This is a genomic window from Gammaproteobacteria bacterium, assembly GCA_036383255.1.
Lineage (GTDB): Bacteria > Pseudomonadota > Gammaproteobacteria > Natronospirales > REEB76 > DASUBN01.
Genome location: DASVOS010000003.1, coordinates 55,665 through 110,220 on the forward strand (window position 1 = coordinate 55,665; position 54,556 = coordinate 110,220).

A 54,556-nucleotide genomic window follows, 5' to 3' on the forward strand; every position below is an offset into this window, starting at 1 on the left:
TCGGATGAGTAATACGCCTTGTTCGCGACGTAGGCGGACGACAAAAGCACGAGCATCGCTGCGGCGAACAGCGCGGTGCGCCTGAACCGCTCACCCGAGAACGCGGCGCGGGAAGGCAACAGGCGTGGTACCGCCAGCAGCAGCGGGCAGGCGACGCCCAGCACGAAGACGAACTCGGTCATCCGCACGATGCTCGCCAGGAACAGCAGCGCACCCGCCAGGGACAAGGTCACCAGGGAGTGGGACTCCCGCCAGGCCACGAAGACCGCCAGGCCTGCGATGGCGACATAGCCCGCCACGATCGTGAACTGGGGGACGACGAGCACCGGGGAATACATCAGCAGCAGTATCGCGGCGCCCAGCCAGGGGGAGGCGTGCAGCCGCTGCAGGCTCGCGGCTATCGCCAGGAACGAGGCGAACAGGAGACCGTAGGTGGCGAGCGCATAGCCGGTGACGCCGCCTGCGTCCGGCAGGTGCATCACTATCCAGCCCCAGATGACGTTCGAGAATATGAGGCCCGCGGAGGGATGGGCCGCGATCCCGAAGCCACCCGAGATCATGGCCATGCCGATGTCGTCGTTGGTGGCCCAGATCTTGTTGGAGGTGAGCATCTCGGCCACCAGTAGCACCAGCGCCAGCGCGTAGGGCAGCCAGGTGCCGTGGAACCAGGACTTGAAGCGGGGATGCATGAGCGCCGCGGCGTGGCCGGAGACGGCCTGCGGCCAGTTGGCAGGAAACAGGATCAAGGAGGCCTCCCCGCTTGGCGGTTCCACGATGGCCGCCGGCTTGCCCGCCGTTATTCTAGCGGAGCAGCGCGGCCGGTCTACCAGCCGATGCTGCGCCCGCCATCCACGGCGAGGATCTGGCCGGTGACATAGTCCGCGTCGCGGACGAGATAGATGATCGCGCCGGCCACGTCTTCCGGCGAGCCCTTGCGCTTCAGCGCCGTGGCCTCGAGTATGGACTTCTTGGTGGCCGCATCCATGGGCGCCTCGGGCCACAGCACCGGCCCCGGCGCGACCCCGTTCACCCGCACTTCCGGCCCCAGCTCCTTGGCGAGCGACAGCGTGAGCATCACCAGGCCCGCCTTTGCGGCGCAGTACACCGTGTGCTCCCGCAGCGGCCGGTAGGCGTGGATGTCGATCATGTTCACGATGCAGCCGTGGTTCTTCCTGAGATGCGGCGCCGCGGCCTGGGCCAGGAACAGGGGCGCCTTGAGGTTGCTGCCCATGAGGTCGTCCCAGTCATCCTCGCCGATGCTGCCGAGCGGCGTCGGCCGGAAGCTGGAGGCGTTGTTCACCAGCACGTCCAGGCCGTCCCACTGCAGCGCGGCTTTGACCAGGGATTCGAGTCCCTGGGTGTTGCCGAGGTCCGCCTGGGCGATGGCAGCGGAATCGCGGCGGGCGCCGTTCAGCTCCTTGGCGAGTGCCACCGCCTCTGCTTCGGACCTGTTGTAGTGCAGCAAGAGGTTCATGCCCTCCGCATGCAGCGCGCGGGCGGTCACGGCGCCCAGGCGCTTGGCGGCGCCGGTCACGAGCGCGGTGCGGCCGGCGAGCTTTGAGGTATTCTTCATGAGCATCATTAGAGCAGAAATCCTTGCTGCCCATCACCCAGAACTATGTTGACCTGCCGCTGCCCACGCCTGACGCGCTGGCCCACAGCGCGCGGCTCTCGGCGCGCATCCACGAGGCCATACACGGCGCGGGCGGACGCATCCCCTTCAGCCGCTACATGGAACTGGCGCTCTACGCTCCGGGCCTCGGCTACTACAGTGCCGGCGCCCGCAAGTTCGGCGCCGCCGGTGACTTCATCACCGCGCCCGAGCTCTCGCCGCTCTTCTCCCGCTGCCTCGCGCGTCAGTGCGCGGAAGTGTTGGACGGGGTGGAGGGAGGCTCCATCCTCGAACTTGGCGCAGGTTCCGGCATCATGGCGGCGGACATGCTGCTGGAGTTGCAGGCGCTCGATTCGCTCCCGGAGGAATACCTCATCCTGGAGGTCAGCGCCGAACTCAAAGAGCGCCAGCGCGCGACGCTGGCGGCGAAGGTGCCCGGCTTCGCCGCCAAGATACGCTGGCTCGATGCGCTGCCCGGGCGGTTCACCGGGGTCATCGTCGGCAACGAAGTGCTGGACGCGCTGCCGGTGGAGCGCTTCCGGCGCGCGGCCGGAGATTACGAAGAATACTGCGTGCGCAGTGAAGGCGAAGGTTTCGCCTGGACCACGCGCCCGGCCGGCGAGCAGCTGGCGGCGGCGCTTGCGGCCCTGGAGACCACGCTGCCGGCACCCTTGGCGGCAGGTTATGAGTCTGAGATCTGCCTCGGCGCCGCTTCGCTGGTCGCGAGCCTCGCTGCTTGCCTCGCACGCGGCGCGCTGTTGCTCCTGGACTACGGCTACCCCCGCGCCGCGTATTACCACCCCGAGCGCAGCATGGGCACGCTCATGTGCCACTACCGGCAGCGGGCTCATGGCGACCCGTTCCTGTACCCCGGCCTCCAGGACATCACTGCCCACGTGGACTTCACCGCCGTGGCGGAGGCGGGCACTGGCGCGGGGCTGGAACTCGCGGGCTACACCACCCAGGCCCATTTCCTCATGGCACTGGGCATCGCCGGTCTTGCGGACACCGGCATGCGCGCCGCTCAGCAGGTGAAGCTGCTCACGCTGCCCGAGGAGATGGGCGAGCGCTTCAAGGCCATCGGGTTCACGCGGGGAGTGGACGCGTCCCTCCAGGGTTTCGCGCTCAGGGACCTGACCCGCACGCTCTGAGAGGGTCGCATCAGCGCTGCGCGGCAGCGTCTCCCGGAGGAGCCTCGTAGCGCGACAGCGCCGTCCCATTGGGGAACCTCCTCAGCGCCCGCACCTTTATCTTGTGCCGGTCGGCCCGCTCCGAATAGGTGAGCAGGTTCTGGGGCCATCCGGGCAAGCCCAGCAAGTACGCGTCCTGCCGGCTTATCAACGCATCGACCAGCTGATGGGGTTGCTCGATGCCGAGCCGGTGCAAGTCATCGTAGAACTTCGGCGAATAGGTGGTCCAACCCAGCTGGATGAGATTGAAATCCATCGCCGGCGGGTGCCGCGGGTCCAGCGCCTCCAGGAAACCCTGCCTGGCCTGGATCACGATGGTGGCGCCGGCGAAATCCCGGTTGAGGCCGTCGATCTCCACCTGTGCGTTGCGCGCTGCCGTCGCGGCTTTCTGGTATCCATGCAGCGTCTGCAACGCGGCCTTGGAGCCGCCGCACAACGCCAGCGCCAGGCTGCAAGCCAGGGCAAGCCGCTCGAAGCGCCCGGCCGGGAAGTGGCGCAGCGCTTGCACCGCCAACACCAGCCCCAGCAATCCGACTCCGAGCTCGAACGTGAATTCCACGCGCGGCAGGAACCCGAAGAACAACGACATCGCCGTGCCGATGCCGAGACACCACAGCGGCGCCAGGGCGCCGATGAGGTTCAGCCGGGATCGCCTCAGGAGCACCAGCCAGAGCGGCAGTGACGCGAACACCAGCAGCACGTAGGGGTTGCGCCAGTCCGCCTTCTGCGCGAAGGTCCCGGCGGCTTCCCTGAGGGAAAGACGCGGCGCGGGGGCTGCATCCAGCAGCACCTGCAGTGCTTGTACCGTATAGGTCCTCTCGTCCAGGAAGTACCAGTTATAGAGGTAAGCCAGGTCACGCCGTGTCCAATGGATGGATCTCAGCGCGGCCCGGTCCTTCATCAGCGCGGCCTTGCGCGGCCGGCTCAGGCGATGTATGTGTCCGCGTAGTTTGTTGAAGGACTCGTACTGCGCCTCCAGCGGGGTGCGGTTCACGTGGCGCCAGCCCAGGTCGGCGACATGGGTGGCGAGGACTGGCACCAGGAAGATGAGCCCCGTGAAGGCCAAGCGCCGGACTGCGGGTCGGGTCTTGCTCTCTCGAAGGGTAAGCGCGAGCACCCACAGCCCGAAACATGCCGAGTAGGCGAGCACGCCGAGCGGTACCTGCGGGCGGATCAGCAGTCCGCAGGCGAACAGCAGGCCGGCGACGAGCGCGCGCAAGCGGACGGCCTCCCCTTCTCTCACTTCAACGCCCAGCCAGGTCAGCGCGCTGGCGCACAACAAGGCGGCGGCCGATGTGTAGTCGAGGAATACCAGGCACCGCACGTAGTAGGCGAAGACCACCAGTGCCAGGGGTGCCCACAGCCAGGGCGAGCGGCAGGTGCGCCACAGCAACCAGAGCCACAGGAACAGGCTCGCCGCGTGGGCGGCATACAGGGCCAGCGGATACCATGCTGCGCCGGGCCACGCCGTATACAGCAGGTGGAGCAGGGAAGTGAAGGGCGCCCCGATGTATGGCACGGGGTAGCCGAGCTTCGCGAACTCGACGATGCCGAAGTTGTCGTTGGTGATGTAGTGGCTCTGCAGGAACCCCCAACAACAGGCGAGGAACGCGATGACCAGTAGTGCCAGGGCGCCTGGCCAGAGCCATGGCCGGTGCCCGCCGCTCATTCGCGTCGGCTGCTGGCTCGGCAGGGAGGGATCAGGGGTCGGGAGGGGCATCTTTCCCGGCCAGTGGGGCAGAGTGGTGAGATTGTACCAGCAGGGCGCCGCCGTCCGCGGGACTCGGACCGCACGCTATAATTTCCATCCGTTCAGGGGTCCGCCGGACCGCGGGACAGACAAGGCGCGCGATGCAAAGCTTCCTGGACATGCTCCCGGCGGGTTACCGCGAATCGTTCGGTATCGGCGAGATCGTGCAGCCGGAGTTCCTGTCTTCCGCGCGCGCCACCGCTTTCACCTGGACCAAGCTCCCCGGCAGGGTCTGTCTCGCGCTCAATCGCGAGTACTTCGATGAGGCCGCGGCGAACAGCAACGTCGTCGCCATCGTCGCGCCGCGCCAGGCCATCACCCCGGGCGCGCTCCCCCGCCAGGCGGTGATCGTCGCCGACAAGGCGACCGACCTCTTCTATGCCCTCCACAACGCCGCGATCCATGCGCCGCGTGCGCCCGCCTCGGCGGTGCGTGAGCTGCATCCCACTGCGCGGGTGGCACCGGACGTACGGCTCCTCGGCGGCGACATCCGCATCGGCGCCGGCAGCGTGGTGCACGAAGGCTGCATCCTGATCGGCCCGCTCGAGATCGGCCCTGACTGCACCGTCATGCCGGGTACCCTGCTCGGCACCGACGGCATGTTCTCCAAGGAGATACTGGGCCGCAAGCACCACATCACGCACTTCGGCGGTGTGAGGCTCGGCCGCAACTGCATCGTGCACGCCGGCAGCAACATCTCCAAGTCCGTCAACTTCGGCGAGGTCACGGACGTCGCTGACGGCGTCAGCATCGGCATCGGCGTCAACATCGGCCACGACTGCAGCATCGGCGCCGACACCGACGTCTCGGGACGCGTGATGCTGGCCGGCCGGGTGACGGTCGGCCGGGACTGCTGGCTGGGCGCCGGCGCCATCCTCTCCAACGCGATCACGGTCGGCGACGGCGCCAAGGTGCGCATCGGCTCGATCGTGATCGGTGACGTCCCGGCCGGCGGCGACGTGTCCGGCAACTTCGCCCAGGACCACAACCAGCGGTTACGTGAGCTGGCCAAGGCGAGGCGCAGGTGAGCAAGGGGCGCTTCGTCTTCAAGGCCGCGCGGGACTACCTGCACAGCACTACCCTGTTCGACCACATCCTGGAGCAGGGCGGTCCGGCGCCTGCCAGGGTCGACTTCCGCTTCGCCAAGCGCACCGATCGGGTCTGCAGCCTCGTGGCGGAGAAGCCCGCCGACGACAAGCTGGTGGCGAGCTACGTGGATTCGCAGCGCAAGCTCTACGCCGTCGAGACGCAGGAACCGATCAGCGAGCGCGTGCCCTACGACGAGGACGCGCTGGCGACGCATTTCACGCTGGAAGGCAGGAGCCTGCGCGTCACCCCCGTGGCGGGCTACTCCTTCATAGAGTGCGTGGTGGCCGGCTACAAGCGGCTCCTCATGTCGCTCTACGGCAAGCAGCGCTTCGCTTTCGTGCGCCTCACCCTCGAGCGCGTGCCCCAGGGCCCGTTCACGGTGACCTTCGTGCGCGAGCTGGGCGGCAATTTCTACCAGGGCAAGATCACCGAGGAAGGCGCCGACATCGGCGGCATCTTCTTCGGCAAGTGGCAATGATCGGCGTCACCGAGGTCGCTTCGTACGTCCCCGGCACCTCGGTCTCCAACCTCGAGCGCGCGGCACTGTCCGGCAAGACCCCCGACTTCATCACCGGCAAAATCGGGTTCAGGCGCGTGACGCGCAAGGCACCGGCCGAAGACACCTCCGACCTCTGCGTGCGGGCGTTCGAGGCGCTCCAGGCGAAGCGGCCGCTGCAGCAGCAGGACATCGACTGCCTCATCGTCTGCACCCAGAACCCGGACGGGCACGGCCTGCCGCACACCTCTGCTGTGGTCCACGCCAAGCTGGGACTGGGGCAGGGCGTCGCCGCCTTCGACATCTCGCTCGGCTGTTCGGGCTTCGTGTACGGCCTCGCCGTGGCCACGGCGTTCATGCAGGCCCAGGGACTGCGGCGCGGCCTCCTGTTCACCGCCGATCCCTACTCGAAGGTGATCGACTCCGAGGACTACGATACCGAGCTCCTGTTCGGTGACGCCGCCGCGGTCACTTACCTCACGGATACGCCCGTGTACCGCATGCTCAAGTCGAGTTTCGCCTCGGACGGCCGGCTGCGCCACTCCATCCAGGTCTCTCCGGAGAGCGGCCGCCTCTCCATGCTGGGCAGCAACGTCTTCAAGTTCACCATGACCGTGGTCCCCGAGCAGATCACGGCCTGCCTGAAGGATAACGGCCTCTCCCAGGGCGACGTGGACCTCTACCTCTTCCACCAGGGCAGCAAGTTCATCGTCGATAACCTCGGCCGGAAGCTGGGCTTGGCCCCCGAGCGGGCGCCCTTCGAGGCCGCGGAGCTGGGGAACACGGTATCATCCACGCTGCCGCTGATGCTGGAGAGGCGGATGGCGGGCGGCCCCAAGCGCATACTATTGAGCGGTTTCGGCGTCGGCCTGTCCTGGGCCACCACCGTACTGGAGAGGGCTTAAGGCCCCGCCGACAGACAACCGGGAGGATACGAACTTGTTCTCGAAAGACCAATTCAGGAATGCCGTGATCGAGGGGCTGAAGCGCGTCCGCAACGTGGATCAGGTGACGATCCGCGACGACGAGAGCTTCGCGAACATCGGGCTGGACTCGCTGGACGGCATGAACCTGGTGCTGGAAGTGGAGTCGATCCTGGGCATCAACCTGGGCGAGTTCGACCTGCGCGGCGCCAACACCATCGAGACCTTCTACGCCAAGGCCTCGGAAGTGGTCTCCCAGCAGAAGTAGCCTGCCGCTCTAGCCTGTTCCGGCCTTCAGGCAGGCCTTCCACGCATCCAGCGCGTCCTCGCGCTTCGGCACCTTCGGTGGGGCATAGGCCGCGTCGATGGCGCCATGCGCCTCCTGGTCGTCGAAGCGCTTCAGGTAGTCATAGGCGTCCTGCCTGGGCCGTCCCAGCAGGCGCAGGCTGATGGCGCTGTCCGCGATCATCGCATCGCGCATGCAGCGCTCCGCCGCCGCGAAGCGCTCCGCCGGAAGCTTCGCCTTGTTCAGCGCACAGCTCTTGAAGTCAGCCGCCGCGTACTCCCAGGCGTCCGTCACAGTGTCGGCATAGACCCGCTTCACCAGCCGGTTCTCCTTCTGCCCCGGCGCGTGGCCGAAGTAGCGGTCTGTCTTCGCCTCGGGCACGCCGCCCACCTTGTACTCGGCGATGCTCTTGATGGAGAGCGCCACCGTGGCGCAGAGCGTGAGGTCCTGCTTCTCCTGCGGCGTGTAACCCGCGGCCTGCACGGCGGATGAGGGACAGAACAGCAATAGGGCCGCGATGGCCGCGGTAAGATGCGCGCCCATCAGTCCCGGCCTATCGCGGCGCGTACTGCTTCGAGGCGCCGCTTCCTGAGCTGCTCGCCGATCTCGGCGCCCTTGAGGTTCGCCGTGTCCAAGGACTCCGTGGTCACGGCCCGGGCCGCCGCGAAGGCGCGGCGCAGGTAGTCGGCCTGCGGGAACGGCGCGTCCTCGAGGCCGGTGCGGCCCCGGTGGTCCGCCTCGCAGGCGGTGAGGAAGAGCCCGAAGCGTTCCGGCCGGCGGAACGCGTCCGCGCCCTCCAGGAGCTTCAGCACCGTGGCGGCGCGCAGCTCCTCCGCCTTGTGCACCAGGCCGTGCTCCCGGGCCACGATCACCGCCAGCTCGCGGAACTCCTTGGGCGTGCGCAGGCGCTCGCACATGGCCTCCACCAGCTTCACGCTGCGTTCCTCGTGGCCGTAGTGGTGCGGCAGGATGTCCTTGGCCGTGGTGCCCTTGCCCAGGTCATGGGTCAGCGCCGCGTAGCGCACCGTGAGCTCGCCCGAGAGCCGCGCCGCCTGGTCCAGCACCATCATCACGTGCACGCCGGTGTCGATCTCCGGATGCCACTTGGCGGGCTGCGGCACGCCCCACAGCCGGTCCAGCTCCGGGAACACCCGCGCCAGCGCGCCGCACTCGCGCAGCGTCTCGAAGTACACGGAGGGCCGCTCGCAGCCGAGCGCCTTCACGGTCTCCTGCCACACCCGCTCCGGCACCAGCGCATCCACCTCGCCGTCTTCCACCATGCCGCGCATCAGCGCGAGCGTCTCCGGCGCCACCTTGAAGCCCAGCGGCGCGAAACGCGCGGCGAAGCGTGCCGCGCGCAGCACCCGCACCGGGTCCTCCGAGAAGGCAGGGGAGACGTGGCGCAGGAGCCGCGCCTCGATGTCCTTGGCGCCGCCGTAGGGGTCCACCAGCTGCCCCTGCGCGTCCTCGGCGATCGCGTTCAGCGTGAGGTCGCGGCGCTTCAGGTCCTCCTCCAGCGTCACCTCCGGCGCCGCGAAGAAATCGAAGCCGTGGTAACCCTTGCCGGTCTTGCGCTCGGTGCGGGCGAGGGCGTACTCCTCCTTCGTCTCCGGGTGCAGGAACACCGGGAAATCCTTGCCCACGGGCCGGTAGCCCTGGTCCAGCAGCTGTTGCGGCGTCGCGCCCACCACCACCCAGTCCCGCTCCTTGTGGGGCAGGCCCAGGAGCCGGTCGCGCACCGCTCCGCCCACGAGATAGGTCTTCATGCGTCAATCTTATCAGGGGTATGCCCGAGTACCGCGACGCGGCAGCCGGCGCATACTTGGCCGCTCCCGAAGGAGGCCCGCATGAATCCCATCAACCCCTACATCTTCTTCGATGGCGACTGCGCCGACGCGCTGCGCTTCTACGAGCGCGTCCTCAAGGGCAAGATCGGGATGCTGATGCGGGAGGACGAGATGCCCGGCGCCAAGCCGCTCTCGGGCCGCAAGCCTCGCATCATGCACGCGCGGCTGGAGGCGGCCGGCGGCATCCTCCTGGCCTCGGACTGGATGGCCGAGCGGCCGTTCGAGCGCAAGCAGGGGTTCTACGTATCCGTGGAGTTCCCGGCGAAGGAGGAGGCCCAACGGGTGTTCGAGGCTCTGGCGGAGGGCGGGCAGGTGAACCTCCCCTTCGCGGACACGTTCTGGTCCCAGGGCTTCGGCATGCTGGTGGACAAGTACGGCACGCCCTGGATGATCAACGGGCCGCGCAAACCCTGATCAGGCTCAGTCGCGCTTGCGGGCGGCCACCGCCGTCTCGGCATCGCCGCTGCGCTTTTCTGCCTGGCTGGTCTTGAGGCCCGCCGCTTCCACCATGCCGATGCGGTCCGAGAGCCGGCGCGGCTTGCCGTTCAGCCGCCAGTCGAACAGCACGGAGTGCGCCATGACGCGGCGCACGTAGTTGCGGGTCTCGCTGTAGGGGATGGTGTCGATCCACACGTCCGCCGGCAGCGCACCTGATTCCGGCCGCCAGTCGTCCACGCGGTTCTCGCCGGCGTTGTAGGCGGCGGTGGCGAGCGCCTCGCTGCCGTCGAAGTGCTGCAAGAGAGTCCCCAGGTACGCGCTGCCCACCCTAAGGTTGGTCTTGGGGTCCAGGAGGTCCTCAGGGTCGTCCAGCGCGAGCCCGATGCGCGCGCCCACGCTCAGGCCCGTGGAGGGCATGAGCTGCATGAGCCCGAGCGCGCCCACGTAGGACACCGCGTTCGGCTTGAACACGCTCTCCTGGCGGATCACGCCGTAGACCCACGAGAGGTCGATGTCCAGGCGCTGTGCCTGGGGCGCCAGCGTGTACTCGAAGGCGATGGGATAGATGAGCGAGAGGTCCTGCCAGCAGCCGCCGGTGGCCATGGCCGGGATCACCCGCGCGTGCCAGCCCCAGCGCTCGGCGAGCAGCGCCGCCTGGCAGCGGGCCGGACCCGAGAGGCTGCGGGTCGCCGCCGCCCACTCCGCGTCCGCCAGCGGATAGAGGCCCGCGTACACGAGTTCGCGCGCGCGCACGAAACCGGCGCGTGACTCCAGCTGCGCGATCACTTCCTTCGCCGGCTTGCTCGTCTCCTGCACGATGCGGTAGTCGAGGTTCAGGCGGTCCGCGGAGAGGAAGCCGTAGTAGTCCGGCGAGCGCGCCAGCTCCCGGTAGATCGTCTTCGCCTCGGTCTTGCGGCCGAGCGCCTCCAGCGCGCGGGCGCGCCAGTAGCGCCACTCCGTGTCGCCGGCGTCGCCCAGGCCGTTGATGTCCTTGAGCGCCTCCTTCCAGTCGCCGGCGCGCAGCGCCAGGCGTGCGCGCCATTCCGGCACGTTCGGGTCGATCGCGTCGTGCACGCCCTTGATCTGGTCGCGCGCGTCCGGCGTCAGGTGCCACACGTGCTGCATCGCCAGCAGCGTGCGCATGTCGCGCAGGTCGTCATGGCTGAAGCGGTAGCGCTTGGTGAGGTCGTTCCACAGGTGCTCGGCGGCCACCGGCGAGGTGCGGGCGAGCAGGCGCACGCCGGACTGCAGCATCTCCTGGTAACGCGGCTCGTCGGGCACCTGGATGTCCTTGAGCTCGTGCGCCGGATCCGCCGCCATCTGCACCCAGCGCTGCGCCCAGGCGCGGTCGTCCGCCGCCAGCCCCGGCGCCAGCGCCGCGGCGGTGGTGAAGTCGCGGTTGTTCAGCGCCGCCTGCACGCGCTTGCGGCGCATGTCGCTGGTGATCAGGCCCTTCGTGTCCATGTAGTCGAACAGCGTCTGGCACACGTCCAGCGGCACGCCCGGCGTCAGCCACAGGCGCTGCGCGTCATCGGTCCACGCGTTGTGGTCCGGCTCGTCTTCCTTCAGCAGGTGCGCGCTCACCGAGGCGCAGCGCAGCGGCAGGCTGCTCTCGTCGCGGTAGTAGGCGAGCACCTTGCTCCATTCCTGGCGCTTCGCCAACGCCACCAGCCAATCACGGCGCAGGTCATCGTCCATGGGCAGGTCCTGGTTCTCAGCCAGGAACTGCTCCACCAGCGCATCAGGCGCGCGGTCGAGCGTCGCTTCGAGATACGCATAGCGCAGGTACGGATAGAGCGGATAACCCTTAAGGGTCTCGAGGTACGGCGCGAGCTTCGGCATGTCGCCGCGCGTGGCGGCATCCCAGGCGAGCTTGAAGTCGGCGCGCTGTTGCGGAAGAGGATCGGCGTCCGGTGCGGCGGCGCGCGCGATTCCAGCGAAGCACGTCGCCACGAAGACGCACGTCAGGATACGTAAAGACCACATGTTCAATAGGTTACCGCGCGCGCGCCGGCGGGCATATGCTCAAGGCGGGCCCGCCAGTGAATTTTACAAATATGAACAAAAACGGCTTCACCAGCATAGACCCCAGCACCGGCCAGGAGAATCAGGGATACCCTGATTGGGAGCCCGCCCGGCTCGACCGGGCCCTGGACCGGGCCGCCGCTGCGGCCCCCGGCTGGGCGGCCTTGGGCATCCAGGAACGCTGCGCCTTCCTGCGCCGGGCCGGCGACGTGCTGCTGCGGGAGCGGCACCGCTATGCCGAACTCATGAGCCGGGAGATGGGCAAGGTCACGGCGGAAGGCCTCGCCGAGATCGAGAAGTGCGCCGGCGCCTGCAAGTACTACGCGGATGAAGCGCCGCGCATGCTGGCGGACGAACTCATCGAGACGGACGCGAAGAAGAGCCTGGTGACGTATCAGCCTCTCGGGGTGCTGCTCGCGATCATGCCCTGGAACTTCCCTTTCTGGCAGGCCATCCGCGCTGCCGCGCCGGCGCTCGCCGCCGGCAACGTGGTGGCGCTCAAGCACGCCGACAACGTGCCGGGCTGCGGCCTCGCGCTGGAGGAAGTGTTCCGGGAGGCGGGCTTCCCCGAAGGTGTGTTCCAGACGCTCATGGTCACGGTGCCCGGCGTGGACAAGGTGATCCGCGATCCGCGCGTGCAGGCCGTCACCCTCACCGGCAGCGAGCGCGCCGGCGTCGCCGTCGGCCAAGCCGCCGGCGAGACCCTCAAGAAGTGCGTGCTCGAACTCGGCGGCTCCGACGCCTTCGTGGTGCTGGAGGACGCGGACCTCGTCAGCGCCGCGAAGCAGGGCTGCCTGTCCCGCTACCAGAACGCGGGGCAAAGCTGCATCGCCGCCAAGCGCTTCATCCTGGTGGAGCGGGTGGCGGATGCGTTCCTGGAAGCATTCCGCGCCCAGGCGGCGGCGCTCAAGTCCGGCGACCCGCGCGGGGAGGGCGTCACGCTCGGGCCCCTGGCGCGGCTCGACCTTCGGGACAAACTGCACGAGCAGGTACAGGACGCACTGTCCCAGGGCGCGGTCTCCGTGCTCGGCTGCCAGAAACCCGCCGGTCCCGGCGCGTTCTATCCCGCCTCCATCCTCGACCGCGTGCGGCCCGGCATGCGCGCCTGGCGCGAAGAAGTGTTCGGCCCGGTGGCGACCATCATCCGGGTCAAGGACAAAGAGGAAGCCCTGGCGGTCGCGAACGCATCGAGCTATGGCCTGGGCGGCAGCGTGTGGACGGCGGACCGCGAGCGGGGCGAGGCCTTCGCCCGGCGCATGGCCTGCGGCAGCGCCTTCGTGAACCGCATGGTGAAGAGCGACCAGCGCCTGCCCTTCGGTGGAGTGAAGAAATCAGGCCACGGACGCGAGCTCTCGCGCCACGGGATACTCGAGTTCGTGAACGTGAAGACCCTGAGCCTTGATTGAGGGTATCTTGTTCGACTGAAGGTCCTCCCGGAGTCAGCGGACATGCCCAGCTTCCGTCCCAGGCGCCCTGCAGTCGTGGGCGCCTTCATCCTCATGGCTGCTGCCGCGGCCCCGCTCTGGGCCGCCGAGCCTGCTTCCGATGCGGAGCTGCATCGGATGCTGGTCACCCGCGTGGATTCCCAGAAGCTCGCCACCGGCATCGTGATAGGCATCGTCGAGCCCTCAGGCCGGCGCATCGTGAGCTACGGCACCCTGGGCCTGGACGACAAGCGGCCGGTGGACGGCGACACCGAGTTCGGCATCGGCTCCCTCACCAAGGTCTTCACCGCGCTCCTGCTCTCGGACATGGCCCGGCACGGGCAGCTCAGCCTGGACGACCCTGCCGCCAGGTACCTGCCCGCCGGCCGTGTGAGCTTGCCCCGCTTCGAGGGCAAGCCCATCACGCTCGCGGATCTGGCCACCCACACCGCCGGCTTCCCGATCCGGCCCACCAACCTCAAGTCGGACTGGGCCAAGCAGGACGAGATGGGCCAGATGATGGTGACCCAATACAAGGAGTACGAGGGCTACACCCTCGATGACCTCTACAGCTTCGTGTCCTCGTTCACGCTCAAGCAGGCGCCGGGCACCCACTACGAGTATTCCAACGTCAACTACGGCCTGCTCGGCATCGCGGAATCCACCCGCGCCGGCAAGCCCTATGGCGAGCTGGTGCAAAGCACCATCCTCGACCCCCTCGCCATGCACGACACCCACATGCAGTTGCCGCCGCCGCTGCAGCCGCGTCTCGCCATGGGATACACCGCCTTCTATGGCCAGCTCAGCGCTGCGCCGCCGGAGCCCATGGGCCCGCTGGACGCCGCCGGGGCCTACTATTCCACCGCCGATGACCTGTCCCGCTTCCTCGCCGCCGTGCTCGGCCTGGAGAGATCGGACCTCAAGCCCGCCATGGACGCGATGCTCGACGTGCGGCATCCCGGCGGCATGACGCCCTTCGGCCCGCCCGCCGGCACGGACCAGATCGCGCTCGCCTGGAACGTCCATACCGACGGCGACCACCAGGTGGTGTGGAAGAACGGCAGCGTCAGCGGCTACCGCGCCTTCATGGGTTACGACCCCAAGCGCCGCATCGGCGTGGTGGCCCTGGCCAACGCCCAGAGCGGTCCCGGCGTGGACGACATCGGCCTGCACCTCCTGGACCCGCATCTGCCGGTGGACCTCACAGTGCCGAAGTTCTATGCGCAGGTACCGATGGACGCCGCCACGCTGGAGCGGTACGCGGGCACTTACCGCTTCTCGCCCACGGACGCCATCACCGTCGTCCGCCGGGGAGACCATCTCTACCTCACGGAACCGGGGCAGCCGAAGCTCGAGATGTTCGCCTACGGCCCGCAGGACTTCTTCCTCAAGATCGCCGACGCCCAAGCCAGCTTCAGCGAGGTGAAGGATGGCCATGCCATGAAAGTCATCTGGCACCAGGGTGGGCAGGATTCGCCGGGTACGCGGGTAGACGATGCTCACTAGAAGGATCCCCCGCACCGGTGAAGCGCTCCCTGTCATCGGCATCGGCACCTGGGAGAGGTTCGACGTCGCCTCGGGCGCCCCCCGCCGCGCCCAACTGAAAGAAGTCCTCGCTACCCTGTTCGCCGCCGGTGGGCGTCTCATCGACAGCTCCCCCATGTATGGCCGTGCCGAGGGCGCGGTGGGCGAGCTGCTCGCCGCCCTGCCGGATGCGCCCAAGCCCTTCGTCGCCACCAAGGTCTGGACCCAGGGCCGCATCGAAGGCGTCGCTGGGATGCAGCGTTCCGAGCGGCTCATGGGCGGGCGGCTCGACCTCATCCAGGTCCACAACCTCCTGGACTGGCGCACGCACCTCAAGACTTTGGAAGAGTGGAAGGCCTCAGGCCGCATCCGCTACATCGGCATCACCCATTACACGCCCAGCGCCCACGCGGAGCTGGAGAGCGTCATGCGCGCCGCGCCTTGGGACTTCGTGCAGCTGGACTACGCGCTGGAGGACCGGGCTGCCGAGCGGCGCCTCCTGCCGCTGGCGCAGGAGAAAGGCATCGCCGTGATCGTGAACCGGCCCTTCGGCGGCGGCGGCCTCATCCGCCGCCTCGTGAAGCAGCCCCTGCCGGACTGGGCCGCGGCCGCCGGCTGCTCCAGCTGGGCGGCGCTGCTCCTCAAGTTCATCTTAGGCAACCCCGCCGTCACCTGCGTCATCCCCGGCACCGGCGACCCGGCCCACATGCGCGAGATATTGGAAGCCGGCACCGGCAGCTTGCCCGATGAAGCGACGCTGAAGCGCATGCGAGCGCTAGCCGACTGAGAGGGGGCATCCCTGTCCGAATCCGTTCCACCGCCCGAAGCGCGGGGCACACCAGAAAAGAGAAGGGGCTGCCGAAGCAGCCCCTCCTACAGCCAATAGCTCTCTTCGTTTTTTATTATTTCGTCGCCGCCGCGGGAGCCGCGGAAGCATCAGCCTTGGTGTACTCGAAGGTCTTGCTGGTCAGCACGTTGCCGGAGGCGTCCATCACCTCCACCTTCCAGGTGCCGAGCTTGGAGGGGTCCAGCTGCTTGCTGGTGTTGGTGCGGTAGCGCGCCGAGCTCGGGGTCTGCTTCACCTCGGCCTGGGTGATGTCGTTGTAGCTCCAGCGGAAGGTCACTTCCTGCCCCTGCAGGTTCACCAGCACGCAGTAGAAGAAGATGCGGGTGTTGCTGTTGTCGAGGGTGGTGACCGCGTCGTTCGGCTCGTGGTTGGTCACGCCGCTGGTGAACTGGGCGCGGCTCACGGAGCCGTTGGCGGCGGGCTTGGCGGGCGCCTCGGAGGCAGCCGGGGCGGCGGCTGCGGCGCTGCCGGCGGCCGGCATGTCCTCGGCGAACGCCGAGCCGGCGGCGAGCAGCAGGCCGAACGCGAGCGCCATGATCTTTTCGTTCTTCGACATGACTGATTCTCCCTTCAGGGGCAATGTGTGGATGTGTGAAGAAATCGTGGGATGTCCCCGCGCCGAGTATATATCTATGGGACGTCAGCATCATGGCTCCGATGCCGACCCTACATAATGCGGAGAAAACATAATGCGAAGACGCATGGAGGCGTTGGTCCTGTCGGCTGTGTTGATGACAGTCCTGCATCCCGTCCGCGCCGAGCCCGTGCCTTCCGTTGCGTCCAGCACCGCACCTGCCGCCACCACCGCGCCTGCACCCGCGACGAGCGCGGCACCGCCGGCTTCCACGGCACCTGCCAGGCCTGCGGCGGGTGCCGCCGCTGCCACCGCACCGGCAGCGGGCGTCGCGCCCACGCCGCCTCCCACCAGCGCGCCCACGCCTGCCACCAGCGCGCCGCCGGTGAAGCTGCAGTACTCCTACGTGGACGTGGCCACGCTGCACACCCAGCCCTACGGCAACCACGACATCGGCCACGGCCAGCGGGTGGACTTCGCCTACGCGCTCGGCGATGGCGCCTACCTGGTGCTGCACGGCATCCGCCGCAACCTCAAGGTCTCCACCAGCCGCGCCTATGACGCGGGTTTCGGCTTCCACACCACCGCCACGCCGGGCCACAACTTCTTCATGGAACTCCTGTGGAGCAGCTACAGCCTCGACCGCCAGCCCGCGGAGGACATCAGCGGCCACGATTACGCCGCCCGGCTCGGCATCCGCGCGCTGCCGGTCGCGAACCTCGAGCTCTTCGCCGACCTGCGCTACAACCATGATCCCAGGCTCGCCGGCCGCAGTGCCGGCGAGTGCGGCTTCCTCTACCACTTCGGCTTCGCGCCCTCCGTGGCGGCGGGCTTCAGCCTGGGGGCGAACGGAAAAGAGAATGATTACCTCATCACTCTCCGGTGGTACTACTAAAAGAAAAGGCCCCTTTCGGGGCCTTTTCAATATCAGCGGCTTTTAGCTCAACCGCCGAGAGACACATAGAACATTTGATCTTCACGACGAACCGTCAAGAAGAGTGAACCGTCCTTGTCCTTCAGCGCCAGCTTCCGAAACTCCGCGGCGCTCTTCACCGGCTGGCGGTTCACGGCGATGATCACGTCGCCCTCCCGCAGGCCCGAGTAGGCGGCGTCGCTGTCCGGCGCGATGCCGGTGATCACCACGCCCTGCACCTGGCCGTAGAGCGGCGAGTTGTTCTTCTCGAGGTTGGAGACGTTCAAGCCATGCAGGCCGTTGTCGGTGCTGCCGCCCTCGTCGCCGCCTTCCGTGTCGCCTTCCTCGCCCTTGCCGATGGTGGCCTTCACGCTCATCGGCTTCCCGCCGCGCACGATGCCTAGCGTCACCTCCGTGCCCACCCGCATCACGCCGAGCGTGCTGGTGAGCCCGGAGTTGCTGAGCACCGGCTGGCCGTTCACGGTCAGGATCACGTCGCCGGCCTTGATGCCGGCCTTCTCCGCCTCGGAGCCGGACTGCACCTGCGTCACCACCACGCCGGACTGCTGGCTTATCCCCAGGCCCTTGGCGATGTCCGGCGTCAGGTTCTGGATGGTGATGCCGAGCACGCCGCGCTGCACCTTGCCGTACTGGATGATCTGCTCCATCACGTTGCGCGCCATGTTGATGGGGATCGCGAAGCCGATGCCGATGTTGCCGCCGGAGCGGGACAGGATCGCGGTGTTGATGCCCACCAGGTTGCCGTTCAGGTCGATCAGCGCGCCGCCCGAGTTGCCGGGGTTGATGGAGGCGTCGGTCTGGATGAAGTTCTCGAACTTGCCGTCCTCGATGCCGTCGCGGCCGAGCGCCGAGACGATGCCGGAGGTCACCGTGTGGGTGAGGCCGAAGGGGTTGCCGATGGCCACCACGAAGTCACCCACCTGCAGCGCGTCGGAGTTGCCGAGGCTGATGGCGGTGAGGTTGTCCGGCTCGATCTTGAGCACCGCCACGTCCGTCTCAGGATCCTTGCCCACCACCTTGGCTTTGAAGCTGCGGTTGTCGTACAGCGTCACGGTGATCTGGTCCGCGTTCTCCACCACGTGGTTGTTGGTGAGCACGTAGCCCTTGGCCGCGTCCACGATCACGCCGCTGCCCAGGCTCTGGAACTTGCGTTCCACCGGGGCGCCGCCGCGACCGCTGCCGCCGAAGAACTGCTGGAAGAAGGGGTCGTTCATGAACGGGTTGTTCTGCTGCACCTGCACGTGGCCGCGGGTGGAGACGTTCACCACCGCCGGGCCCACGCGCTTGATCACGGGCGCGAGCGTCGGTACCGCCTGGCCGGTCACGGCCGCGGGCGGGGGGTTATGGGCCTCGGCGGGGAGGATCACGGAGAGCGAGGCGGCGGTGAAGACCGTGGCCAGCAGCGAGGCTGCGGCGAGCACTTGGGCGATGCGTTTCATCGTTGGGCGTCCCTCAATGGATGTCAGCGGATGGATGGGTCGTTGCGACTCAGGGTCCTGGGCGATAACGCGTGGGGCCGGCGGGCGTGTACCCGCGGCGCGCTTTGGCGCCCATAAGGCCCGATGCACGGGCAGGGCAGAAGGTCGCAAAGTCCCGTAAATGATACGACCCCCGGAGGGGTCATTGGGTTCAATCCACTATATAAGAGGCCAGCCGTACCGGCGCGCCGCAACCATGAAGCGCACCGATACGGCCGGACCTTCAGCTGACTCTTAGTTAACTTTCACCGCGATCTTGCGAGGCGCGGCAGCGCAGGATGCGCTGCGACTGCCTGGTCCGGACCTGTGCCGGACCAGGCAGGTCCGCGAAGGCCAGGGATGGCCTTGCGGACACGCCTGGAAGAAGGCGGCGGTCTTAGTGGCTCGCCGTCTTGACGGCGATCTTACGAGCCGCCGCCTTCGCCAGCTTCGGAATCACGATCTCCAGCACGCCGTGGCTGCCGTGGGCGCTGATGTTCTCCGCGTCGGTGCCTTCCGGCAGGGTGAAGCGGCGCAGGAAGCGGCCACTCAGGCGTTCCACGCGCTTCCAGCCGTCCTGCTCGGTGCGGGACTCGGCCTTGCGCTCGCCGGAGAGCGTGAGCACGCCGTCCTCCATGCTCACCTCGATGTCCTTCGGGTCCACGCCCGGCACGTCCGCATGGATCACGAAGCGCTCGGCCTCTTCCTTGATGTCCACGGAAGGCACCCAGTCGGCCGCCGGGGCGGCGTCGCGGGTGAGCTGGCCGTGCTGGCCGGCCAAGAGCCGGTCCACCAGGTCGAAAGCGCCCCAGGGCTGGTAACGGATCAGTTGCATGGTCATCACCTCAAAATGAGTTGTGGGATAAGTCGATGTCTCCTAGGTATGGGTGGGAGGGGATTTCTCAAGCCCCCCTGAATGCCTGGAAATGGGGCTTGGAGCCGCCTCCAGCGGCCCCCTTTATCAAGAGGGCGCGTTCCGCCGCGCCCACGGGCCCCTTTTCTTTGCTCGCCCAAAGAAAAGGGGCGAAAAGAAAGGGCGCCCCCGGGATGCCGGCCCGAAGCGGGCTGAAGCTGCGCGCTTCGCTCGCTGCGCAGCTTCACCCACTGGGCTTCCCTGCCCCGCGTGTGAAGGCGCCGCCGTCCTGGCGGCGCCCTTCGGCTTGGCTTGCTCGCTCCAGTGCTCGCCGGCATCCAAGGGGGTGGGAAGAATTCGCGTCTCTATCTCTTTCCCCGTAGCGCGAGCCGAGCATCGCAGCGAGCAAGGCCGGCCCGAAGGGGTGCGGCCCAGGGAGGGCCGCACCCGCGCGAAGGGACAGGGATGTCCCGTGAGCGCGGCCCCGCAGCGAGCGAGAAGCGCAGGGGTGAGCCGCGAAGCGGCGAACGGCCGGCCAGGGATGGCCGGGCTGACGGCACGCCAGGGACGGATACCCTGGCGTGCCCCGCGCTCCGGGCGAGCGCTTTTGGTTACTTTTGGCGCGCCAAAAGTAACCCGCCGCCAGGAGGCGGCGGAACGGATTTGGACAGGATGTCGCTTCCAGGAAGCCGCCCCTCCAGATCACTCCTGGTCGGTTGCGCTACTGCAGCCCGGGCCACGCCCACCGCTGCGGCTTTTGTGCCCACTTCCGGCCATGACGTCCTGCCAGACGGGGCTTACAAATCCTCAGGTATTTACCCCACTTCCATTGCCCAAGGCTTTGTGATTTACTCGCGCCAACCCTAGATGTTGTGTTGTCTGCTGTGGCGGGTACAGGGCCTAAAACAGCAAGAAGACGGCTTAATTTTGTCTTCTAACCCTTTGATTTATAACATTAAGTTAATTTGACAAGCCGGGGTTCAGGGTCTACGCTTAATCGAGGACAAGTTGGGCCGGGCAGGCACAAGATGTTGTGGTCTCCATTCCCCAGCTTTTCCACATGTTATCCACGGATTGGACACAGGGTCTGCAACGGAAGCGTCAGTGCAGACCGGGCTGGGGGCCGCTTTGTGAGGGGCGGTTCCTATTCAAAGTCGAAGAAATGCCCACATATTCATGGAGGCTGAGTCGTTGATGAACACCGTGCTGAAGCCGGCCCCCGCGGCCGTCACCGAGATCCAAGTGCAAGAAGCCTCCTCCGACATCTGGGACAAGAAGTACCGTCTCAAGGCCAAGGACGGGACCATCATCGACCACGAGGTGGACGACACCTGGAAGCGGGTCGCCAAGGCCCTCTCCGACGTAGAGGCTCCCGAGAAGCGCGCCGAGTGGAACGAGAAGTTCCTGTGGGCGCTGCGCAACGGCGCCATCCCGGCCGGCCGCGTCACCTCCAACGCCGGCGCCCTCGAGCACAAGCCCGCCACCAGCACCATCAACTGCACCGTGTCCGGCACCATCCGCGACTCGATGGACGACATCCTGAACAAGGTCCACGAGGCGGGCCTCACCCTCAAGGCCGGCTGCGGCATCGGCTATGAGTTCTCCACCCTGCGCCCCCGCGGCGCGTACGTGGCCGGCGCCGGCGCCTACACCTCCGGCCCCATGTCGTTCATGGATATCTACGACAAGATGTGCTTCACCGTGTCCTCGGCGGGCGGCCGCCGCGGCGCCCAGATGGGCACCTTCGAGGTAGGGCACCCGGACGTCACCGACTTCGTGCGCGCCAAGCGCGAAGACGGCCGCCTGCGCCAGTTCAACCTCTCGCTCCTGGTCACCAGGGACTTCATGGAAGCGGTGAAGGCGGACGGCGAGTGGCAGCTCGTGTTCCCGCTGGACAAGAAGGAAGCCGAGAGCGGCGACATCGACCTCAAGGATCCCACCAAGGTGGTGTGGCGCGAGTGGCCGACCACCGTCAACTACCTGGTGGACGAGCAGGGCCTCGTCGCCTGCCGCATCTACAAGACCATCCACGCCCGCAGGCTGTGGGACCTCATCATGGCCTCCACCTATGACTTCGCGGAGCCCGGCTTCGTGCTCATAGACAAGGTCAACGAGATGAACAACAACTGGTGGTGCGAGAACATCCGCGCCACCAACCCCTGCGGCGAGCAGCCGCTGCCGCCCTACGGCTCCTGCCTGTTGGGCAGCGTGAACCTCACCAAGTTCGTGCTGGAGCCCTTCACGCCGAATGCCCGCTTCGACTGGGACCAGTACCGCGAGGTGGTCAAGGTCTTCACCCGCATGCTGGACAACGTGGTGGAGATCAACGGCCTGCCCCTCGAGCAGCAGCGCAACGAGATCAACCGCAAGCGCCGCCACGGCATGGGCTACCTGGGGCTGGGTTCCACCATCACCATGCTGGGCTGGAAGTACGGCTCGCTGGAATCCGTGAAGTTCACGGAAGACGTCTCCCGCGAGATGGCCATCGCCGGCTGGGAAGAGGCCCTCGAGCTCTCCAAGGAGAAGGGCCCCGCCCCCATCATGGTGGAGGAGTTCACCGTCACCGCCGACATGCTGAGGAAGCGCCCCGAGATGGCGCAGGACGGCTGGAAGGTGGGCGACAAGATCAAGGGCCGCGAGCTGCACGCCAACTACAGCCGCTACATGCAGCGGGTGGCGGAAGTGGCGCCGGACCTGGTGGATGCGCTCGCCGCCCATGGCGCGCGCTTCACGCACCACAGCTCCATCGCGCCCACGGGCACCATCTCCCTGTCGCTGGCCAACAACGCCAGCAACGGCATCGAGCCCAGCTTCGCGCACCACTACTTCCGCAACGTGATCCGCCCCGGCAAGAAGTCCAAGGAGAAAGTGGACGTCTACTCCTTCGAGCTGCTGGCCTACCGCGAGCTGATCAACCCGAAGGCCATGCCTAACTCCGAGAAGGCGGACGAGAAGCTGCCGGAGTACTTCATCACCGCGGAGAACATCACCCCCAAGGAGCACGTGGACATCCAGGCCGCGGCCCAGAAGTGGATCGACTCCTCCATCTCCAAGACCGCGAACGTGCCCACGGACTACCCGTACGAGCAGTTCAAGGACATCTATCTCTACGCCTACGAGCAGGGCCTCAAGGGCTGCACCACCTTCCGCTTCAACCCGGAGGCGTTCCAGGGCGTGCTGGTGAAGGAGCAGGACCTCAAGAACACCGTGTACAAGTTCACCCTCGAGGACGGCACCGTCGTCGAGGCGCGGGGCGACCAGGAGATCGAGTATGACGGCGAGAAGCATACCGCCGCCAACCTGTACGACGCTCTCAAAGAGGGCTACTACGGTAAGTTCTGAGGAATAAGAAGGTTTTGTTGGAGGTGAAGCAAGGAACGCTGTGAGCGTGTATTGGTTGCCAGGGATGCAGGCAGTACGGAGACGCAAACAGCTTTTAAGGTTCCGGCGTCCCGCGAGGGACGTTACCGGGAGACCGGGAGGGGTCGGGCGGCCGGTAAAGCCGCTCGATCTATTTAAGACCGGAGACGCATTTTTAGAGGTGGAGAGCGTGAGCGAGCAAAGTGCCGGCAAGATGCCACTGCCGCCGTACTACGTGGCCATCTTCACCTCGCGGCTCAACTCCAACCCGGCGGGCTACGCCGAGATGGCGGAGCGCATGGCCGAGCTCGCCGCCCAGCAGCCGGGCTACCTGGGCGCCGAGAGCGTGAGGGACGCGGATGGCCTGGGCATCACCGTCTCCTACTGGAAGGACGAGCAGTCCATCCGGAACTGGAAGCGCGAGTCGGAGCACCGGGAGGCCCAGGAGACGGGCCGCAAGCAGTGGTACCAGTCCTACCAGCTGCGCATCGCCAGGGTGGAACGGGCTTACGGGTACGAAGCCCCCAAGTGACATGTCGGCAGGCGCATAGAGCGGTTGCCTATACTTAAGAGACAGAGGTCAGGAACATGAGCAGCATAAAAATAGAGAAGAAGATTACCCGCTACGCGGTGCAAAAGCCCGAGGAAGTGGCGGTGAAGCAGGACGCCGAAGCCAAGCAGGCCGAGAACAAGGCCGCGGCCCTCGCGCTGTCCTCCAAGCCCGTGGAGAAGATCGTCACCGAGCGGGCCGAGAAGAAGCACAAGGCGGAAGTCATCCGCATGCACGAGGCCCTGGAGCGCCCCGAGCTCCTCATCGGCAGCACCTACAAGGTGAAGACGCCGGTCTCGGACCATGCCATGTACATCACCATCAACGACATCATCCTGAACGAGGGCACGCCCTACGAGCAGCGCCGCCCGTTCGAGATCTTCATCAACTCCAAGAACCTGGACCACTTCCAGTGGATCGTGGCCCTGACGCGCATCATCAGCGCCGTGTTCCGCAAGGGCGGCGACGTGGCGTTCCTGGTGGAGGAGATGAAGGCGGTGTTCGACCCGCGCGGCGGCTACTGGAAGCCGGGCGGCAAGTTCATGCCCTCGCTCATCGCCGAGATCGGCGACGTCATCGAGAAGCACCTGGTCTCCATCGGCCTCATGCACAAGGAAGGCCTGGACGACCACCAGAAGAAGCTCATCGCCCAGAAGCGCGCCGAGTTCGAGGCGGCGGCGAAGCAGACCGATGCCTTCGCGGACTCCAAGTTCCCCGCCGGCGCGCAGCTGTGCCAGAAGTGCAGCACCGCGGCGGTGGTGATGATGGATGGGTGTATGACGTGTCTTAACTGCGGCGACTCAAAGTGCGGCTAATAGCGTCGCCAGCGACCCGGATACTTCGTTGAAGCGGCGGGCAAGGATGCTCACATACACTAAGAGTATGCTCCGCCCCTTGCCCTGGCTTCGCCTCGTCTGCGGGCCGCGGGCTCGCTCTTAGTTATGAGAATAAAATCCGTGACGAAAGCAAAGAGGCGGCAAACCCGCCTCTTTGCTTATTTAATTACGGAAATGCATTTATGACGGGAAATGGCAAGCTGTGGAAAAGCATTTCTGTCCGCAAACTTTCTAGCGGCAAAGATCCCATAGCGGTTATTGAACAAAAGGCGAGAGCCTTGGCTCTGAGCGCCATGGACAAAGGCTGGCGAGGACCGCCTTTTGATCCGTTTCAACTCGCTGATTACCTGGGCTTCTCGGTCATACCTACCGATTCTGTAAAAGATGCTCGCCTATTGATGAAGGATTCCACCGTAAGGATTGAATACAACCCCAATAGAAACGCCGCAAGAATTCGCTATAGCATCGCCCACGAAATTGCACATACGCTTTTCCCTGACTTTCAGGAGGCTGTGCGCAATAGATCAGACTCTGACGATGAAACAGTTGAGACGAAAGAACCTCCAACCGACTTGGAATTGGAGTTGCTGTGCAATCTAGCGGCGGCCGAACTTCTGATGCCGATAGGAGATATGCAGGATTTCTTGGACAAAGAAATTTCCATCAGAACAATATTGGATCTGAGGGAAAAATATAAAGTTTCAACAGAGGCGGTATTACTTCGTTACGTGAAGGCTACGAACAGCTCTTGCGCCGCATTTTCTGCCGCGCGCTCAACCTCTGACCCTGAGCTCTATAAGATTGATTATTTCATACCGTCAGTCTCATGGAATCACAAAGGGCTTTCTAAGAACACTGTGATTAGAAATAGCTCGGTTCTAGCCGAGTGCAAGGCAATCGGCTACACGGCGCACGGTGATGAATCATGGGCAGGCAGCGGCAGAAAGCAGCATATTGAAAGCGTCGCGATACCTCCGTATCCCGGCGATCAGTACCCACGAATAGTGGGATTAATACAATCCATCAAAGCCGATACAAACATCGAGCAAATTGACTACGTCATAGGAAATGCATTGGACCCCCGAGGAAAGGGCAAGAAGGTAATTACCCATATCGTTAATGACGGAGCCTTGGCATGGGGGGGCCGAGGGTTTGCCATGCAACTAAAAAAGAAATTCCCTGTTGCTTATGCTGAATACAGAGCCTTCACATCTTCAAACAGACAACTGCTCAAACTTGGAAATATTCACACCGGGCACGCATCCGCAGACGTCTTAATTGTGAGCATGATTGCGCAGAAAGGTTTCGGTGAAGGCGGCAGCAGGAGAGTCGTCTACGCTGCTTTGGCAGACTGTCTTCAAAAATTGGTCGATGTAGCGGGTATGAACTCGGCATCCGTCCACATGCCCAGAATAGGCACCGGACAGGCCGGCGGCGAATGGAATGTAATAGAACAGCTCATACATTCATCGTTAATCGCTTCTCATATTAGAACTCACGTCTATGATTTGACGGTTCAGGGGGTTTAATCAACTAAACCAGGGGTTTAATAGGGCAGGGATATGCTTAAGCAAATCATCCTTCTTTCAGGGCCTGTGTCGTCGGGGAAAAGTAATCTCGCAAAACGACTGCGTGATCGACATGGCCTCACTGTCGTCAGTACGCGTGAGCTCATAAGGCAGCTAGAGCCCAACGTAGAACCTGAGCGTAAAGCCATGCAGCGCGCAGGAGAGCGGCTTGATAGAAAGACTGAGGGTGGGTGGGTCGCCGAGGCAGTGGGGCGGCTGACAACGAATAACTCAGATATTGAATATTTGGTTGTTGATGCTGTTCGAATTAGAAATCAAATTGCGGGGCTTCGTAGAGCTTATGGATCTAAAGTCATTCACATTCATCTAACAGCCTCAGATGAAGTGCTCCGCGATAGATATTTAAAGAAACAAAGTCCAATACAAGAATTGCCAACATACGCTGATGTGCAAAAAAACGCGACAGAGCGAAATGTTAAGAAATTGGCAGAATTCGCTGACGTTGTTATAAACACTGACCGTTGTCTCCCCGAAGATATCTCCGTTCGCGCCGCAAGCCATATAGGAATATATGGCCGTACGTTCTACCAAAACGTTGATGTACTAGTCGGCGGCCAATATGGAAGTGAAGGTAAGGGTCAAGTCGTCGCGTTTCTATCAAAGGAATATGACTATCTAGTCAGAGTAGGTGGCCCTAATGCGGGGCACAAAGTCTGGGCATCAACAGGCTCTTACACATTCCACCATCTTCCTTCGGGGACTAGATCTTCTGACGCAAAGCTAATTATCGGAGCTGGAGCAGTACTGCGGCTTCCGGATTTACTCAAGGAAATAGCTGAGCATACCGTCAGACGAGACCGCTTGGTAATAGACCCAAATGCAATTCTAATAGAAGACGAAGACATAGTTATTGAAAAGGAGCTTGAGAAGTCAATTGGCTCGACTGCTCGTGGGGTGGGTGCAGCCACAGCGCGAAAAATCTTACGCACCATAGCAAAGCCAAAAGTGAGACTTGTTCGAAATGAGCCTGAGCTCGCCGCGTTTATGGGCGAGACTCGCGAAATATTGGAAAAAGCTCACTCCGAGGGAAAGAAGATATTGCTGGAAGGCACTCAAGGTACTGCCCTTAGCATTCATCATGGCATGTATCCTTATGTCACCTCTCGAGATACGACTGTAGCGGGGTGCTTAGCAGAGGCGGGAATTTCACCAGCCCGCGTACGAAAGATTGTGATGGTGTGTAGAACCTATCCAATAAGGGTGCAGAGCCCAGAGGATGGAACATCAGGGTATATGAGTCAGGAGATATCTTTGGAGGAGATTCATAAAAGATCTGGCATACCGCTCGAAGAGCTGCAAAGGATCGAAAAAACCTCTACCACTAACAAGAAACGGCGTATCGCGGAATTCGATTGGACGCTTATACGAATGGCGTCGTGTCTAAACTCTCCTACAGACATTGCTCTGACCTTTTCCGATTATTTCACCATTGAAAATCAGAAGGCTCGACGGTTTGAGCAGCTAAGCATAGAGACAATAAATTTTATTGAAGAATTAGAAAAGGTTGCATCAGCTCCCGTTTCTCTAATATCCACGCGGTTCCACTCGCGCTCAATCATTGATAGAAGGATGTGGTAAGTGCCGATATCGCAAGAAGAGTTTGTTGCAGCTTTTCCAAAGCTCTATCACATGGCTCACAAGGACAGTTGGCCATCGATACGCAAGCACGGCTTGCTCAGTACAACTGCTTTGCTTGATTTGTTTGGAATCGAGGGGGGGCCTAGAAAAGACATCGAGTCTAAACATCGCGCTGAATATATAAAAATCGAGAGCCCAAAATACGGCGTCGCGATGATACGAGACCAAAAACCCATGAGCGATTCTGGCCTGGCGCGGTGCCTTGAGGACGGTCTTACGCCAACGAAGTGGTACCACATCCTGAATGGCAGGGTATTTATGTGGACATCTATGGAACGACTAGAAACCTTGATGTCGGCAAGGTCCTACAAGAAAGACAAGCACCTTGTACTAGTGTTCGATTCAAAAAGGTTGATGGAGAAGCATTGGAAGTCGGTGACATTTTGCGCTATGAACAGCGGATGTACGACACCATTTGCTCACCCTCGCGGCAAGACCACGTTTATGCCTCCAGAAAAGTACCCTTACGCCGAGAATAGAAGGCGAAAGGGAAGAAGAGACGCAATCGTCGAAGTGGCGGTAGTGGGAGGCATGTCGGATATCGAGAACTGCCTAGTTGATCGACAAGTAATTTCATATGGTCAAATCAAGTCACTAAAGTGAGCGTGACCGTAACCAGTAAGGAACTTGTTGAAAAATCAGTGAGGGCTGCCGTTTCATCGATTGAGCTCTATAACAAGCCTGATTTCAACTATAGAGAGGAATCATTTGCCATCTTGATGTGCACAGCATGGGAACTGCTTCTTAAGGCGAAGAAACTAGCTGATAACAAAGAAGACTTTGAGTCAATTAGTGAAATTCGCAAGAGGCTCGACCCTGAATCTGGTCAGGAACTAGTACTTCGAAAGATGAATCGTAGCGGCAATCCTATGACGCTAGGTCTAGGATTTCTTGCCACAAAGGCACTTGAAGAAAAGTGGGATGGCTACACAAAGGAGTGTCTCGCTAATACCGAGTTGCTTATGGAATTAAGAGATAATTCTGTTCATCTTGTTAATAACGATTTGGCTTTGTCACAACAGGTTTTAGGGCTCGGATTGGCATCGCTCAAAAACTACATGTCCCTTGCCACGCGCTGGTTTGGCGTGGATTTCTCCAAATACAATTTCTATCTGATGCCAATGAGTTTCTATCACGGTTTTGAGGCGCTAGCAGCTGGGTCAATAACTCCAATTACGGAACAGTCAAAGAGATTTCTGGACTATTTGGCGTCAGTAAGCAAAGAGCCCACCGAAGGCTCAGATCATTACGTTTCACTTGCCATAGAGACAAAGATTATAAAAGGCAAGGGAGCTGATGGAGTTTCGGTGCGTTGGACGTCCGATCTCGCGGCACCCGCTATGAGCGTTAAAGAGGAGTCACTACTCGAGCGATACCCCTACGATACAGCGGATCTAGTTAAAAAGCTCAAAGAACGTTACTCAGACTTTAAGCAGGACAAAAATTTCCAGAAGTACAAGACCCCGTTGTTGGACGACGAGAAGTATTGCCGGAAAAGGCTATATAACCCTAAACGCCCAAAAAGTGGTTCTAAGAGTTTCTTCAGTTCAGAGGTCTTCAAGGTTTTCGATCAGTACTACACAAAAAAATGATATTCGTTAAAAGGAGTCTGGTTGGACGAGAAAGAGCAGAATCACGTATATCAGCGAATTGGCGAATTCGTAGTATCTTTTCAATGGATTGAAAACAAGCTGCGCGAAATCGGTTGGTTTATTCTAGATCCGGCTAGAAAAAATTGGCCACCCCAGTCTCTACGTAACCTTACTTCTGCGGATCTATACGAGCAGGTAGAGGGGTTATTTCTCGAAGCTTTGCCTAAATGCAAATTGTCCGCTGAGCTTGAGAAAGACTTCAGATCTAGGTTCCTTCAGTCCAGACATCAATTTGCTTCGCTTCGAAGAGCGAGAAATAAGATTCTCCACTCCGCTTTTATTGAGCTAAAAGCTGGCAGAGAAGTTCAAGGAATATTACGAATAGATCCGAAAGGCGAAAGGGATGCGGAAACGGGAGAAATTCTCTTCAGTGATGAAATGCTTTCGGACAAGTCCTTTGAACAAGAACTTAACGATATGGCTCATCTCGGGGTCTTCTATGGCCGTTGCTATATGCAGCTTATTGCACGATTGCCAGCTGAGTAACAGCTGTGTTGCGTAAAGCTAGTGTCTATTGCTCAATGAAGATAAAGGGGTCAGAGCCCTTTACTTTGAATTCACGGAATTCTGCTTGGGAGGAAGGCCCCAAAGGGTCATCCGTCGAATACCTGTCATCAGCAAACAATGACGTTTATCACTACCGCCGCTGGATCGCCGCCCGGATAATCGTCCCCGCCGATTGGATAGGGGATAGCGATGACATCTCTGCAACTGCGTGACGCCGCCTGCTTGGCGCTGTGGACCTGGCTCCTGGTGGACCTGCTTTGGATATTCACCAAGTACAGCCGCCGCGCCAAGAGCGCGGACCGCGGCTCGCTTTGGGGGCTGTTCGCGGTGCTTTGGATCGGCATCGCTGCCGCCATGATTCAGTCTTATAGAGCCGTCGGCGCGCTGGGGGTGCCCATGCAGCTCTTCGGCTTCGCGGTCATGGCTTTCGGCATCGGGTTCCGCTTCCTGGCGATCCATCAGCTGGGACGCCTGCACATGCCGGTGGTGGCGATCCAGGTAGACCACCCACTCATGGACCGGGGGCTCTATTCCCGGGTGCGCCATCCGAGCTATCTCGGCGCCATCCTGGCCCTGACGGGCTTCGGCTTCGCCCTCGGCAACGGGATCTCGGCCCTGATGGTGGTCGCGGCCGCGCTCATCTCTTATGGCTATCGCATGCACGTGGAGGAGATAGCCCTGGTGGAAGGCCTGGGCGAGCGCTACGCGGACTACCAGCGCCGCACCAAGCGCCTCATCCCCTGGATCTACTGATTGGGCTTCCCACCTTCTAAGCGCTGGCTTCAGGATAATAGGAGACAGACCACGGCGTCATGACTCATGTTGAGTACGAGTGCTTTTAGGTTAAACGGGCGCGCTTCATCCTTAAGGCGTACACTCCATCCCACGCAATGCAATCAGTCTCGTCCACCAGGACTCGGCTGAGCCCACGACTACCGTCCCTCCCGCCTTAAACCCGCGTCGGTGACGATCCCTCGCCCTGCAGTATCGCGAAGCAGCCGTCTGCCGATAGCACGCTATCGCCCCCGCCTGTGCCTCTCAAATCCATACCTTCCCTCAAGGATCATCGCCAATGAACAGCTCAAACTTCGATTCGAAGAACGCCCCCAAGCAGGATGCCGGCAACGCCCCGGCGACGGCGCAGTCGACCCAGCAACCGGTCAAGGCCAACGGTGCCGGCCCCGAAGGGCAGAACACCGGCGCCACGGGCAATGACAAGGGTGTCGAGAAGCAGGGCGCCCAGCCTCTGAAGACTGATGGCGCTGCCTCTGACAAGAGCGGCAAAGAAGCGGCCGGCAGTGACGATAACCAGGCCTCTGCTGGCACGTCGTCGGCGCCCACCGCTGGGAAAAAGGATGGCGTTGCACCGGGCCTTGCGGCTAAGTCCAACGACTGATTTTCCCTTGCATGGATGCATGTGCAAGGAAGCACCAGCCGGCGACCCTGTCGCCGGCTTTTTTTATAACAAGAAATGGGAAATAGCAGGGGGACAGCCGCCCCGGTGCCCGGCTCAATTGGCCTTGCAGTCGATCTTGCTGAAATCGGCGGTCCAGTTCGTCTCCCAGGTCTTGCCGCCATCGCTGGAGAAGGCCTGCTCCCAGTGCGCGGCGGTTGCGGTGATGCCGGACCAGATGAAGCGCGCCTTGATGGGCTTGTCGCGCAAGCTGGCATCGGAATAGAAGGTCCCCACGCTGCCCTTGAAGCGGCCCTTCAGCGGCGGGTCTACATTGTCGGAGGGAGAGCGGCCGTCATACCACCAGATGGACCAGATGCCGGTCTTGGGGTCATAAGTGCGTACCGATGCGCCGTAGTGGGTGCCTTTGGGCGTGCGCAGCTCGTTGTCGTCCATGTTCCCGTAGCCGCCCATGACGATCCACACCCGCTGCGTGCCCTCGTAGTCGAACCAGTCGTGGCTGTTCGCGAGCCGCTCTTTCAGCACGTGGTTGTGGATGTTCCAGCATCCGGCCCGCAGGTCGAAGGCGTGGAGGCCCGAGAGGTCATCACCCTGTTGGGCCGGCGGAAGATCCTGGGCAGCAGCACCGGGGGCTGACAGGCCCATGAAGGCGGTTGCCAGGCCGAACGTGAGCAGAGTGCGTAGAGACATGGGGTTCTCCTAAAAGGGGACACCAAACACCTCATCCACTGGATCTACTGACCGGGTTTACCGGCTTCTAAGCCGCCGTCTTCACGTCGCGCTTCGCCAGCACGGCCGTGCGCTTGGCCTTGCCCCAGTCGCGCATGGCGATGAGCACCGGGATGAGCGAGCGCCCGAACTCCGTCAGGCTGTATTCGACCTTGGGCGGCACTTCGGCGTAGACCGTGCGCTTCACCACGCCGTCCCGTTCCAGCTCCCGCAACTGCAGCGTCAGCATGCGCTGGGTCACGCGCGGCACCTTGCGGCGCAGCTCGCCGAAGCGCTGGGTGCCGTGCATGAGGTGGAAGAGCAGCACCGCCTTCCAGCGCCCGCCGATCACCTCGAGCGTGGTCGCCACTTCGCAGTAATACCAGTCGGGCCGCGGAGCACGCGCCATAGTATTCTCCTTGATACTACCCCACAAAAATGTGCGTACTTGTCCGGTACGCGTGCTAGGTATAGCCTGCGCGCCCTGTCCCTGACAAGAGATGCCTATGCGCGCCGCGTTCTACGAGACCCATGGCCCCGCGCGGGAAGTCCTCAAGGTCGGTGAAGCGCCGCTCCCCGAGCCCGCTCCCGGCGAGGTGCGCGTGCGCATCAAGGCCTCCGGCGTGAACCCCTCGGATGTGAAGTCGCGGCGGCGCGGCGTGAGCTATCCGCTCACCATCCCCCACAGCGACGGCGCGGGCGTCATCGACGCGGTGGGTCCCGGCGTGGGTCCGCATCGCGTCGGCGAACGCGTGTGGCTGTGGAACGGCCAGTGGCGCCGGCCCTTCGGCACCGCCGCGGAGTACATCGCCCTGCCCGCGAACCAGGCGGTGCCGCTGCCCGATGCGGTCTCCTTCGAGGCCGGGGCCTGTCTCGGCATCCCTTTCCTCACCGCCTGGCGCGCCGTGCATTGGCGGCCGCTGCCTGCGGGCGCGACGCTCTTGGTGGCCGGCGGCGCCGGCGCAGTGGGGCATTACGCCGTGCAGCTGGCGCAGCGGGCGGGCTACCGCGTCATCGCCAGCGTGAGTTCGGACGAGAAGGCGGCGGTGGCCAAGGCTGCCGGCGCCGAGGCTACCGTGAACTACCGGGAGCAGGATCTGGCGGAAGCGGCGCGCCGCTTCTCCGGCGGGGCGGGCGTGGACCGCATCATCGAGGTCAACCTCGCCGCCAACGCGGGACTCTACGGCAAGTACCTGCGCCGCGACGGCTCGGTGGTCGTGTACGGCTCGGACGACTGGGCCGATCCCCTGCCGCTCCATGCCTGGCTGCTCCACGGCGTCGAGCTCGCCATCTTCATCGTCTATGAGCTGTCGCCGGCGGTGCGCGCCCAGGCCATCGCGGGCGCGCAGGCCGCCCTCGCGGACCCGAAGTTCCAGCACCGCATCGCGGCGCGCTTCCCCCTGGAGCGCATCGCCGAGGCGCACGAGGCGGTCGAATCCGGCAAGCTCATCGGCAACGTGGTCGTGACCTTGGATTAGGGGAGCCCGGAGCTTAATATCGGTGCTCCGGCAGAAGGGAAACGGGCGGAGCACTCTATGCACGGCGATAAGCTCTTGTTGTTCTGCACCACGGTGATCCCACTCGCGTTCACGCCGGGTCCGGATGTCATCTACATACTCACCCGGGGCATCGCCCAGGGGCGCCGCGCGGCCTTGATATCCGTGCTGGGCGTCTGCTCCGGGTACCTAGTGCACACGGTCCTGTCGGTCTTCGGCCTGAGCGCGCTGATCTACGCCTCGGCCGGGCTCTTCGAGGTGGTGAAGTACGCGGGTTCCATCTATCTCATCTATCTCGGGATCGCGATGCTGCGGTCCAAGACCCCGACCGCGAGCCTGGGCGACCGGCGCCAGTTCAGCGTCCGCCGCATGTTCCTGACCGGCATGACCACCAGCCTGCTCAACCCGAAGGGTCTGCTGCTCTTCTTCGCGTTCTTCCCGTTGTTCGTGGACACCCAAGCCGGGGACGTGCCGCGGCAGCTGCTCGTGATCGGCATCCTGTTCACGCTCATCGTGGCGGCCGCCTGTTCCACGTACGGACTGCTCTCCGGATCCATCGGCAACAGCCTCTCGAGGAACCCGCTGGCCGGGAGGATCATGAAATGGCTCACCGGCACCGTCTTCGTCGGCCTGGGCCTGCGGATGGCCTTGGCTCGCAATAACTAGGCGCGCCTTTTCCCGTCAAACCGGCACGTCCCTCTATATAGGCGTACACTGCCTTCGCCCTTCGTCTTGCCACGCCGGTCTGCTGCAGCGTGTGCCTCACCCAGAGGACCGCCGCCATGGCCCCCATCCCTTTCGCGTCCAGGCTTTCAGCTCATGACGTCGGCGCCATCCGGAAGCCGCGGTGATGCAGTTCAGCTCCCGCAAATCCGCCGGAACGGTGACCCCCAGCCTGGAGCGCAGCCTCCACGTGGACCTGCAGTTCACGCAGACGGGGCGCTATCTCATCGCCGCTGGCAGTGACCGGCAGCCGGGCCATGATTCCTACAGTCCGGTGCTCTACATCAGCCTGGTCGGCGACAAGGACTGGGCCACGCACTACCCGCTGGATGGCAGGTTCGCCAAGAGCGAAGACGCCGCGGCAGCCGCTCTCCATTACGGCATCCAGCTCATCACCCGCAAGGTGAGGAACGTGCCGCTGCCCGGCGACCCGGTTCCCGTTGCTTCCGCTTGAACATGCGCGGCCGCGCCGGCCGCCGATGAGTGCTCGTCCGCGCTGGTAAGACGGCTGCGGACTGATGCCGGGAAGGCCCCACCGCAAGGTGGGGCTTTTTTATGCGCGGTCCGGACCGGCTGGCCCGGAGGAGGGGCTTCGCGGCGCCGGCTCAGTCCTTGGCCGGGGGCTTCGGCGCCATCTGCTCGCGCACGATGCGCTTGGCGTACTCGTGGCCCCCGGTGCGCGCCTGGGCCAGGGTGTCGAAGCCGCGCGTGAACTTGGGGTTCTTCCTCGCGCCATCATCGCCGATGCCCTTGGTGATCTCGGTGATGCGGATGTTGGTCACGATGAATTGCGGCTTGGGCGCGCGGCGGCTCTTGGCCGGTTCCTGTTTCTGGAACGCCGGCGGCGGCGGCGCCATGATGTCGAACTGGATGCGGTAGGTCCGGACTCCGTTCACGAACTCGAACGTTTCTGTGGACATCGCTTGGCTCCGGTGCGCCATCGACTACCGTACTTTTGCCCTGCCTTAAGGCAGGGGAAAGGCAGGGGCTTGGATCGACAGGATATTGCGGGGAGGGGGTAGTTGGCCAGCATACGCTTTATATAGGTCCCAGCCCGTCAGCGGCGGTGTATATCCCCGGGCCTGCGCTGCCAAGGGGCATGAGACCCAAGATAGGGAGCAGAGATGCTTCGCTTTCCGGCGTTCACCGCCGGCTGCGCCGCTTGCAAGCAGGCTGCGCTTTGCCCCTGCACGGCCGGTTGAGAGGCTGGACAAACTACATACCGAATGGTATGTTGAAGATCACATGCCCGGACAGGCCAGACGCCCCCCCAAGACCCGCGACCTGGAGCGCACCCGGGCCGAGATCCTCGCGGCCGCGTTCCCGCTGGTGCTCCGCCATGGCTTCCAGGGCGTGAGCATCGACGACATCGTCGAGGAGACCCGCCACACCAAGGGCGCGCTCTTCCACCAGTTCCCCACCAAGCTGGAGCTCGGCTATGCGCTGGTGGACGAGGTGGTCCGGCCGCTGATCATCGAGCGCTGGATCAGGCCGCTGGAGGCTTTCGAGAACCCCCTGGAAGGCATCCTGAGCCAGATGGAAGAGCTGATCGGCAGGTCGCCGCCGGAGCTCCTGAAGCTCGGCTGCCCTCTCAACAACCTGGTGCAGGAGATGGCGCCCCTGGACGCCGGTTTCAGGAAGCGGCTGCAGTCCGCGCTGGAGCTGTGGGTGACCGAGACGGAGCGGCACCTGGCGCGGGCCAGGGCCGCGGGCTTCCTGAAGAAGTCCGTGGATACCCGGGAGGCGGCGCACTTCATCGTCATGGCCCATGAGGGCTTCTACGGGATGATCAAGGGCCTGGGGCATCCGCACGCTTTCGAAGCGCTGGTCAATTCCCTGGGCATCTACTTCCAGGCCATCTCGACCCAGGAGCTCTAGATGCGGCTCTATTACTCCCACAATCTCAATCCCCGCGTGGCGGTGGCTGTGGCCCGCCACCTGGGGTCGCCGCTCGAGTTCCGGCGCGCGCGGCCGTTCCATCCCGCCGAGATCGATTCCTTCCGCAAGCTAAACCCCAACGCCCGCGTGCCGGTGCTGGTGGAAGAGGGGCATGCGCTGTGGGAGACGGATGCGATCGCCTGCCGGCTCTCGCAGCTCGCGGGTTCGGAATTCTGGCGCAGCGGTGCCGAGCTGCCGGAGATGATCAAGTGGATCAGCTGGGGCACTCATCACCTCACCCGCGCCGCCGATCCCATGTATTTCGAGCGCGTGGTGCGCCCCCGGATCACCAAGGACTACCGGCCCAAGGACCCGGCCGAGTTCGAGGAGCCGCTCGGGGATTTCCGGCAGCATGCCGCGATCCTGGATGCCGGACTCAAGGGCCGGGAATGGCTGCTGGACAGCGGCCTCTCCTACGCGGATTTTCGCGTAGCCACCTCGCTGCCCTTCGCGGATGCCGCCGGCTTGCCGCTACGGGAATTCCCGGAAGTCATGCGCTGGCACGATCAGTTGCTGGAGCTTCCGGCCTGGCGGGCGCCGTTCGAGGGATTAGAGTGACCTGATATGACAAGGAGATCACGCACATGAAGCAGTACATGGCTGTCTATACCGGTACACCCGGCGCGTTCGAGAAGTGGCAGCAGAAGTTCCCGGATCCGGAGGCGCGCAAGGCGCAGGAGAAGAAGGGCATGGAAGCCTGGACCCAGTGGGCCAAGACCCATGAGAAAGACATCGTCGAGGGCGGCGGCCCGCTCGGCAAGACCAAGTCGGTCTCCGAAACGGGCATCCAGGACATCCGCAACAACCTCGCCGCTTACACGGTCGTGCAGGCGGAATCCCACGAGGCCGCGGCCAAGATGTTCCTGGACCACCCGCACTTCACCGTGTTCCCCGGGGAATCGGTGGAGATCATGGAGATCCTGCCCATACCGGCCCGCTGAACGGGGGGCCGGAGCCCCTATTTAGCGTTCACCGCCAGCTGCGCCGCGAACGCTCGCTTGTAGGCAGGCCGCGCTTCGCCGCGTGCCACGTAGGCGGCGAGCGTCGGGAACTCATCCAGGATGCCCGATGACCGGTACCGCAGCAGCACCGAAGCCATCAGCAGGTCCCCCGCGCTGAACGCGCCGTCCAGCCACTCCGCATCCCCGAGGCGGGCGGCGAGGAGCTTCAGCCGGGCGCGGGCGCGGTCCATGACGAGCGGCATGCGCTCCTTGGCCCAGGGCTTGTCGGCTTCCAGGAGCCTCGCGTTCGCGAGTTCCAGCACGGGCGGCTCGATGGAGCTCAACGCGGCGAACATCCAGGTGATCGCGCGGGCCCGGGCATCTGCATCTTCCGGCAGCAGTCCCTTGAAGCGCTCGGCGATGTGCAGCACGATGGAGCCGGTCTCGAACAGCGTGAGGCCGTCTTCCTCATAGGTGGGGATCTGGCCGAAGGGATTGCGCTCGAGGTGCTCGCCCTCCTTCAGCGCCTTGAACGAGACCAGCCGCACTTCGTAAGGCTGGCCCACTTCCTCCAGCGCCCAGCGCACCCGCGTATCCCGCGCCAGCCCCTTGCCGCCGTCCGGCGACTTCTCGAAGGCGGTGATGGTGATGGTCATCCTGGGATTTCCTTCCTGGAGAAGTGCACGATCATCTCCATAAGAAGATAACGGAAAATGACAGGAGTTGGTTGCTTTTATGTTTCCAGCTTCATCGCCGTACGGAACGATTTCTGCGGCCAGCCTGTCACAACTATCATCGGGATCAATCGGACAAAGGACGACGGCATGAAGAACCGGTTCCATATCTATGGCCTGTCCGCGCTCCTGGGCTGGTCTGCCACCGCCTTGGCGGGGCAAAGCCTTCCGGTGCTGGATCAGCACCTGGCCGGACCGCGCACCCAGGTCTTGGTGCTCGGCACCATGCACCTGTCCCAGCTCCCCAAGGGCTTCAAGCCCGAGTCACTGGCCCCCGTGCTGGCGAAGCTCGCGGCCTACAAGCCGGACATCATCACCATCGAAGCTCTCTCGGGTGTGAGCTGCGACCTCATGGCGCGCCAGCCGGCCGTCTATGATCCCCAGGGCGTCGCCTACTACTGCCACAGCACCGCGGCCGCCAAGGCTGCAACCGGTCTCGACGTGTATGCCGCCACGGGCGAAGCGGTGAAGAGCCTGGCCAGCTGGCCGGCCCAACCGGCCCCGGCACAGCGCCGCCACCTCGCCGCGCTCTTCCTGGCCTCCGGCGACGGGACTTCCGCGCTGGTCCAATGGCTGCAGCTGCCGCAGACGGAGCGCCACGCCGGCGATGGACTCGACGACACCCTGGCCGCGGCGCTGGACGGCCTTGAGACCAAGCAGAACGAGGACTATCTGATTGCAGCGCGCCTGGCCGCGCAGCTTGGCCTTCAGCGCGTGTATCCGGTGGACGATCACACCGGCGACAACATCACCATCGACGACGAAGCCGCCTATGACAAGGCCATCCAGGCCGCCTGGGACAAGGGCCATGCCGCCGCCAAGCCCATGCGCGACCAGGAAGCCGCGCTGGAGAAGTCCGGCGATCTGCTCGCCGCCTACCGCTTCATCGACCGGCCCGACAACATGCAGCTCGCGATCCAGAGCGACTTCGGCCAGGCCCTCAAGGACCCGTCGCCGGGGCGCTACGGCCGGCTATACGTGGGAGGCTGGGAGACCCGCAACCTGCGCATGGCGGCCAATGTGCACGAGGCCTTCCGCGAGCATCCTGGCGTCCGGGTGCTGTGCATCGTAGGTGCTTCCCATAAGCCCTGGTTCGACGGGCTGCTGGGACAGATGCAGGGCGTGGATGTCGTAGACGTGGAGAAGGTGCTGGGTCCGGCGGACTGACCTCCTGTCGAGGTCACGCGGCTCATCTGAGGGGCGATGGTGATGGTCATGGCGGTCCGAGCCATCCGCGCCTGACGGCCAGGATGCGTCCGGGGCCGTGCGCGGCTGCGAAGAGCAGGCCCGCGATGAACGTGAAGTGGTCCACGAAGAAGCCGAACTCGTCCTGGTTGCCCGCCCAATGCGAGGGCCCGTGGAACGCGAACGCCAGGAACAGCACGTAGACCGCCGCCACGAGCGCGGCCTCCGAGAAATACGCGCCGGTCAGGAAACACGCGATGAGCGCGAGCTCGAGCAAAGCGGCGAGCCAGGCGAGAAGGGTAGGCAGCGGAAAGCCTGCTGATGCGATGTAGCCCGCCGTCGCACCGATGTTCGTGAGCTTGAAACTCACCCCGATGAGGAATACCACGGCGAAGATCAGCCGCCCCGCGAGTACTGCCCCGGTCTTCCATCCCGGCTGGTTCGGTTCCATCGCCATCGTTAGCTCCTGCTGTTTGTTCCTGCCGCCTATCGTAAGCCTTGCCGGAACGGGGATGGGGAGGGGCTATCCATACTCTCAGCGCCATGCTGAGATTCGGCCTTGCGGGTCAGGACGTCTCTGTCACAAAACTGTCATAGAAGGGGGGGGGTAAAAGGTTAAATCCGAAGACTCAGTCAAGATACTTCCAGGTATCCGCGCCATCGAAGTGGCGCACCTTCGCTTTCGCCAGCACTTCCGGCGGCAGCATGCGTGCATTCACGCCCACGCGGTCGATCTCGCCCTCCGGCACCGCGGTCCAGTGGGTCACGCAGCCGCACGCCGGGCAGCGGTGGTGCGCCATGGACTTGTCGCCCCACATGTAAGTGTCGGTCTTGCCGTCCTTCACCATCACCCGCACCTGGGCCGGCCGGTAGTAGGCGCAGAGCGTCCCGTAGCGGCGGCAGATGGAGCAGTTGCAGCTCGTGACCTGCACCGGCGCCGTCTCCAGCTCCAGCGAGACGTTCCCGCAGTGGCATGTGGCTGTGACCATGGGTCTTCCTGTAGCTATTCCGTGCGATGAAGACACTAGGCTTCATGGCAAGATAGGGTCAATAGGCAAGACAAATAGACGGGGGTCAGGGATGAGAGAGACCGAGAATTCACTGCAGCTCTGGTTCGGCGCGGTAGGCATGCTCACGCTCGTGGATCTGTTCCTCAAGGTCGAGAAGGCGTACATCGCGTCGACCAACCCGATGGCGATCCTCAGCCGGCCCCCCGTGGCCATCAGCCTGCTGATCTCGCTGGCCATCGTCATTGCCTACCTCTTCGTGGCCATCAAGTTCAGGGACCTGATCGTCACCAGCCCCAACGCGATACGGGCCGTGCTGATAGTCAGCATGGTCTATCTGGCTATCGTCGTGACACTGTTGGCCGTATTTACCCATTCAAGCCGTACCCTATTCTGGCCGGGCATCGAGCTAGCTGCGACCGTGTATCTGCTTCTGAACGTCAACCGCATCGTCAAGGAACTGAGGGAATGAAGATGAACGTGAGAAGCACGCTCTTCGGTCTTGGCCTGTCATGCATGGCCACCGCCGCTGCATCAGCCCCCGCCGGTTCGCTCCACGACCAAGTCGAATCCTGGCGCAAGGCCCACGAGAAGCAGATCGTCACCGAGTTCTCGGACTTCCTGGCGCTGCCGGACGTGGCGACGAACGTGCCTGACATCGAAGCCAACGCCCGGGCGCTAGTGAAGATGGTAGAAGCGCGGGGCCTGAAGGCGAAGATCCTCTCTGCCGGTCCCGGCACGCCGCCGGCAGTCTATGGCGAGCTGAAAGTCCCGGGCGCCAAGCGCACCGTGGTCTACTACGCCCATTACGACGGCCAGCCCGTCACGCCGTCCCAATGGCGCTCGCCGCCGTTCACGCCGGTGATGCGCGATGGCGCCGATGGCAAGGACGTGGACTGGCGCGCGGCGTCCGCCCTCGATCCCGAGTGGCGGCTCTACGCACGGGGCGCCGGCGACGACAAGGATTCGGAAGAGGCGATCCTCTCGGCCCTCGATGCGCTGAAGGCTGCCGGCCGCTCGCCATCGGTGAACGTGAAGCTCTTCTTCGACGGCGAGGAGGAGCAGGGCTCGCCCCACATCGAGGCGATCCTGCGTGCGAACAAGGAGCTGCTCAAGTCCGACCTCTGGATCATCGGCGATGGTCCGGTACACCCGAGCCGCCGGCCGCAGCTCTACTTCGGCGCGCGCGGCGACACGGGGCTCGAGATGACCGTCTACGGCCCCATCAAGGCCGTGCACAGCGGCCACTACGGCAACTGGGTGCCCAACCCGGCGGTGATGGTCGCCGAGATCGTGGCCGCGTTGCGGGACGGCGAAGGCAAGATCCTCGTCCCCGGCTATTCGGACAAGGTGCGCCCACTGACACCGGCGGAGAAAGCGGCGCTGGCGGCGCTCCCGGACGCGGAGACCGGCCTCAAGAAGGAACTGGAGATCGGCCGCAGCGAAGGGAAGGAGCGGCTCGCCGACAGCCTCATGCGCCCGGCCATCAACGTGCGTGGCATCAGCTCGGGTCATGTGGACGCGGAAGCCACCAACGCCGTCCCGGTGGAGGCGCGGGTCTCGTTCGACCTCAGGCTCGTGCCGGACCAGACCCCGGAAGACGCGCGCGCCAAGATCGAGGCGTTCCTGAAATCCAAGGGCTACACGCTGATAGACCATGAACCGAGCGCGGAGGAGCGCATGGCCGCGCCCCGGCTGGTGCGCATGCAGTGGGAGAGCGGCTATCCCGCCTGGCGCACCGACATGGCCCTGCCCGCCTCGAAGGCCATCATCGCCGCCGCCGGCCGCGCGGCCGGCCAGCCGGTGATCGTCCAGCCCATGCTCGGCGGCAGCGTGCCCATGTACCTCTTCGCCGACGTCTTCAAGACTCCGGTGGTCGGCGTGCCCATCGCGAACCACGACGACAACCAGCACGCCCACGACGAGAACCTGCGCCTGCAGAACCTCTGGGACGGCATCCAGACCTATGCCGGTCTCATGGGCGATCTGGACTGGTGACGGGGAGGGCATGTCGGACCAGGTGGAGAGATTTTCAGGTAGCCTTAAGATAGGGAACAGTGACTAAGGGGTAGAAGATGACCTCGCTTTCAAGAGTGACCGTATTCCTCACGGCTGCGCTTTCGCTTTGCGTCTGCGGCGCCGCGCAGGCCAAGAGCCATCTCAGCCGCGATGAGCTCAAGGTGCTTTCCAACGCCACGGTGGCGGTGGTGTACATGGATAGCGACCGGGCGGTCTGGCCTTATATCGATCGGCATTCCGGTACCACGCCGATGAGCATGGCGCTGGCGGATGACCTGAACGAGCGTCAGTACCAGAACTTTCTGGCCCGAGTCACGCCCTACCAGGGGACCCTGGACAGGCTGTCCTTGCCGGACTCCAACCGCAAAGCGGTGCAGGATGCACTGGCCTCGGTGTCTTTCCTGCACGAGGCGCCGTGGGTCACGGTCGTGCCTGACCCGAAAGACCACCTGTTCATGCGCGAGCAGGGACTGAAGACCAAGGCCAACGTGGTGATCTTCATACGGCCGCGCCTGGAGTTGAACGACGATGCCGATGGCCTCTACATGGTCACTTTGATCGACATCGAGACCCTGGACGCCACCGGCACGACCCTCCAGCATTACGAGAGTGCCGAGGTGTCGACGGATGTGGATGTGGACGACGACAAGCTGCCTCCCGTGGCCGGCTCGCCTGCGCCGGGCACCGGCGAGGAGGACATCCGTGCCGCCAGGCTTTTTGCCGATGATGGCGCCGGCTTCAAGCCGTTCTATTTTCAACTGTTGAAGCAAGCCCAGCAGAAGCTCTACTACTTCTTCACCGGCGAAGACACTCCGCCGCCGCCTGCGGCCGCCGCCGCCGCGAAGTGAGACCAGTTCCAGGTAAGTGTTTACACCGACGTCCACTCGGGCATGTTCAAGTAGCCTTGCTGTAGGGAACAGTGACAAAGGGGCAGAAGATGACCACGTTTCCAAGAGCGATCGTATTCCTCGCGGCCGTATTCTCGCTTTGCGTGAGCGGTGCCGCCCAGGCCAAGACACACCTGCGCCGTGACGAGATCAAGATCCTGTCCAGCTCCTCGGTGCAGGTGATCTTCGTCGGCACAGACGTGCCTCTAGGCACCTACCTGGATGCCAACCATCACGCCATCAGCCTGGGAGGTGCCGAGGGCGGCCTCGCGGATGCCTTGAACCAGCACCGTTTGGACGTGTTCACGAGCCGCCTGCTGCCCTACCAGCCCATGCTCGACAAGCTCGCGCTGCCGGCCATGGACCGCAAGCTCACCCAGGACTCGCTGTCCTCGGTGCCGTGGCTGAACGAGCTGCCGTGGCTGGAGGCCAAGCGCGAGCCGCTGCAAGATTTCTTCGTGCGCGACAACGTCAAGCAGAGCCAGGCGCAGGTCGTGGTCTTCATCGAGCCGCAGATGCTGATGGCGGTGACCACCGGGCAGCTGCTCATGACCTGCATCATCGACGTAGAGGTCGTGAACCAGCCGGGCCACATCACCCATTACGATCAGTCCGAGTTCACCGCGGAGCTCGACATCGAACCCGATGATCTGCCGCCCCGCACCTCGACACCCAAGGATGACGAGGATGACGAAGACGTGAACCTCGAGCGCATGTTCACCAACGATGCGGCCGGTTTCCGCCAGCTGCTGGGGAAACTGACTCCCCAGTTCCAGCAGAAGCTGTACTACTTCTTCACCGGGCAGGACACCCTGCCGCCGCCACCCGCAGCCACCGCCGCCGCGGCGAAATAAGCATATATGAAGGAGAGCGACTGTCTGCACGGCCATCCGCCGGCAGTCAGATTCCCAAGGAATGTTACTAAGCCCGGCAGCCTGGATTCCGGAGCCGCGGCGATGGTGCACACCGTATCCTTTCCATGTCCGAATCCCCGAGGTGCCTTCGATGATGATCCTGCTGAACTTGGTGCATATCATGGCGGGGGCCTTCTGGGCCGGCGCCGTCCTGCTGCTCACGTTCTTCCTGTTCCCTGCCATGGAATCCGCCGGACCTCAGGGCGGCGCGGTCATGCAGAAGCTGGTGAAGGGCACGCGCTTCCCGCTGGCCATGATGGGTAGTGGCGTGCTGACGATCCTGTCCGGACTCGCTCTGTATTGGTTCGTGTCCGGCGGCCTGAGCGCAGCCTGGATATCCTCGAGCCACGGCGTGGCGATCACGGTAGGCGGCATCGGCGGCATCCTCGCCGCCATCGTGGGCGGCGCGATGTCCGGCCGGGCCTCCAAGCGCCTGGGCGCGCTCATGCAGGAGATCCAGGCTGCGGGCGCACAACCCACGGCGGACCAGCAGATGGAGATCGCGTCCCTGAAACGCACCGTGCGCCGGGGTTCCCTGGCGGGAGCGGCCTTCATCCTGGTCGCGTTGGTCGGCATGTCGGTGGCGCGCGCCTTGTGAGAGGCACGACGGAGCCGCTGGACTGCCGCGGGACTCGCCTTTAGGCGGAAGCCGGTTCCGGCGGCCGGCCCATGCTCCTGAGCCAGCGGAAGTGTGAGGCCACGGCGCCGCCGAAGCTGCGGTTCACGTTGTACGGCACGCCGTATTCCCGGCAGGTCTGCTCCACCACGCCCGCGATGGCGGGGTAGTTCACATGGCTCAGGGTAGGGAACAGGTGGTGCTCTATCTGGAAGTTGAGCCCGCCCACGAGCCATGACACCACGCGGCTGTCCTGCGCGAAATCCACCGTCGCTTCCGCCTGGTGAACCGCCCAGGCGCCGGCCATGCGCGCGGTGCCCGGCTCCGGCGTAGTGAAGTGCGCTTCCTCCACCGTGTGTGCCAGCTGGAACACCGTGCTCAGCACCACGCCGGTGACGGCCACCGTCACCACGTAGAACACCGCCACCGCCCAGAACGGGTGGAACAGCAGCGGGATGCCGAAGGCGAGCGTCATGAACGCGAGTTTGCCGCCGATGAACAGCGCCAGCTCCCAGCCGCGCGGCCGCGGGAAGGGGTTCACGCCCATGCGCCCGGTAATCACGTCCCGGTAGTCATCGTAGAAGTGCCACTTGATCACCATCACGCCGTACAGCGGCCACAGGTACCACTGTTGCCAGCGGTAGATGCGCCGGTAGGGTTGCTCGGGGCTCAGGCGCCCGAAGATGCCGAGCTCGATGTCCGTGTCGTGGCCGTGGATGTTGGCGTACATGTGGTGGAACACCGCGTGCTTCCAGCGCCACACGTAGGAGCTGCCGCCCACCATGTCCAGCGTCATGGCCATGAGCTTGTTGACCCAGGCCCGATCCGAGTAGGCACGGTGCCCGCCGTCGTGCTGGATGTTGAAGCCGATCTCGGCGGTGGCGAAGCCGAGCAGCACTGCCAGCGGCAGGGCCTGCCACCAGGCCTGCGCGGCGAACACCAGCAGGCCGTAGCACAGCGCGAAGCCCGCCAGCACCACCGCGGTCTTGAGATACATGCGCGGGCAGTCCCGTTCGCGGATGTGCCGCTCGCGGATCAGGGCCTCCACACGGCGGCGCAGCTCCTTCTGGAAGCCCGCGTCCGGCGCGAACTTCAGCCGGCCTCCCTGCGCTTCGGCCGCGGCGGCCTGGCTCGAACCGGAGATCTTCGGGGCGATGCCGATCATCGTTGGATACCACGCCGTTGCGTGGACCTCGGGTGAGGTCCGTATTAAGGGGTCTGGGAAGCACTCTAGTGGGGGCGGACGCGCCGAGCCCTGACCCAAGTCAACTCCCTGTGACTTCGGCACGCCCCGCAAGGAGCTTATGCCCAAGCCGGCATGCAGGAACGGCTCGGCGCCGGTATTTTTTGGCCTGCGGCGGGCGGTAGTGAGAATCGTTTTCGGCAAGGCGGAGCCGCGTCTCTCCGCACTGTGAGCTTTAGTCACTCTCCAGCCCCGCAAAAAATAGGGCCGGAATCACCCTGAATATCCCGTACCATGTCGCGGCCGCAAAATGGGGTAGCCGCCATCGACGCGATGCCACGCATGTGCTGCTGGCGGGAATTTCGGTCCTGATCTCCGGTCTTTCATCTGGGTCGGTGACCAGCCAAACCAGGAGTAGCCGATGAACCTCGACGGCCTGACCATGTATGTGAGCCATACCGCCGACCAGGGCGTTGTGGGCGCCGACACCGTCCTGCGCTTCATCCAGAAGGGAACTCGCGTGGTGGCCCGCTACAGCGGCGGCTCCATAAAGAACGGCTGCTTGGTGGGCGAGATCGACGGTGAGGCGCTGACCTTCCGGTATGCCCAGGTCGAAGCCTCGGGCGAGGTGCATGGAGGCAGTTCGGTCTGCGACATCGTGACGCTCGACGATGGCCGCACGCGCATCATCGAACACTTCACTTGGCGCACCCGGACAGGCTTCGGCGACAACATCTTCGACGAAGCGGAGGCCGGCTAGCCCGCTCCATGGTGCATATCTCGAGTGAATCCCCGGCGGAGACCGACGCGCGCCTGCGCAGAGTGATCTCCAGCACGCAGATACGGTTCTATGACGAGCCTTATGCGTTCATGGAGTTCCCCGCATCCGGCTTTCCGGCGGCGGTGGACCCAAGGGCGCTGGCGCTCGTCCGGGACGAGGCGCTCTGGAGCCAGCTCGTACCGAGCCTCGATCCTGACGCCGAGCGGTTCATGGTGTTCCGCTGCCACTTTCCCGCCGGCATGGACAACAGCGGATTCGTGGGCTGGCTCGCCAGCCGTCTCAAGGCGCGCCTGGGCACGGGTGTCTTCGTCGTCTGCGGCCAGAACCAGGCGCAGGGCGGCATCTTCGACTACTGGGGCGTGCCGCTGTCGCTCGCCGACGCCGCGAGACGGGAGCTTGAGTCCCTGTCGCGCGGTGATGCATCTTAATTTCCATCATGGTGCTTGCATGAATGCCATAACCGCCGATACCCCGCACATGACGTGGAAGGTCCTGCTGGCCTACGCGATCATCTATTTCGTGTGGGGTTCCACCTACCTCGCGATCCGCGTGGGCGTGCTGGAGATGCCGCCGCTGCTGATGGCGGGCGTCCGCTTCCTCATCGCCGGCCTGCTGCTCTACGGCTGGACCGCGTGGCGCGGCGAGCGCGTGCCGACCGCGCGCCAGTGGGCGTCCATCTCGCTGCTGGCGTTCCTGATCTTCGCCGTGGACTATGGCCTGGTGTTCTGGGCGGAGCAGCGCGTGCCCTCCGGCGTCACCGCCATCATGATGGCGACCATCTCGGCCTTCATGGCCCTGGCGGAGATCGTCTTCTTGCGCACGCAGAAGCTGACGTGGCGCCTCTCCGTGGCGCTGCTGATCGGCTTAGGGGGCGTCGCGGTGCTGGTGAGCGATTCCCTGGACCTGGGCGGCGCGCCCGTTGATGCCTGGGGCGCCGTGGCGCTGATCGTCGGCGCCGTCGCCTGGGCGGTCGCGGCGGTGTTCGCCCGCACCCAGCCTCTGCCGGATTCGAGGTTCCTGAGCTCCGGCGCGCAGATGCTGGTGGGAGGCGTGATGCTGCTCCTCACCTCGGCGGCGCTGGGCGAGTTCGGCCACTTCCACCCGGCGGCGGTCTCCTTCGGCGCCTGGTTCTCGCTGGCCTACCTGATCGTCCCCGGCTCCATCGTCGCCTTCACGGCCTACGTGTGGCTTCTGCATCACGATTCCCCGACCCGGGTCGGCACCTATGCCTACGTGAACCCGGTGGTGGCGGTGCTGGTGGGTTACTTCATGGGCGGCGAGGCACTGGATGCCCGCACGCTCCTGGGCGCGCTGTTCGTCCTCGTCAGCGTGGTGATGATCACGACCAAGAAGACGCCGTCTGCGGCGATCAAGGCCTCAGACTAGGCGTGCGGTGCATCCTCTTGCCCAACGAGGGAGAGCGAGTATCCTTGGGGTGGAAGGCAGTCCAAGACGCTGCTCCAGCTCATCAAGGGGCCCACATGGATATCTTGGCGGTTCGTTCCCTTAGGCTCGCTGCACTGTTTGCCGTCGCGGCCATCGGCGGCTGCGCTTCGGCGCCCCCGCTGCCGCCGCCTCCGACCCAGCTTCCTCCGGACGACTATCTCATCGTGCCGGGTACGCGCGTCGGTCCGGTCGCCATCGGCATGAGCAGCAAGCAGGTGCTGCAGGTGAAGGGCAGCCCCGACAAGAGCTCGACCCGGTCCATGTACAACTATCACGACGATTACCGGGTGATCGTAGACGATAAGACGCAGCAGGTCTTGCGCGTGGACACCCGCAGCGTGTGGTACAGCACCGCCGAGGGCGTGAAGCCCGGGCAGTCGGAGCTCGATATGCGCGCCAAGATGGGCAATCCCGGCAGCTCGTCGAACGTCGGCACCGATGAGTTGCCCACCTATCTGTACTGCTACGACAGGGGCCTGGCCGTGTACATCTTCCAGGGCAAGATCTACAACCTGTCGGTGTTCCTCCCCGGCGGGGTCTGCAAGTAGCGGGCGACGCGTCCGGCCACATCGGCAGAAGCCTGTCCATCTGGCAAATACCTGATTGACATAAGGGCCAGCCGTCCCTATTTTCACCCTCGCTTTTTTCAAAATTGCGCCTGGATCGGCGTGAGCAAAAACCCTGATATCGAGGTATCGATATGTCGCAACCAAATGACAACTGGCTGCTTCTTTCCTTGCCGGAGACGGACTCCGCGCGGCTCAAGGCAGAGCTGCAGCGGGTCAGGCTCGAGAAAGGCCGGCCACTTTACCGGCCGGGGGAGAAGACGGACTACGCGTACTTCCCGCTGGACTGCCTCGTCTCCACCGTCTACATAACCCCGCATACCGCTGCCGCCGAGATCGCGGTGACGGGCCGCGAGGGCGTGGTCGGCCTCGAAGTCCTGCTGGACGACGTCGCCATCCCGCGTTTCGCGGTGGTGCAGGGTTCGGGTTCGGCCATGCGGATCCGCGCCGAGGTGTTGACGCAGGAGTGCGCCCGCAGCCGGCCCTTGCGCGAGGCATTCATGCGCTACATGCAGGCCCTGATAAGCCAGATGATGCAACTCTCCATCTGCAACCGGCACCATGGCGTGCAGGAACGGTTCTGCCGCCTGCTGCTGTCGCGGCTGGACCGGATGACGGGCGACACCGTGGACATATCCCACGAGCTCCTGGCCAGTGCACTCGGCACCCCCATGCATGACATCACCCGCATCGCCATGGACTTCTGGTCTGCCGGCTACATCGACCAGGGAGCGGGCTCCATCCGGGTGCGGGACCGTGCCGCACTGGAGGCGCGCGCCTGTGACTGTTACCAGACGGTCCGGGACCACTATGACCGGCTGCTGTCCAATTGGCGCGTCCCGGCTGGATCCACGCGATCAGGCAAGGTCGGGACGATGCCCTCGCTCTCCGCGGTGGACCGGTCTGAATTCGAGATGCAGGCGACCGGAGGTGAGTGATCATCGCGTCATCTTCTATGAGCGGGAACAGGATTTCGTGGATCAGGTCGCTGGGTTCCTGGCGGAAGGCCTCACGGCGGGAGACGCCTGCGTGGCTATCGCCACCGGTGCGCACCGGGCCGCTATCGCCGCGGAGCTGACTGCGCGAGGGTTGCTAGGGAACGAGGGCGGCGCGGACAGCGTCATTTACCGGGCGCTGGATGCCGGCGAGATACTCAGGAAGTACATGGTCGCGGGCTGGCCGGACGCGCAGCAGTTCGCGGAGGCCATCGAACCGGTCCTGGTGGAAGCGTCCGGAGGTGGCCGCAAGCCGCTGCAGCTCTTCGGCGAGATGGTGGCCCTCGAGTTCGAGGCCGGCAACAAGGAAGCGGCGATCCGCATCGAGGAGCTCTGGAACGGGCTCGCCGGGCGGCATGAGTTCTCGCTGCTCTGTGCCTATCCCATCGGCCAGGCCAGCAAGATGAAGGACTACACTTCGCTCTTGCGCGTCTGCGCCGAGCACACCCAGACCGCTCTGCCCATGGGCCTGTGGACCGGCAAGCACCTCGCCGGCATGGAAAGCGAAGCCTAGTCTTACCCGCACACGCGCGCCGGACAGCGTCCCTCCGACACACTATTTCCCCCGCCTTCCCGGCACGCACCTTCTTAAAGGCGTACACTGGTATTGCCCTTTCTCCTTGCCACGCCGGTCTGCTGCAGCGTGACCTCAACCAGAGGACCGCGCCATGACCGACATATCCCGCCGACCCCCTTCCCAACATCGCCAGGCATTGGAACGCGACGACCTCGAGAAGGTGCGCGCCGCCGCCCGGGCCGCTTACCAGGGTGCCGAGATATGCCTGTCCGATGCCGTGAGGAAGCGCGACCAGCGTCGCGCCGAGCGGGAGCGTGAGGCTGCCAAGCTGCACTACTTCGGCAAGCCGCAGGTGTCGCGGTGATCACGTTCACATCCCGCAGCCCGGAGCCGGCGCCCGGCGCACAGCCATGCGGGGGCGCGAAGGTGGCCCTCAAGTTCACGCAGACGGGCAAGTACCTCATCGCTGCCGGCAGCGAGCGCCAGGAGGGAAAGGAATCCTTCAGCCCCGTGCTCTACATCAGCGTGGTCGGCGAGAAGGGCTGGGCGACCCATTACCCGCTACGGGGCAAGTTCGCCAGGGACGAGGAGGCTGCCGCGGCGGCGCTCCACTATGGCATCCAGATCATCACGCGCCAGGTGCGGGACGTGCCGCGGCCCGGCGATCCGCAGCTGCTCACCGTCGAGCCCCAGGCGCCCTGATTCGGCATCCGGATGTTTATTTTCGGCTGAACGACGCTTTTCGTATCTTTACCGGTCCGGAAGTGTTACAAGGGTGCGCTGTCCGCAGCCTCAGATGACCGAAGCCTTCCGTCTTCCTTCCTCTCCGACCGTAGCAGCACATCCCTTCCTTCACTATCGAGTAATTCGCATGTCACAGCAGAACAAGTTGTATGTCGGTAATTTCCCCTTTTCGGTCGATGAGTCGCAGCTGCGCGAGATCTTCTCCCAGTACGGCGAGATCTCGGAACTCAACCTGATCATGGACCGCGACAGCGGGCGTCCCAAGGGCTTCGGTTTCATCACCTTCGCCTCCCAGCAGTCCGCCGAGAAGGCGCTGGAGCAGAACGGCAAGGACATGGGCGGCCGCGCCCTCCGGGTGAACATGGCCATGGACAAGCCGCGCACCACGGGCGGCAGTGCTCGTCCGCGCTGGTAACACAGCCGCATATTGATGCAGAGAGCCCCGCCGCGAGGCGGGGCTTTTTTATGCCCGCGCGACAGGCTCAGTGCAGCGGCGCGGTGCCCGACAGCTTGTCGACCTTGAGCAGGTGCTTCTTCGCCAGGGCCAGCAATTGGCCTTCGGAGGGGTGGTCCACCGTCTCCCAGGCCTTGATCTGCTTCGCCAGGGCAGGGCGGTGCTTCTCCACGTAGTGCCGGAAGTCCGCTTGGGCGCTGTGCGGCCCCGCCACCAGCACTTCAGCCACGCCCTTCAGCGCATCGCAGACTTCGCCGAAGAACTCGTGTTCCGTGCGCACCTCGCTGCCGTGCTGGCGGGTGTAGTGCTTGTGGGCGTCGATCTTCCGGGACTGCAGGTCCTTCGCATCGAACTGCAGCACCTGGGCATGCTGATGGTCTATCAGGAGCGCGGCATGATGGAGTGGCATGGAAATCCCTCGGCTATCTCTATTTGGGTATATGCAGGATAGTCCTGCGGCCAGGGTCCATACCTGATCTACATCAAGTCAGCGACGCTCCTTGCCGGGCGGCAGGCGCCAGGTCAATGGCTTCCCAGCAGCAGCCACAGGATGAGGATGACCACGATGAGGCCGGCGCCGCCGCTCGGGTAGTAGCCCCAGGAACGCGAATACGGCCAAGTGGGCAGGGCGCCGATCACGATCAGGATGAGGATGATCAGAAGTATCAGTCCGATGCTCATGTCTTGATTCCTTCTTGTACTTGGTATGACAAGCATGAGCCGGCGTAGGAGCCAGGTCTGTGCTCCAGCACACGCGGATGAGTCATCGTGGCCCGGTAAGTGACATATGCCCCGGACCGACGGCTTCTATTCCTCCTCCACCCGCTTATAGGTCAATTGCAGGTCCGGTTCCCAAGGGCCGCCGTCCTTCGACATCTCGCCCTTCGACACGAGGGTACGGCCGCCGTCGGTGAAGGTGCCGGTGAAGCGCTGGGAGAATTTCGGGTTGTAACGCCACCAGGTCCAGACGCCGTCCCGCATCGCGGTCTGGATGTTGCGCGAGACCCCGCGCTCGTCGAAGTACAGCATCCAGCACTCACCGGCGACGTTGTCGCTGCCGAAGATGGCGAGGCCGCTGGGCACCTCCGGCTCGTCGGTCTCGGAGCGCATCATCAGGAACGCGCCGCCCTCGATCCACTGGAACGAGGCGCGGCCGTGGAACACCTTGCCCGGCACGTGAGGATGCGTGCCTTCGGTGGTCCACTCGCCCACCAGCACGCGGAACGGCTCGAGCGCGGGATTGGGGATGACGGCTTCCTGGGCGAGGGGGCTCATGTCGGTATCTTGAGCCTTTGCGGGGCCAGACGCCGGGACGCGGGCCGCAGTTTTGCCGGCGGGTGGAGGGGCTGGTCACGAAAAGCGGGGTATGTTGCAATCCTTCCGCCGTGAGCCCCACGTAATGGCGAAGGCGATCGGCAGGCGCTATTCCGGAGGAAGTTCACTCATGATGTCCTTGGCCCGCGTGGCGCTCACTGTCCTGGTGTTACTCGTCCCGTTCGCCACCTGCGCTGACGAAGCACCCAAGCCCTTCACCCAGGACGACGCCCGCGCCATCGTCGGCAACCTGCAGAAGGTGGTATCGCCACGGGGCATAGACGAGCGGCTGCTGATCTTGGTGGGCGGCGTCCACCAGTGGATCACCGTCAAGGGGCGGGACGACCGCAACCCCATCCTGCTCTTCATCCACGGCGGGCCGGCGGCGCCGGAGATGCCCACCAGCTGGACCTTCCAGGACGGTTGGGAGGACTTCTTCACGGTGGTGCAGTGGGACCAGCGCGGCTCGGGCAAGAGCTACAACGCCAACGATCCGGCGGACATCAAGTTCACCCTGAGCGTGCAGCAGATAACCGATGATGCGGCGGAAGTGGTGCAGTACCTGCGCCAGCGCTACCACCAGGACAAGGTGTTCGTGATCGCCCATTCCTGGGGCACCGTGCCGGGCTTGAGGCTCGCCCAGGAGCACCCGGAGTGGCTCTATGCCTACATCGGCATGGGCCAGATCATCGACATGCGGGAGAACGAGCGCCTGGACTACGAGTCCGTGCTGGCCTCCGCCAAGGCGGACCACAACGACAAGGCGGTGAAGGAGCTGGAAGCCATCGCACCCTATCCCGATCCCAAGCGCCCCGTGACCTTCGACGAGATCGGGGTGGAGCGCGGCTGGTCGGTGTACTACGGCGGCCTCACCTGGAATCGCAAGAGCTACGACTACTACTACGACGCCGGCAAGCTCTCGCCGGATTACACGGACCAGGACCTGGCCGCCATCGACAAGGGCTCGCTCATGTCCCTGACCCGGCTCCTGCCGGAACTCATGGCCGTGGACTTCACCCGAACCACGGACTTCAAGTGCCCCATCGTGATCTTCAACGGCCGGCACGACATCACCACCTCCGCCGCCCTGGCGGCGGCCTGGTTCAAGACCGTGCGCGCTCCCGTGAAGAAGCTGGTCTGGTTCGAGGACTCAGCCCACATGATGCAGATCGAGCAGCCGGGCCAGGTGCTATTGCACCTGGTACAGGACGTTAGGCCGCTCTCGGACAGGGATAGCTACGATACGAGCACGGAACGGTAGCGAGGCGGGTCAGCGGAGCTGGACGCTCTGCCGTCCGCGCTCGATCAGGCCCTTCTCGATCCCCGGCCACTGGCCATAGGCCTTGCCGCCTTTCTTGAGGTCCGCCGCGGTGAGACCTGCCGGCGCGGGCTCGCTGTAGATGACCATCAGCTCCTTGCGGCCGCCATCCATGAGGTGCACGAAGCGCACCAAGATCATGGACTGGGGCAGTGCGTAGCCCTGTTTGACCAGCAGTGCCTTGAGATGCGCGGTGTCGGAATCAGGCCCGTCCTTGGAATCCAAGGTTTCTGCCCAGGTGTCTACCAGGAAATCCAGACCGCCCAGCATCACGTGGCGCGCGGAGTCATAGGTGTGGTGGTACTCGGGGTGCGAGGGGAGATAGGCCTCGAACTGCACCCAGTAGAGGCGCTGTACCTGCTTGTCCTTGTCCGCGCCCACGAATGCATGCAACTCGATGTCGTCGAAATAGGTCTGCAGTATCCAGCGGTCCGCGCCGGCATAGGCCGCGGAAGCGGGCAGGGTGATCGCCACCGCGGGGTCGCGCTTGGACGAGACGACGTTTCCCTGCACCGTACGCTCGGGTTTGAGCGCCGCAGCGTCCGCCATCAGCGGTTCCGCCGCATGGAACGTGGGCGACCAGCTGTGGACCTCGCCCGTGAACATCTCGCGGGTGATGGAAGGATCCGCGGCCATGATGGTCTTGGCGTCGGCCAGATCCTTGGCCTTTAGGACCACCACGCCGCCGGGTTCATCGAGCGTGGGCCCGGCATCCAGGATCGTGCCTTCCTGGAACAGCTTCTTCATATATAGGTAGTGGGCGCCGATGGCATCCTGCTGTTTCATGGGCACGCCTTCCTTCCACGCCGGCCCTTGCTTGTAGAGGATCACGAAGAGCGCGCTGTCTTTGGGTGCATCCTCCGCTGCTGCCGAGGCCGCAAGCAGCAGCGCGGCCGCTACGGCATTTCGGCAAACCCCCTTCCAATCCCAGCATCCAGGCTTCGCCATCGTTTCGCTTCCTATCCATTCAAGGCCGAAGGACTAGTCTATCTATTGCGCAGACGATGAACATTATGTCTAATTACGGGGCCGCAGGATGCTGGCACCGGAAGGCTTTTGGAGAGAGACATGTCTGAGCTGGAATTGCTCCATGAAAGGATGCGTGGGATCTACATCGGGCGCCGCTTCGTAGGTGAGATCCCGGAGAGCGAGTGGCACGCCATCGCCGACTACGTGCGTGGCAACCCCGTCATCTGGCAGGCCCAGGCCCGCAACCTCCTGCGGGTGGTCGGCCGGGTGTTCGGCTTCGGCTTCA

The 54,556-nt window shown here is 64.0% G+C and carries 63 protein-coding genes (2 of these 63 only partly in view); 43 read left to right on the forward strand and 20 right to left on the reverse strand.

Features of this window, described 5'->3' with window-relative positions; all coding sequences use genetic code 11:
• Both VF651_00585 and VF651_00590 read right to left on the reverse strand, forming a co-directional pair.
• On the reverse strand, positions 1-746 hold the 5' end (the start) of the coding sequence (locus VF651_00585) for a hypothetical protein (protein ID HEX7964183.1). 1,024 nt of this gene lie to the left of the window's left edge; only the first 746 of its 1,770 coding nucleotides appear in the window; its start codon is at positions 744-746; its stop codon lies off the left edge, out of view.
• Positions 747-823: 77 nt separating this feature from the next.
• Positions 824-1,573 (reverse strand): pteridine reductase, encoded by a 750-nt coding sequence (locus tag VF651_00590; GenBank protein ID HEX7964184.1) that lies wholly within the window; start codon positions 1,571-1,573, stop codon positions 824-826.
• A 23-nt stretch (positions 1,574-1,596) separates the two neighbouring features.
• Here VF651_00590 and VF651_00595 point away from each other — a divergent pair, with 23 nt between their 5' ends.
• The gene (locus tag VF651_00595) at positions 1,597-2,763 is read left to right on the forward strand and encodes an SAM-dependent methyltransferase (GenBank protein HEX7964185.1); all 1,167 of its coding nucleotides are present in this window, start codon (positions 1,597-1,599) and stop codon (positions 2,761-2,763) included.
• Between the two features lie 10 nt (positions 2,764-2,773).
• Here the strand turns inward: VF651_00595 and VF651_00600 are convergent, their stop codons facing one another.
• A complete protein-coding gene (locus VF651_00600; GenBank protein ID HEX7964186.1) occupies positions 2,774-4,471 on the reverse strand; it encodes a hypothetical protein in 1,698 nt (565 codons plus the stop codon).
• Between the two features lie 182 nt (positions 4,472-4,653).
• Between VF651_00600 and VF651_00605 the strand changes: the two genes are divergently transcribed.
• The 4 genes from VF651_00605 to VF651_00620 are packed head-to-tail and all read left to right on the forward strand — an operon-like array spanning position 4,654 to position 7,328.
• Positions 4,654-5,580 (forward strand): hypothetical protein, encoded by a 927-nt coding sequence (locus VF651_00605; GenBank protein HEX7964187.1) that lies wholly within the window; start codon positions 4,654-4,656, stop codon positions 5,578-5,580.
• Positions 5,577-6,119, forward strand: a complete 543-nt coding sequence (locus VF651_00610) for a hypothetical protein (protein HEX7964188.1) — start codon at positions 5,577-5,579, stop codon at positions 6,117-6,119. The genes VF651_00605 and VF651_00610 overlap by 4 nt, the downstream gene beginning before the upstream one ends.
• On the forward strand, positions 6,116-7,042 hold the full coding sequence (locus VF651_00615) for a ketoacyl-ACP synthase III (GenBank protein ID HEX7964189.1): 927 nt from the start codon (positions 6,116-6,118) through the stop codon (positions 7,040-7,042). The genes VF651_00610 and VF651_00615 overlap by 4 nt, the downstream gene beginning before the upstream one ends.
• A 34-nt stretch (positions 7,043-7,076) precedes the next feature.
• On the forward strand, positions 7,077-7,328 hold the full coding sequence (locus VF651_00620; protein ID HEX7964190.1) for an acyl carrier protein: 252 nt from the start codon (positions 7,077-7,079) through the stop codon (positions 7,326-7,328).
• A gap of 9 nt (positions 7,329-7,337) precedes the next feature.
• On the opposite strand, the gene VF651_00625 is transcribed toward VF651_00620, so the two are convergent.
• Complete coding sequence (locus VF651_00625) at positions 7,338-7,889, reverse strand: hypothetical protein (GenBank protein HEX7964191.1); 552 nt, start codon at positions 7,887-7,889, stop codon at positions 7,338-7,340.
• Positions 7,889-9,112, reverse strand: a complete 1,224-nt coding sequence (locus tag VF651_00630; protein HEX7964192.1) for a multifunctional CCA addition/repair protein — start codon at positions 9,110-9,112, stop codon at positions 7,889-7,891. The genes VF651_00625 and VF651_00630 overlap by 1 nt, the downstream gene beginning before the upstream one ends.
• An 81-nt stretch (positions 9,113-9,193) precedes the next feature.
• Between VF651_00630 and VF651_00635 the strand changes: the two genes are divergently transcribed.
• Positions 9,194-9,607, forward strand: a complete 414-nt coding sequence (locus VF651_00635) for a VOC family protein (protein ID HEX7964193.1) — start codon at positions 9,194-9,196, stop codon at positions 9,605-9,607.
• 6 nt (positions 9,608-9,613) lie between these two features.
• Here the strand turns inward: VF651_00635 and VF651_00640 are convergent, their stop codons facing one another.
• Positions 9,614-11,584: a transglycosylase SLT domain-containing protein gene (locus VF651_00640; protein HEX7964194.1), complete on the reverse strand. Its 1,971-nt coding sequence runs from the start codon at positions 11,582-11,584 to the stop codon at positions 9,614-9,616.
• A gap of 104 nt (positions 11,585-11,688) precedes the next feature.
• On the opposite strand from VF651_00640, the gene VF651_00645 reads away from it, so the two are divergent.
• Genes VF651_00645 through VF651_00655 form a run of 3 tightly spaced genes read left to right on the forward strand, consistent with a single transcriptional unit; the run spans position 11,689 to position 15,391 of the window.
• The gene (locus VF651_00645) at positions 11,689-13,062 is read left to right on the forward strand and encodes an NAD-dependent succinate-semialdehyde dehydrogenase (GenBank protein HEX7964195.1); all 1,374 of its coding nucleotides are present in this window, start codon (positions 11,689-11,691) and stop codon (positions 13,060-13,062) included.
• Between the two features lie 42 nt (positions 13,063-13,104).
• Positions 13,105-14,586, forward strand: a complete 1,482-nt coding sequence (locus tag VF651_00650; protein ID HEX7964196.1) for a serine hydrolase — start codon at positions 13,105-13,107, stop codon at positions 14,584-14,586.
• The gene (locus VF651_00655; protein ID HEX7964197.1) at positions 14,576-15,391 is read left to right on the forward strand and encodes an aldo/keto reductase; all 816 of its coding nucleotides are present in this window, start codon (positions 14,576-14,578) and stop codon (positions 15,389-15,391) included. Before VF651_00650 ends, VF651_00655 begins: the two co-directional genes overlap by 11 nt.
• A gap of 115 nt (positions 15,392-15,506) precedes the next feature.
• On the opposite strand, the gene VF651_00660 is transcribed toward VF651_00655, so the two are convergent.
• Positions 15,507-16,007: a DUF2914 domain-containing protein gene (locus VF651_00660; protein ID HEX7964198.1), complete on the reverse strand. Its 501-nt coding sequence runs from the start codon at positions 16,005-16,007 to the stop codon at positions 15,507-15,509.
• A gap of 175 nt (positions 16,008-16,182) precedes the next feature.
• On the opposite strand from VF651_00660, the gene VF651_00665 reads away from it, so the two are divergent.
• On the forward strand, positions 16,183-16,920 hold the full coding sequence (locus VF651_00665; protein HEX7964199.1) for a hypothetical protein: 738 nt from the start codon (positions 16,183-16,185) through the stop codon (positions 16,918-16,920).
• Between the two features lie 47 nt (positions 16,921-16,967).
• Here the strand turns inward: VF651_00665 and VF651_00670 are convergent, their stop codons facing one another.
• Positions 16,968-18,398 carry a DegQ family serine endoprotease gene (locus VF651_00670; protein ID HEX7964200.1) on the reverse strand — a complete coding sequence of 477 codons (1,431 nt, stop codon included), beginning with the start codon at positions 18,396-18,398 and terminating at the stop codon, positions 16,968-16,970.
• Between the two features lie 415 nt (positions 18,399-18,813).
• Positions 18,814-19,251 (reverse strand): Hsp20/alpha crystallin family protein, encoded by a 438-nt coding sequence (locus tag VF651_00675; protein HEX7964201.1) that lies wholly within the window; start codon positions 19,249-19,251, stop codon positions 18,814-18,816.
• A gap of 1,212 nt (positions 19,252-20,463) precedes the next feature.
• On the opposite strand from VF651_00675, the gene VF651_00680 reads away from it, so the two are divergent.
• From VF651_00680 to VF651_00725, 10 genes are all read left to right on the forward strand, one after another.
• Positions 20,464-22,611 (forward strand): adenosylcobalamin-dependent ribonucleoside-diphosphate reductase, encoded by a 2,148-nt coding sequence (locus VF651_00680; protein HEX7964202.1) that lies wholly within the window; start codon positions 20,464-20,466, stop codon positions 22,609-22,611.
• Between the two features lie 232 nt (positions 22,612-22,843).
• Complete coding sequence (locus VF651_00685) at positions 22,844-23,161, forward strand: antibiotic biosynthesis monooxygenase (protein HEX7964203.1); 318 nt, start codon at positions 22,844-22,846, stop codon at positions 23,159-23,161.
• Between the two features lie 56 nt (positions 23,162-23,217).
• Positions 23,218-23,994 (forward strand): NrdJb, encoded by a 777-nt coding sequence (locus tag VF651_00690; GenBank protein HEX7964204.1) that lies wholly within the window; start codon positions 23,218-23,220, stop codon positions 23,992-23,994.
• A gap of 203 nt (positions 23,995-24,197) precedes the next feature.
• The gene (locus tag VF651_00695) at positions 24,198-25,544 is read left to right on the forward strand and encodes an ImmA/IrrE family metallo-endopeptidase (GenBank protein HEX7964205.1); all 1,347 of its coding nucleotides are present in this window, start codon (positions 24,198-24,200) and stop codon (positions 25,542-25,544) included.
• A 33-nt stretch (positions 25,545-25,577) separates the two neighbouring features.
• A complete protein-coding gene (locus VF651_00700) occupies positions 25,578-27,182 on the forward strand; it encodes an adenylosuccinate synthetase (GenBank protein HEX7964206.1) in 1,605 nt (534 codons plus the stop codon).
• Positions 27,183-27,845, forward strand: coding sequence for a hypothetical protein (locus VF651_00705; protein ID HEX7964207.1), 663 nt, complete (start codon positions 27,183-27,185; stop codon positions 27,843-27,845).
• On the forward strand, positions 27,842-28,834 hold the full coding sequence (locus tag VF651_00710) for a DUF3644 domain-containing protein (GenBank protein HEX7964208.1): 993 nt from the start codon (positions 27,842-27,844) through the stop codon (positions 28,832-28,834). Before VF651_00705 ends, VF651_00710 begins: the two co-directional genes overlap by 4 nt.
• A 21-nt stretch (positions 28,835-28,855) precedes the next feature.
• Positions 28,856-29,380 (forward strand): hypothetical protein, encoded by a 525-nt coding sequence (locus VF651_00715; protein ID HEX7964209.1) that lies wholly within the window; start codon positions 28,856-28,858, stop codon positions 29,378-29,380.
• Positions 29,381-29,590: 210 nt separating this feature from the next.
• The gene (locus tag VF651_00720) at positions 29,591-30,154 is read left to right on the forward strand and encodes an isoprenylcysteine carboxylmethyltransferase family protein (GenBank protein ID HEX7964210.1); all 564 of its coding nucleotides are present in this window, start codon (positions 29,591-29,593) and stop codon (positions 30,152-30,154) included.
• 319 nt (positions 30,155-30,473) lie between these two features.
• A complete protein-coding gene (locus tag VF651_00725) occupies positions 30,474-30,797 on the forward strand; it encodes a hypothetical protein (GenBank protein HEX7964211.1) in 324 nt (107 codons plus the stop codon).
• 114 nt (positions 30,798-30,911) lie between these two features.
• Here the strand turns inward: VF651_00725 and VF651_00730 are convergent, their stop codons facing one another.
• Positions 30,912-31,505 carry a DUF1579 domain-containing protein gene (locus tag VF651_00730; GenBank protein HEX7964212.1) on the reverse strand — a complete coding sequence of 198 codons (594 nt, stop codon included), beginning with the start codon at positions 31,503-31,505 and terminating at the stop codon, positions 30,912-30,914.
• Between the two features lie 67 nt (positions 31,506-31,572).
• Entirely contained in the window at positions 31,573-31,932 is a 360-nt protein-coding gene (locus VF651_00735; protein ID HEX7964213.1) for a winged helix-turn-helix transcriptional regulator, read from the reverse strand.
• A 97-nt stretch (positions 31,933-32,029) separates the two neighbouring features.
• Between VF651_00735 and VF651_00740 the strand changes: the two genes are divergently transcribed.
• From VF651_00740 to VF651_00750, 3 genes are all read left to right on the forward strand, one after another.
• Positions 32,030-33,001 (forward strand): NADPH:quinone reductase, encoded by a 972-nt coding sequence (locus tag VF651_00740; GenBank protein ID HEX7964214.1) that lies wholly within the window; start codon positions 32,030-32,032, stop codon positions 32,999-33,001.
• A gap of 57 nt (positions 33,002-33,058) precedes the next feature.
• Positions 33,059-33,685, forward strand: coding sequence for a LysE family translocator (locus VF651_00745; protein HEX7964215.1), 627 nt, complete (start codon positions 33,059-33,061; stop codon positions 33,683-33,685).
• A gap of 184 nt (positions 33,686-33,869) precedes the next feature.
• On the forward strand, positions 33,870-34,196 hold the full coding sequence (locus VF651_00750) for a hypothetical protein (protein HEX7964216.1): 327 nt from the start codon (positions 33,870-33,872) through the stop codon (positions 34,194-34,196).
• Positions 34,197-34,347: 151 nt separating this feature from the next.
• On the opposite strand, the gene VF651_00755 is transcribed toward VF651_00750, so the two are convergent.
• Complete coding sequence (locus VF651_00755; protein HEX7964217.1) at positions 34,348-34,662, reverse strand: hypothetical protein; 315 nt, start codon at positions 34,660-34,662, stop codon at positions 34,348-34,350.
• Positions 34,663-34,987: 325 nt separating this feature from the next.
• Here VF651_00755 and VF651_00760 point away from each other — a divergent pair, with 325 nt between their 5' ends.
• From VF651_00760 to VF651_00770, 3 genes are read left to right on the forward strand one after another with little or no spacing between them, the layout of a single operon-like run.
• A complete protein-coding gene (locus VF651_00760; GenBank protein ID HEX7964218.1) occupies positions 34,988-35,620 on the forward strand; it encodes a TetR family transcriptional regulator C-terminal domain-containing protein in 633 nt (210 codons plus the stop codon).
• Positions 35,621-36,238 carry a glutathione S-transferase family protein gene (locus tag VF651_00765; GenBank protein ID HEX7964219.1) on the forward strand — a complete coding sequence of 206 codons (618 nt, stop codon included), beginning with the start codon at positions 35,621-35,623 and terminating at the stop codon, positions 36,236-36,238. It abuts the gene before it with no gap.
• A 38-nt stretch (positions 36,239-36,276) separates the two neighbouring features.
• A complete protein-coding gene (locus VF651_00770) occupies positions 36,277-36,621 on the forward strand; it encodes a hypothetical protein (protein HEX7964220.1) in 345 nt (114 codons plus the stop codon).
• Positions 36,622-36,638: 17 nt separating this feature from the next.
• Here VF651_00770 and VF651_00775 read toward each other — a convergent pair whose 3' ends face one another.
• Positions 36,639-37,277: a glutathione S-transferase family protein gene (locus VF651_00775; protein HEX7964221.1), complete on the reverse strand. Its 639-nt coding sequence runs from the start codon at positions 37,275-37,277 to the stop codon at positions 36,639-36,641.
• Positions 37,278-37,445: 168 nt separating this feature from the next.
• Here VF651_00775 and VF651_00780 point away from each other — a divergent pair, with 168 nt between their 5' ends.
• Positions 37,446-38,522 carry a DUF5694 domain-containing protein gene (locus tag VF651_00780; protein ID HEX7964222.1) on the forward strand — a complete coding sequence of 359 codons (1,077 nt, stop codon included), beginning with the start codon at positions 37,446-37,448 and terminating at the stop codon, positions 38,520-38,522.
• A 46-nt stretch (positions 38,523-38,568) separates the two neighbouring features.
• On the opposite strand, the gene VF651_00785 is transcribed toward VF651_00780, so the two are convergent.
• A complete protein-coding gene (locus VF651_00785; GenBank protein ID HEX7964223.1) occupies positions 38,569-38,991 on the reverse strand; it encodes a DoxX family protein in 423 nt (140 codons plus the stop codon).
• Between the two features lie 178 nt (positions 38,992-39,169).
• Entirely contained in the window at positions 39,170-39,529 is a 360-nt protein-coding gene (locus tag VF651_00790; protein ID HEX7964224.1) for a GFA family protein, read from the reverse strand.
• Between the two features lie 91 nt (positions 39,530-39,620).
• Here VF651_00790 and VF651_00795 point away from each other — a divergent pair, with 91 nt between their 5' ends.
• The 5 genes from VF651_00795 to VF651_00815 all read left to right on the forward strand — a co-directional run bounded on the left by VF651_00795 (position 39,621) and on the right by VF651_00815 (position 43,965).
• Positions 39,621-40,019 carry a hypothetical protein gene (locus VF651_00795; protein ID HEX7964225.1) on the forward strand — a complete coding sequence of 133 codons (399 nt, stop codon included), beginning with the start codon at positions 39,621-39,623 and terminating at the stop codon, positions 40,017-40,019.
• Positions 40,020-40,027: 8 nt separating this feature from the next.
• Positions 40,028-41,545, forward strand: coding sequence for a M20/M25/M40 family metallo-hydrolase (locus tag VF651_00800; protein ID HEX7964226.1), 1,518 nt, complete (start codon positions 40,028-40,030; stop codon positions 41,543-41,545).
• A 77-nt stretch (positions 41,546-41,622) separates the two neighbouring features.
• The gene (locus VF651_00805; GenBank protein ID HEX7964227.1) at positions 41,623-42,414 is read left to right on the forward strand and encodes a hypothetical protein; all 792 of its coding nucleotides are present in this window, start codon (positions 41,623-41,625) and stop codon (positions 42,412-42,414) included.
• Positions 42,415-42,503: 89 nt separating this feature from the next.
• Positions 42,504-43,307 carry a hypothetical protein gene (locus tag VF651_00810; protein ID HEX7964228.1) on the forward strand — a complete coding sequence of 268 codons (804 nt, stop codon included), beginning with the start codon at positions 42,504-42,506 and terminating at the stop codon, positions 43,305-43,307.
• Between the two features lie 151 nt (positions 43,308-43,458).
• A complete protein-coding gene (locus VF651_00815; GenBank protein HEX7964229.1) occupies positions 43,459-43,965 on the forward strand; it encodes a hypothetical protein in 507 nt (168 codons plus the stop codon).
• 40 nt (positions 43,966-44,005) lie between these two features.
• Here the strand turns inward: VF651_00815 and VF651_00820 are convergent, their stop codons facing one another.
• Positions 44,006-45,148 (reverse strand): acyl-CoA desaturase, encoded by a 1,143-nt coding sequence (locus VF651_00820; protein ID HEX7964230.1) that lies wholly within the window; start codon positions 45,146-45,148, stop codon positions 44,006-44,008.
• 439 nt (positions 45,149-45,587) lie between these two features.
• Between VF651_00820 and VF651_00825 the strand changes: the two genes are divergently transcribed.
• The 9 genes from VF651_00825 to VF651_00865 all read left to right on the forward strand — a co-directional run bounded on the left by VF651_00825 (position 45,588) and on the right by VF651_00865 (position 50,630).
• Positions 45,588-45,926 carry a hypothetical protein gene (locus VF651_00825; GenBank protein ID HEX7964231.1) on the forward strand — a complete coding sequence of 113 codons (339 nt, stop codon included), beginning with the start codon at positions 45,588-45,590 and terminating at the stop codon, positions 45,924-45,926.
• A gap of 8 nt (positions 45,927-45,934) precedes the next feature.
• On the forward strand, positions 45,935-46,375 hold the full coding sequence (locus VF651_00830; protein HEX7964232.1) for a DUF6196 family protein: 441 nt from the start codon (positions 45,935-45,937) through the stop codon (positions 46,373-46,375).
• 19 nt (positions 46,376-46,394) lie between these two features.
• Positions 46,395-47,333 (forward strand): EamA family transporter, encoded by a 939-nt coding sequence (locus VF651_00835; protein HEX7964233.1) that lies wholly within the window; start codon positions 46,395-46,397, stop codon positions 47,331-47,333.
• A 95-nt stretch (positions 47,334-47,428) separates the two neighbouring features.
• The gene (locus VF651_00840; protein ID HEX7964234.1) at positions 47,429-47,941 is read left to right on the forward strand and encodes a hypothetical protein; all 513 of its coding nucleotides are present in this window, start codon (positions 47,429-47,431) and stop codon (positions 47,939-47,941) included.
• Positions 47,942-48,093: 152 nt separating this feature from the next.
• Entirely contained in the window at positions 48,094-48,897 is an 804-nt protein-coding gene (locus VF651_00845) for a Crp/Fnr family transcriptional regulator (GenBank protein HEX7964235.1), read from the forward strand.
• Positions 48,890-49,468 carry an MEDS domain-containing protein gene (locus tag VF651_00850; protein ID HEX7964236.1) on the forward strand — a complete coding sequence of 193 codons (579 nt, stop codon included), beginning with the start codon at positions 48,890-48,892 and terminating at the stop codon, positions 49,466-49,468. Before VF651_00845 ends, VF651_00850 begins: the two co-directional genes overlap by 8 nt.
• A 154-nt stretch (positions 49,469-49,622) precedes the next feature.
• Positions 49,623-49,835 (forward strand): hypothetical protein, encoded by a 213-nt coding sequence (locus VF651_00855; protein HEX7964237.1) that lies wholly within the window; start codon positions 49,623-49,625, stop codon positions 49,833-49,835.
• Between the two features lie 62 nt (positions 49,836-49,897).
• Entirely contained in the window at positions 49,898-50,173 is a 276-nt protein-coding gene (locus VF651_00860) for a hypothetical protein (GenBank protein HEX7964238.1), read from the forward strand.
• Between the two features lie 169 nt (positions 50,174-50,342).
• Positions 50,343-50,630 (forward strand): RNA-binding protein, encoded by a 288-nt coding sequence (locus tag VF651_00865; GenBank protein ID HEX7964239.1) that lies wholly within the window; start codon positions 50,343-50,345, stop codon positions 50,628-50,630.
• Between the two features lie 67 nt (positions 50,631-50,697).
• On the opposite strand, the gene VF651_00870 is transcribed toward VF651_00865, so the two are convergent.
• The 3 genes from VF651_00870 to VF651_00880 all read right to left on the reverse strand — a co-directional run bounded on the left by VF651_00870 (position 50,698) and on the right by VF651_00880 (position 51,944).
• Complete coding sequence (locus VF651_00870; GenBank protein HEX7964240.1) at positions 50,698-51,078, reverse strand: hypothetical protein; 381 nt, start codon at positions 51,076-51,078, stop codon at positions 50,698-50,700.
• Positions 51,079-51,191: 113 nt separating this feature from the next.
• Positions 51,192-51,350: a DUF3309 domain-containing protein gene (locus tag VF651_00875; GenBank protein HEX7964241.1), complete on the reverse strand. Its 159-nt coding sequence runs from the start codon at positions 51,348-51,350 to the stop codon at positions 51,192-51,194.
• A gap of 126 nt (positions 51,351-51,476) precedes the next feature.
• On the reverse strand, positions 51,477-51,944 hold the full coding sequence (locus VF651_00880; protein ID HEX7964242.1) for a hypothetical protein: 468 nt from the start codon (positions 51,942-51,944) through the stop codon (positions 51,477-51,479).
• 169 nt (positions 51,945-52,113) lie between these two features.
• On the opposite strand from VF651_00880, the gene VF651_00885 reads away from it, so the two are divergent.
• Positions 52,114-53,244, forward strand: a complete 1,131-nt coding sequence (locus VF651_00885; GenBank protein HEX7964243.1) for an alpha/beta hydrolase — start codon at positions 52,114-52,116, stop codon at positions 53,242-53,244.
• Between the two features lie 9 nt (positions 53,245-53,253).
• Here VF651_00885 and VF651_00890 read toward each other — a convergent pair whose 3' ends face one another.
• Positions 53,254-54,249 (reverse strand): YciI family protein, encoded by a 996-nt coding sequence (locus tag VF651_00890; GenBank protein ID HEX7964244.1) that lies wholly within the window; start codon positions 54,247-54,249, stop codon positions 53,254-53,256.
• Positions 54,250-54,399: 150 nt separating this feature from the next.
• Between VF651_00890 and VF651_00895 the strand changes: the two genes are divergently transcribed.
• Positions 54,400-54,556: the 5' end (the start) of a hypothetical protein gene (locus tag VF651_00895; GenBank protein HEX7964245.1), read on the forward strand. 263 nt of this gene lie beyond the right edge of the window; the window shows 157 of its 420 coding nt (coding positions 1-157); it begins with the start codon at positions 54,400-54,402; its stop codon lies beyond the right edge, outside the window.

Bases quoted from the DNA above. Each gene is read 5' to 3' on its own strand.
- VF651_00590 (HEX7964184.1), bottom strand. From the start codon at position 1,573: ATGAAGAATACCTCAAAGCTCGCCGGCCGCACCGCGCTCGTGACCGGC.
- VF651_00600 (HEX7964186.1), bottom strand. From the start codon at position 4,471: ATGAGCGGCGGGCACCGGCCATGGCTCTGGCCAGGCGCCCTGGCACTA.
- VF651_00605 (HEX7964187.1), top strand. From the start codon at position 4,654: ATGCAAAGCTTCCTGGACATGCTCCCGGCGGGTTACCGCGAATCGTTC.
- VF651_00615 (HEX7964189.1), top strand. From the start codon at position 6,116: ATGATCGGCGTCACCGAGGTCGCTTCGTACGTCCCCGGCACCTCGGTC.
- VF651_00625 (HEX7964191.1), bottom strand. From the start codon at position 7,889: ATGGGCGCGCATCTTACCGCGGCCATCGCGGCCCTATTGCTGTTCTGT.
- VF651_00630 (HEX7964192.1), bottom strand. From the start codon at position 9,112: ATGAAGACCTATCTCGTGGGCGGAGCGGTGCGCGACCGGCTCCTGGGC.
- VF651_00635 (HEX7964193.1), top strand. From the start codon at position 9,194: ATGAATCCCATCAACCCCTACATCTTCTTCGATGGCGACTGCGCCGAC.
- VF651_00645 (HEX7964195.1), top strand. From the start codon at position 11,689: ATGAACAAAAACGGCTTCACCAGCATAGACCCCAGCACCGGCCAGGAG.
- VF651_00650 (HEX7964196.1), top strand. From the start codon at position 13,105: ATGCCCAGCTTCCGTCCCAGGCGCCCTGCAGTCGTGGGCGCCTTCATC.
- VF651_00655 (HEX7964197.1), top strand. From the start codon at position 14,576: ATGCTCACTAGAAGGATCCCCCGCACCGGTGAAGCGCTCCCTGTCATC.
- VF651_00660 (HEX7964198.1), bottom strand. From the start codon at position 16,007: ATGTCGAAGAACGAAAAGATCATGGCGCTCGCGTTCGGCCTGCTGCTC.
- VF651_00665 (HEX7964199.1), top strand. From the start codon at position 16,183: ATGACAGTCCTGCATCCCGTCCGCGCCGAGCCCGTGCCTTCCGTTGCG.
- VF651_00670 (HEX7964200.1), bottom strand. From the start codon at position 18,398: ATGAAACGCATCGCCCAAGTGCTCGCCGCAGCCTCGCTGCTGGCCACG.
- VF651_00675 (HEX7964201.1), bottom strand. From the start codon at position 19,251: ATGCAACTGATCCGTTACCAGCCCTGGGGCGCTTTCGACCTGGTGGAC.
- VF651_00680 (HEX7964202.1), top strand. From the start codon at position 20,464: ATGAACACCGTGCTGAAGCCGGCCCCCGCGGCCGTCACCGAGATCCAA.
- VF651_00685 (HEX7964203.1), top strand. From the start codon at position 22,844: ATGCCACTGCCGCCGTACTACGTGGCCATCTTCACCTCGCGGCTCAAC.
- VF651_00690 (HEX7964204.1), top strand. From the start codon at position 23,218: ATGAGCAGCATAAAAATAGAGAAGAAGATTACCCGCTACGCGGTGCAA.
- VF651_00695 (HEX7964205.1), top strand. From the start codon at position 24,198: ATGACGGGAAATGGCAAGCTGTGGAAAAGCATTTCTGTCCGCAAACTT.
- VF651_00700 (HEX7964206.1), top strand. From the start codon at position 25,578: ATGCTTAAGCAAATCATCCTTCTTTCAGGGCCTGTGTCGTCGGGGAAA.
- VF651_00720 (HEX7964210.1), top strand. From the start codon at position 29,591: ATGACATCTCTGCAACTGCGTGACGCCGCCTGCTTGGCGCTGTGGACC.
- VF651_00725 (HEX7964211.1), top strand. From the start codon at position 30,474: ATGAACAGCTCAAACTTCGATTCGAAGAACGCCCCCAAGCAGGATGCC.
- VF651_00730 (HEX7964212.1), bottom strand. From the start codon at position 31,505: ATGTCTCTACGCACTCTGCTCACGTTCGGCCTGGCAACCGCCTTCATG.
- VF651_00735 (HEX7964213.1), bottom strand. From the start codon at position 31,932: ATGGCGCGTGCTCCGCGGCCCGACTGGTATTACTGCGAAGTGGCGACC.
- VF651_00740 (HEX7964214.1), top strand. From the start codon at position 32,030: ATGCGCGCCGCGTTCTACGAGACCCATGGCCCCGCGCGGGAAGTCCTC.
- VF651_00745 (HEX7964215.1), top strand. From the start codon at position 33,059: ATGCACGGCGATAAGCTCTTGTTGTTCTGCACCACGGTGATCCCACTC.
- VF651_00750 (HEX7964216.1), top strand. From the start codon at position 33,870: ATGCAGTTCAGCTCCCGCAAATCCGCCGGAACGGTGACCCCCAGCCTG.
- VF651_00755 (HEX7964217.1), bottom strand. From the start codon at position 34,662: ATGTCCACAGAAACGTTCGAGTTCGTGAACGGAGTCCGGACCTACCGC.
- VF651_00760 (HEX7964218.1), top strand. From the start codon at position 34,988: ATGCCCGGACAGGCCAGACGCCCCCCCAAGACCCGCGACCTGGAGCGC.
- VF651_00765 (HEX7964219.1), top strand. From the start codon at position 35,621: ATGCGGCTCTATTACTCCCACAATCTCAATCCCCGCGTGGCGGTGGCT.
- VF651_00770 (HEX7964220.1), top strand. From the start codon at position 36,277: ATGGCTGTCTATACCGGTACACCCGGCGCGTTCGAGAAGTGGCAGCAG.
- VF651_00775 (HEX7964221.1), bottom strand. From the start codon at position 37,277: ATGACCATCACCATCACCGCCTTCGAGAAGTCGCCGGACGGCGGCAAG.
- VF651_00780 (HEX7964222.1), top strand. From the start codon at position 37,446: ATGAAGAACCGGTTCCATATCTATGGCCTGTCCGCGCTCCTGGGCTGG.
- VF651_00785 (HEX7964223.1), bottom strand. From the start codon at position 38,991: ATGGAACCGAACCAGCCGGGATGGAAGACCGGGGCAGTACTCGCGGGG.
- VF651_00790 (HEX7964224.1), bottom strand. From the start codon at position 39,529: ATGGTCACAGCCACATGCCACTGCGGGAACGTCTCGCTGGAGCTGGAG.
- VF651_00795 (HEX7964225.1), top strand. From the start codon at position 39,621: ATGAGAGAGACCGAGAATTCACTGCAGCTCTGGTTCGGCGCGGTAGGC.
- VF651_00805 (HEX7964227.1), top strand. From the start codon at position 41,623: ATGACCTCGCTTTCAAGAGTGACCGTATTCCTCACGGCTGCGCTTTCG.
- VF651_00810 (HEX7964228.1), top strand. From the start codon at position 42,504: ATGACCACGTTTCCAAGAGCGATCGTATTCCTCGCGGCCGTATTCTCG.
- VF651_00815 (HEX7964229.1), top strand. From the start codon at position 43,459: ATGATGATCCTGCTGAACTTGGTGCATATCATGGCGGGGGCCTTCTGG.
- VF651_00820 (HEX7964230.1), bottom strand. From the start codon at position 45,148: ATGATCGGCATCGCCCCGAAGATCTCCGGTTCGAGCCAGGCCGCCGCG.
- VF651_00825 (HEX7964231.1), top strand. From the start codon at position 45,588: ATGAACCTCGACGGCCTGACCATGTATGTGAGCCATACCGCCGACCAG.
- VF651_00830 (HEX7964232.1), top strand. From the start codon at position 45,935: ATGGTGCATATCTCGAGTGAATCCCCGGCGGAGACCGACGCGCGCCTG.
- VF651_00835 (HEX7964233.1), top strand. From the start codon at position 46,395: ATGAATGCCATAACCGCCGATACCCCGCACATGACGTGGAAGGTCCTG.
- VF651_00840 (HEX7964234.1), top strand. From the start codon at position 47,429: ATGGATATCTTGGCGGTTCGTTCCCTTAGGCTCGCTGCACTGTTTGCC.
- VF651_00845 (HEX7964235.1), top strand. From the start codon at position 48,094: ATGTCGCAACCAAATGACAACTGGCTGCTTCTTTCCTTGCCGGAGACG.
- VF651_00855 (HEX7964237.1), top strand. From the start codon at position 49,623: ATGACCGACATATCCCGCCGACCCCCTTCCCAACATCGCCAGGCATTG.
- VF651_00865 (HEX7964239.1), top strand. From the start codon at position 50,343: ATGTCACAGCAGAACAAGTTGTATGTCGGTAATTTCCCCTTTTCGGTC.
- VF651_00870 (HEX7964240.1), bottom strand. From the start codon at position 51,078: ATGCCACTCCATCATGCCGCGCTCCTGATAGACCATCAGCATGCCCAG.
- VF651_00875 (HEX7964241.1), bottom strand. From the start codon at position 51,350: ATGAGCATCGGACTGATACTTCTGATCATCCTCATCCTGATCGTGATC.
- VF651_00880 (HEX7964242.1), bottom strand. From the start codon at position 51,944: ATGAGCCCCCTCGCCCAGGAAGCCGTCATCCCCAATCCCGCGCTCGAG.
- VF651_00885 (HEX7964243.1), top strand. From the start codon at position 52,114: ATGATGTCCTTGGCCCGCGTGGCGCTCACTGTCCTGGTGTTACTCGTC.
- VF651_00890 (HEX7964244.1), bottom strand. From the start codon at position 54,249: ATGGCGAAGCCTGGATGCTGGGATTGGAAGGGGGTTTGCCGAAATGCC.